At 66.9% G+C, this 57,671-nt stretch carries 43 protein-coding genes, 1 pseudogene and 1 riboswitch (2 of these 45 cut by a window edge); of the genes and pseudogenes, 24 read left to right on the top strand and 20 right to left on the bottom strand.

The genetic code is table 11. The features are described from left to right. Both AC5P5R_RS08025 and AC5P5R_RS08020 read left to right on the top strand, forming a co-directional pair. On the top strand, positions 1 to 747 hold the 3' portion of the coding sequence (locus AC5P5R_RS08025) for a dicarboxylate/amino acid:cation symporter (protein ID WP_005410972.1). It extends 597 nt beyond the left edge of the window; only the last 747 of its 1,344 coding nucleotides appear in the window; the start codon falls outside the window, past its left edge; it ends in the stop codon at positions 745 to 747. 230 nt (positions 748 to 977) lie between these two features. Next, complete coding sequence (locus AC5P5R_RS08020) at positions 978 to 3,269, top strand: NADP-dependent malic enzyme (protein WP_005410971.1); 2,292 nt, start codon at positions 978 to 980, stop codon at positions 3,267 to 3,269. A 599-nt stretch (positions 3,270 to 3,868) separates the two neighbouring features. Here the strand turns inward: AC5P5R_RS08020 and AC5P5R_RS08015 are convergent. Together AC5P5R_RS08015 and AC5P5R_RS08010 are read right to left on the bottom strand one after the other, a co-directional pair. Continuing rightward, positions 3,869 to 4,612, bottom strand: coding sequence for a basic secretory protein-like protein (locus AC5P5R_RS08015; RefSeq protein WP_005410969.1), 744 nt, complete (start codon positions 4,610 to 4,612; stop codon positions 3,869 to 3,871). Beyond that, positions 4,609 to 7,953 carry a GH92 family glycosyl hydrolase gene (locus AC5P5R_RS08010; RefSeq protein ID WP_099561389.1) on the bottom strand — a complete coding sequence of 1,115 codons (3,345 nt, stop codon included), beginning with the start codon at positions 7,951 to 7,953 and terminating at the stop codon, positions 4,609 to 4,611. Before AC5P5R_RS08010 ends, AC5P5R_RS08015 begins: the two co-directional genes overlap by 4 nt. A gap of 421 nt (positions 7,954 to 8,374) precedes the next feature. On the opposite strand from AC5P5R_RS08010, the gene AC5P5R_RS08005 reads away from it, so the two are divergent. From AC5P5R_RS08005 to AC5P5R_RS07990, 4 genes and pseudogenes are all read left to right on the top strand, one after another. Continuing rightward, complete coding sequence (locus AC5P5R_RS08005) at positions 8,375 to 8,572, top strand: zinc-finger domain-containing protein (RefSeq protein WP_005410967.1); 198 nt, start codon at positions 8,375 to 8,377, stop codon at positions 8,570 to 8,572. Between the two features lie 15 nt (positions 8,573 to 8,587). Then, positions 8,588 to 9,703 carry a glycosyltransferase gene (locus AC5P5R_RS08000; RefSeq protein WP_049396210.1) on the top strand — a complete coding sequence of 372 codons (1,116 nt, stop codon included), beginning with the start codon at positions 8,588 to 8,590 and terminating at the stop codon, positions 9,701 to 9,703. Then, on the top strand, positions 9,684 to 11,015 hold the full coding sequence (locus AC5P5R_RS07995) for an O-antigen ligase family protein (protein WP_012481209.1): 1,332 nt from the start codon (positions 9,684 to 9,686) through the stop codon (positions 11,013 to 11,015). Before AC5P5R_RS08000 ends, AC5P5R_RS07995 begins: the two co-directional genes overlap by 20 nt. A gap of 149 nt (positions 11,016 to 11,164) precedes the next feature. Beyond that, positions 11,165 to 11,529 (top strand): annotated as a pseudogene (locus tag AC5P5R_RS07990) (transposase). A gap of 42 nt (positions 11,530 to 11,571) precedes the next feature. On the opposite strand, the gene AC5P5R_RS07985 reads toward AC5P5R_RS07990, so the two are convergent. Beyond that, a complete protein-coding gene (locus AC5P5R_RS07985) occupies positions 11,572 to 12,489 on the bottom strand; it encodes an LpxL/LpxP family Kdo(2)-lipid IV(A) lauroyl/palmitoleoyl acyltransferase (protein ID WP_005410964.1) in 918 nt (305 codons plus the stop codon). Between the two features lie 60 nt (positions 12,490 to 12,549). On the opposite strand from AC5P5R_RS07985, the gene waaA reads away from it, so the two are divergent. Continuing rightward, entirely contained in the window at positions 12,550 to 13,848 is a 1,299-nt protein-coding gene (gene waaA, locus AC5P5R_RS07980) for a lipid IV(A) 3-deoxy-D-manno-octulosonic acid transferase (RefSeq protein ID WP_005414416.1), read from the top strand. Positions 13,849 to 14,064: 216 nt separating this feature from the next. Beyond that, positions 14,065 to 15,282, top strand: a complete 1,218-nt coding sequence (locus AC5P5R_RS07975; RefSeq protein WP_099481650.1) for an amino acid transporter — start codon at positions 14,065 to 14,067, stop codon at positions 15,280 to 15,282. An 87-nt stretch (positions 15,283 to 15,369) separates the two neighbouring features. Here the strand turns inward: AC5P5R_RS07975 and AC5P5R_RS07970 are convergent, their stop codons facing one another. The 3 genes from AC5P5R_RS07970 to AC5P5R_RS07960 all read right to left on the bottom strand — a co-directional run bounded on the left by AC5P5R_RS07970 (position 15,370) and on the right by AC5P5R_RS07960 (position 18,209). Beyond that, positions 15,370 to 16,728 (bottom strand): TolC family outer membrane protein, encoded by a 1,359-nt coding sequence (locus AC5P5R_RS07970; protein WP_005410961.1) that lies wholly within the window; start codon positions 16,726 to 16,728, stop codon positions 15,370 to 15,372. Between the two features lie 16 nt (positions 16,729 to 16,744). Next, entirely contained in the window at positions 16,745 to 17,392 is a 648-nt protein-coding gene (locus AC5P5R_RS07965) for a protein-L-isoaspartate O-methyltransferase family protein (protein WP_005410960.1), read from the bottom strand. Between the two features lie 136 nt (positions 17,393 to 17,528). Beyond that, entirely contained in the window at positions 17,529 to 18,209 is a 681-nt protein-coding gene (locus AC5P5R_RS07960) for a TetR/AcrR family transcriptional regulator (protein WP_005410959.1), read from the bottom strand. Positions 18,210 to 18,327: 118 nt separating this feature from the next. Here AC5P5R_RS07960 and AC5P5R_RS07955 point away from each other — a divergent pair, with 118 nt between their 5' ends. Both AC5P5R_RS07955 and AC5P5R_RS07950 read left to right on the top strand, forming a co-directional pair. After that, positions 18,328 to 19,458 carry an efflux RND transporter periplasmic adaptor subunit gene (locus AC5P5R_RS07955; RefSeq protein ID WP_012481207.1) on the top strand — a complete coding sequence of 377 codons (1,131 nt, stop codon included), beginning with the start codon at positions 18,328 to 18,330 and terminating at the stop codon, positions 19,456 to 19,458. Between the two features lie 4 nt (positions 19,459 to 19,462). Continuing rightward, positions 19,463 to 22,624 (top strand): efflux RND transporter permease subunit, encoded by a 3,162-nt coding sequence (locus tag AC5P5R_RS07950; RefSeq protein ID WP_100438096.1) that lies wholly within the window; start codon positions 19,463 to 19,465, stop codon positions 22,622 to 22,624. Between the two features lie 158 nt (positions 22,625 to 22,782). Here the strand turns inward: AC5P5R_RS07950 and AC5P5R_RS07945 are convergent, their stop codons facing one another. Beyond that, the gene (locus tag AC5P5R_RS07945; protein ID WP_100438095.1) at positions 22,783 to 23,688 is read right to left on the bottom strand and encodes a LysR family transcriptional regulator; all 906 of its coding nucleotides are present in this window, start codon (positions 23,686 to 23,688) and stop codon (positions 22,783 to 22,785) included. Positions 23,689 to 23,805: 117 nt separating this feature from the next. Here AC5P5R_RS07945 and AC5P5R_RS07940 point away from each other — a divergent pair, with 117 nt between their 5' ends. Further along, positions 23,806 to 24,579: an SDR family oxidoreductase gene (locus AC5P5R_RS07940; protein ID WP_100438094.1), complete on the top strand. Its 774-nt coding sequence runs from the start codon at positions 23,806 to 23,808 to the stop codon at positions 24,577 to 24,579. Positions 24,580 to 24,680: 101 nt separating this feature from the next. Here the strand turns inward: AC5P5R_RS07940 and leuB are convergent, their stop codons facing one another. The 9 genes from leuB to ilvC form a co-directional block, all read right to left on the bottom strand. Further along, the gene (gene leuB, locus AC5P5R_RS07935) at positions 24,681 to 25,742 is read right to left on the bottom strand and encodes a 3-isopropylmalate dehydrogenase (protein WP_005410954.1); all 1,062 of its coding nucleotides are present in this window, start codon (positions 25,740 to 25,742) and stop codon (positions 24,681 to 24,683) included. Beyond that, positions 25,732 to 26,310 carry a 3-isopropylmalate dehydratase small subunit gene (leuD, locus tag AC5P5R_RS07930; protein ID WP_100438093.1) on the bottom strand — a complete coding sequence of 193 codons (579 nt, stop codon included), beginning with the start codon at positions 26,308 to 26,310 and terminating at the stop codon, positions 25,732 to 25,734. Before leuD ends, leuB begins: the two co-directional genes overlap by 11 nt. Next, the gene (leuC, locus tag AC5P5R_RS07925) at positions 26,310 to 27,728 is read right to left on the bottom strand and encodes a 3-isopropylmalate dehydratase large subunit (protein ID WP_005414408.1); all 1,419 of its coding nucleotides are present in this window, start codon (positions 27,726 to 27,728) and stop codon (positions 26,310 to 26,312) included. The genes leuD and leuC overlap by 1 nt, the downstream gene beginning before the upstream one ends. A 60-nt stretch (positions 27,729 to 27,788) precedes the next feature. After that, positions 27,789 to 28,568 carry a class I SAM-dependent methyltransferase gene (locus AC5P5R_RS07920; RefSeq protein ID WP_005410951.1) on the bottom strand — a complete coding sequence of 260 codons (780 nt, stop codon included), beginning with the start codon at positions 28,566 to 28,568 and terminating at the stop codon, positions 27,789 to 27,791. Positions 28,569 to 28,578: 10 nt separating this feature from the next. Beyond that, positions 28,579 to 30,165, bottom strand: coding sequence for a 2-isopropylmalate synthase (locus tag AC5P5R_RS07915; protein WP_012481201.1), 1,587 nt, complete (start codon positions 30,163 to 30,165; stop codon positions 28,579 to 28,581). Continuing rightward, a complete protein-coding gene (locus AC5P5R_RS07910; RefSeq protein WP_033835631.1) occupies positions 30,162 to 31,253 on the bottom strand; it encodes a threonine dehydratase in 1,092 nt (363 codons plus the stop codon). The genes AC5P5R_RS07915 and AC5P5R_RS07910 overlap by 4 nt, the downstream gene beginning before the upstream one ends. Before the next feature lie 96 nt (positions 31,254 to 31,349). Next, positions 31,350 to 31,601 carry an ACT domain-containing protein gene (locus AC5P5R_RS07905; protein ID WP_005410947.1) on the bottom strand — a complete coding sequence of 84 codons (252 nt, stop codon included), beginning with the start codon at positions 31,599 to 31,601 and terminating at the stop codon, positions 31,350 to 31,352. After that, positions 31,585 to 33,321 carry an acetolactate synthase 2 catalytic subunit gene (ilvG, locus tag AC5P5R_RS07900; protein WP_100438092.1) on the bottom strand — a complete coding sequence of 579 codons (1,737 nt, stop codon included), beginning with the start codon at positions 33,319 to 33,321 and terminating at the stop codon, positions 31,585 to 31,587. The genes AC5P5R_RS07905 and ilvG overlap by 17 nt, the downstream gene beginning before the upstream one ends. Positions 33,322 to 33,360: 39 nt before the next feature. Then, on the bottom strand, positions 33,361 to 34,335 hold the full coding sequence (gene ilvC / locus AC5P5R_RS07895) for a ketol-acid reductoisomerase (RefSeq protein ID WP_005410945.1): 975 nt from the start codon (positions 34,333 to 34,335) through the stop codon (positions 33,361 to 33,363). Between the two features lie 659 nt (positions 34,336 to 34,994). Here ilvC and ggt point away from each other — a divergent pair. Then, positions 34,995 to 36,713: a gamma-glutamyltransferase gene (gene ggt, locus AC5P5R_RS07890; protein ID WP_100438131.1), complete on the top strand. Its 1,719-nt coding sequence runs from the start codon at positions 34,995 to 34,997 to the stop codon at positions 36,711 to 36,713. A gap of 564 nt (positions 36,714 to 37,277) precedes the next feature. Here the strand turns inward: ggt and AC5P5R_RS07885 are convergent. Then, positions 37,278 to 38,855: a BCCT family transporter gene (locus AC5P5R_RS07885; protein ID WP_164281701.1), complete on the bottom strand. Its 1,578-nt coding sequence runs from the start codon at positions 38,853 to 38,855 to the stop codon at positions 37,278 to 37,280. Positions 38,856 to 39,075: 220 nt separating this feature from the next. Further along, a riboswitch (TPP riboswitch) is annotated at positions 39,076 to 39,176 on the top strand. Between the two features lie 82 nt (positions 39,177 to 39,258). On the opposite strand from AC5P5R_RS07885, the gene thiC reads away from it, so the two are divergent. From thiC to AC5P5R_RS07855, 6 genes are all read left to right on the top strand, one after another. After that, positions 39,259 to 41,103, top strand: a complete 1,845-nt coding sequence (thiC, locus tag AC5P5R_RS07880) for a phosphomethylpyrimidine synthase ThiC (protein ID WP_100438091.1) — start codon at positions 39,259 to 39,261, stop codon at positions 41,101 to 41,103. A gap of 139 nt (positions 41,104 to 41,242) precedes the next feature. Then, positions 41,243 to 41,914: an ion channel gene (locus AC5P5R_RS07875; RefSeq protein WP_005410941.1), complete on the top strand. Its 672-nt coding sequence runs from the start codon at positions 41,243 to 41,245 to the stop codon at positions 41,912 to 41,914. Between the two features lie 269 nt (positions 41,915 to 42,183). After that, positions 42,184 to 44,514, top strand: coding sequence for a winged helix-turn-helix domain-containing protein (locus tag AC5P5R_RS07870; protein WP_100438090.1), 2,331 nt, complete (start codon positions 42,184 to 42,186; stop codon positions 44,512 to 44,514). 114 nt (positions 44,515 to 44,628) lie between these two features. Next, complete coding sequence (locus AC5P5R_RS07865; RefSeq protein ID WP_164281700.1) at positions 44,629 to 45,528, top strand: helix-turn-helix transcriptional regulator; 900 nt, start codon at positions 44,629 to 44,631, stop codon at positions 45,526 to 45,528. A gap of 49 nt (positions 45,529 to 45,577) precedes the next feature. Beyond that, entirely contained in the window at positions 45,578 to 48,541 is a 2,964-nt protein-coding gene (locus tag AC5P5R_RS07860) for a TonB-dependent receptor plug domain-containing protein (RefSeq protein WP_495226353.1), read from the top strand. Between the two features lie 179 nt (positions 48,542 to 48,720). After that, positions 48,721 to 48,927, top strand: a complete 207-nt coding sequence (locus tag AC5P5R_RS07855; RefSeq protein WP_005410937.1) for a hypothetical protein — start codon at positions 48,721 to 48,723, stop codon at positions 48,925 to 48,927. A 57-nt stretch (positions 48,928 to 48,984) separates the two neighbouring features. Here the strand turns inward: AC5P5R_RS07855 and AC5P5R_RS07850 are convergent, their stop codons facing one another. Together AC5P5R_RS07850 and ppa are read right to left on the bottom strand one after the other, a co-directional pair. After that, complete coding sequence (locus AC5P5R_RS07850) at positions 48,985 to 50,106, bottom strand: HDOD domain-containing protein (RefSeq protein ID WP_005410936.1); 1,122 nt, start codon at positions 50,104 to 50,106, stop codon at positions 48,985 to 48,987. 152 nt (positions 50,107 to 50,258) lie between these two features. After that, a complete protein-coding gene (gene ppa / locus AC5P5R_RS07845; protein WP_005410935.1) occupies positions 50,259 to 50,795 on the bottom strand; it encodes an inorganic diphosphatase in 537 nt (178 codons plus the stop codon). 184 nt (positions 50,796 to 50,979) lie between these two features. Between ppa and AC5P5R_RS07840 the strand changes: the two genes are divergently transcribed. The 4 genes from AC5P5R_RS07840 to AC5P5R_RS07825 all read left to right on the top strand — a co-directional run bounded on the left by AC5P5R_RS07840 (position 50,980) and on the right by AC5P5R_RS07825 (position 56,186). Then, complete coding sequence (locus AC5P5R_RS07840) at positions 50,980 to 51,453, top strand: hypothetical protein (RefSeq protein ID WP_044570834.1); 474 nt, start codon at positions 50,980 to 50,982, stop codon at positions 51,451 to 51,453. Positions 51,454 to 51,525: 72 nt separating this feature from the next. After that, positions 51,526 to 52,026: an RNA polymerase sigma factor gene (locus AC5P5R_RS07835; protein ID WP_005410933.1), complete on the top strand. Its 501-nt coding sequence runs from the start codon at positions 51,526 to 51,528 to the stop codon at positions 52,024 to 52,026. A 104-nt stretch (positions 52,027 to 52,130) separates the two neighbouring features. After that, positions 52,131 to 53,066 (top strand): FecR family protein, encoded by a 936-nt coding sequence (locus tag AC5P5R_RS07830; RefSeq protein ID WP_099497316.1) that lies wholly within the window; start codon positions 52,131 to 52,133, stop codon positions 53,064 to 53,066. A 201-nt stretch (positions 53,067 to 53,267) separates the two neighbouring features. Continuing rightward, positions 53,268 to 56,186: a TonB-dependent receptor gene (locus AC5P5R_RS07825; protein WP_111723037.1), complete on the top strand. Its 2,919-nt coding sequence runs from the start codon at positions 53,268 to 53,270 to the stop codon at positions 56,184 to 56,186. A gap of 150 nt (positions 56,187 to 56,336) precedes the next feature. Here the strand turns inward: AC5P5R_RS07825 and AC5P5R_RS07820 are convergent, their stop codons facing one another. Beyond that, positions 56,337 to 56,594 (bottom strand): DUF2789 domain-containing protein, encoded by a 258-nt coding sequence (locus tag AC5P5R_RS07820; RefSeq protein ID WP_024957127.1) that lies wholly within the window; start codon positions 56,592 to 56,594, stop codon positions 56,337 to 56,339. A 107-nt stretch (positions 56,595 to 56,701) separates the two neighbouring features. Here AC5P5R_RS07820 and AC5P5R_RS07815 point away from each other — a divergent pair, with 107 nt between their 5' ends. Continuing rightward, on the top strand, positions 56,702 to 57,289 hold the full coding sequence (locus AC5P5R_RS07815) for a biliverdin-producing heme oxygenase (RefSeq protein ID WP_005410929.1): 588 nt from the start codon (positions 56,702 to 56,704) through the stop codon (positions 57,287 to 57,289). Positions 57,290 to 57,320: 31 nt separating this feature from the next. Beyond that, a protein-coding gene (locus AC5P5R_RS07810) for a YbaN family protein (RefSeq protein ID WP_100438088.1) crosses the window boundary here: on the top strand, positions 57,321 to 57,671 show its 5' portion. It continues 117 nt past the right edge of the window; 351 of the gene's 468 nt are visible here — the first part of the coding sequence; it begins with the start codon at positions 57,321 to 57,323; its stop codon lies beyond the right edge, outside the window.

Here is a 57,671-nt window from a genome sequence, read left to right as displayed (position 1 = left end):
GTGCACATCCTGATGAAGGCCGCCCCGATCGGTGCCTTCGGCGCCATCGCCTTCACCATCGGCAAGTACGGCGTCGGTTCGCTGGTCAACCTGGCGTGGCTGGTGGGCTCGTTCTACCTCACTGCGTTCCTGTTCGTGGCGGTGATCCTCGGTGTGGTCTGCCGACTGTGCGGCTTCTCGGTGTTCAAGCTGGCGCGCTACCTGAAGGCCGAGCTGCTGCTGGTGCTGGGCACTTCCTCGTCGGAGTCGGCGCTGCCGTCGCTGATGGAGAAGATGGAACGCGCCGGTTGCAGCAAGTCGGTGGTGGGCCTGGTGGTCCCGACCGGCTACTCGTTCAACCTGGACGGCACCAACATCTACATGACCCTGGCGGCACTGTTCATTGCCCAGGCCACCAACACCGAACTGACCCTGGGCCACCAGATCGCCCTGCTGCTGGTTGCCATGCTCAGCTCCAAGGGGGCGGCCGGCGTCACCGGTGCCGGCTTCATCACCCTGGCCGCCACCCTCGCCGTGGTGCCGGAGGTACCGGTGGCCGGCATGGCGCTGATCCTGGGCGTGGACCGTTTCATGAGCGAATGCCGCTCGCTGACCAACTTCATCGGCAATGCGGTGGCCACCGTGGTGGTTTCGCGCTGGGAAGGCGCGCTGGACCGCAACCGCCTGCAGCTGGCGCTGGATGGCCGCGAAAGCGAGCTGCCGCCGCCGGTGGACGCACTGCCCGAGGCGCTGCCGGCCAAGGGCTGACCCAGGTGTGTGGTACCGCGGGGCCGATCACGACAGTGGTACGGCCCCGCGGCGTTTCAGGGCGTCCCATGGCTGTCATCGGGGGCGCCGATGCTGGCATCCCGGTACCGTCGCATACGGCATGGAATTGTGCAGTCGCAGCATGCCTGCGACAGGATAGCGACAGGTCCAGACGCTCCAACGGGGGTATCATCCCCTGTCCCTTCTGCCCATTCATGTAACCCACATCGATGTCCAACGAAGATTTCAAACAGGCCGCCCTCGATTACCACCGGATGTCCCCGCCGGGAAAGATCAAGGTTTCCGCTACCAAGCCCATGCTGACCCAGCGCGACCTGTCGCTGGCGTATTCGCCGGGCGTGGCGTACGCCTGTGAAGCGATCAAGGCCGACCCGCAGCAGGCCAGCGAGCTGACCGCCCGCGGCAACCTGGTGGCGGTGATCTCCAACGGCACCGCGGTGCTGGGCCTGGGCAACATCGGCGCACTGGCCGGCAAGCCGGTGATGGAAGGCAAGGGCGTGCTGTTCCAGAAGTTCGCCGGCATCGATGTGTTCGACATCGAAGTGGATGAGACCGACCCGGACAAGCTGGTCGACATCATCGCCTCGCTGGAGCCGACCTTCGGTGGCATCAACCTGGAAGACATCAAGGCGCCGGAGTGCTTCGTGGTCGAGCGCAAGCTGCGCGAGCGCATGAAGATTCCGGTGTTCCATGACGACCAGCACGGCACGGCGATCATCGTCGGTGCGGCCGTGCTCAACGCCATGGCGATCACCGGCAAGAAGATCGAAGACGTGAAGCTGGCGACCACGGGCATGGGCGCAGCCGGCATTTCCTGCGTGAACATGCTGGTGCAGCTGGGCCTGAAGCCGGAAAACATCCTGGCCTTCGACCGCGAGGGCGTGATCCACACCGGTCGTACCGACCTGGATCCGGAAAAGCAGCGCTATGCGCGCGACACCGACAAGCGCACCCTGGCCGAGATCGTCGACGGCGCGGACATCTTCCTGGGCCTGTCGGCACCGGGCATCCTGACTGCCGACATGGTCAAGACCATGGCGCCGGACCCGGTGATCTTCGCGCTGGCCAACCCGACCCCGGAGATCATGCCGGAGGTGGCGCGCGCCGCGCGTCCGGACGCGATCATCGGCACCGGCCGTTCGGACTACCCGAACCAGGTCAACAACGTGCTGTGCTTCCCGTACCTGTTCCGCGGTGCGCTGGACGTGGGCGCCACCGCGATCAACGAGGAAATGAAGATCGCCTGCGTGCGTGCCATCGCCGCGCTGGCCCGTCGTGCCGCCACCGACATGGGCTCGGCCTACGGTGGCGAGACGCCGAGCTTCGGCCGTGAATACCTGATCCCGCGCCCGTTCGACCGCCGCCTGCTGGTGGAGTTGTCGGCCGCCGTGGCCCAGGCCGCGATGGACTCGGGCGTGGCCTCGCGCCCGATCGAGGACATGGGCGCCTACCGTGACAAGCTGGCCCAGTTCGTCTACCGCACCAGCCTGATGATGAAGCCGGTCTACGACCGCGCGCGCAGCGACAAGCAGCGCGTGGTGTACGCCGAGGGCGAAGAGGAAGTGGTGCTGCAGGCGGTGCAGAACGTGGTCGACGACGGCCTGGCGCACCCGATCCTGATCGGCCGCCCGGAAGTGATCGAGTCGCGCATCGAGCGCCTCGGCCTGCGCCTGAAGATCGGCGAGAACGTTGAAGTCACCAACATCAACGACGACCCGCGCTTCAACGAATACTGGCAGTACTACCACGGCCTGACCGGCCGTCGTGGCGTGACCGTGGCCGCGGCGAAGAACCTGATGCGTTCGCGCCCGACCCTGATCGCGGCGGTGATGGTGGCCCGTGGCGAAGCCGATGCGATGCTGACCGGCATCGTCGGGCGCTTCCACAAGAAGCTGGGCTACGTGCGCAGCGTGCTGCCGCTGGAGCCGAAGGTCACCTCGACCTCTGCGATGACCGGCGTGATCAACCAGCAGGGCGTGTTCTTCTTCGTCGATACCCACGTGCAGGAAGACCCGACCGCCGAGCAGCTGTGCGAAGCGACCCTGCAGGCGGCCTACCGCATGAAGCTGTTCGGCATCGAGCCGAAGGTGGCGCTGCTGTCGCACTCCAACTTCGGCAGCCACGATTCCAAGGACGCGCTGAAGATGCGCCAGGTGCGCGAGCTGCTGCTCAAGCGCAACCCGCGTCTGAACGTGGACGGTGAAATGCAGGGCGACACCGCGTGGGATGAAGCGCTGCGCCAGAAGCTGCTGCCGGGCTCGACCCTGCAGGGCCGCGCCAACCTGTTCGTGCTGCCGAACCTGGAAGCGGCCAACATCGCCTACAACCTGGTGCGTGTGTTCACCGACGGCGTGGCGATCGGCCCGATCCTGATGGGCGTGAACAAGCCGGTGCACATCCTGACCACCAGCGCGACCTCGCGCAGGATCCTGAACATGACCGCCATTGCGGCGGTGGATGCGCAGATCAGGAAGCAGCTGGAAGCGGAAAAGAAGGCGTAAGCCTTCTTTTCAGCGACAGCTGCAGAAACGCGCCCCACGGGGCGCGTTTCTGTTTCCGCAAAGCGGAAACGGGTAGAGTCGACTGTTAGTCGACTGCTCTTGATTCGGGCGCCGAAAATCCCGCGCTATCGCGCGATAGTCGACCAACGGTCGACTCTACCGGTCCCAACGCCGGTCCCGATGCCGGTCCCAACGCCGGTCCCGATGCCGGTCCCAACGCCGATCCCACCGCTGCCACACGCGCTACGCAACCCGGTCATGTCCCTGCAACGCCGTTGCGGCTCAATACGTCCACGCGGCCCGGCCGTGGGAAGGGACCGGACCGGCCTTCCCACCCTGGGCCCGACCAAATTTCCATGGGCGAGGGTGTCATGCGCAATCGAGTGACGCGGCGGTACTTCCAGCAGCTGTTCGCGCTGTACGCCGGCTTCGTGCAGTCGCGCTGAGGCGTAGACGCCAGCGAGGTAGAGTCGACCGTTGGTCGACTATCGCGCGAAGCGCGGGGTTTTCGAGGGCTGTACGAAAGGCAGTCGACTAACAGTCGACTCTACCCAGTCGCCGCAATACCCAGCCGCCGCAATACCCAGTTGATCGCCCAGTCAGCGCCGCTTGCCGCGGCGCGCTGGTGCCGGCGGCGGTGCATCCGAACGCGGCTTGGCGTACTGCGTCCACAGCGCCGGCAGTGCCTTGCCGGTGTGCTTCTGCCACAGCGCCGGCGTATAGCGGCCGTCGCGCAGGGCCTTGTCCAGCGCCAGCACCAGGCCGGGATACTCGGCCTCGGCCCATTTCAGGAACGCACCGGTCACCCGGTAGCCGCTGTCGAAATTCTGCCCCTTCTCGACCTTGCCCGGCAGTACCCAGCCTGCGGCGGCATTGTCCATGCCGTAGCGGTCGCGTGCGTAGTCGGCGATGCCTTCCACCAGCCAGCCCGGCACCCGTGCATCGCCGTAACCTGGATAGCCCTGCACGATGTGCATCGCCTCATGGGTGACCAGATCGATGTCGTTCGGGTGCTGCGCCAACCAGCCTGGGTTGATGGTGATCGTCGCTGCCTGGTCCTTGTCGCCGACGAAGGCGATGCCGGTGTAGGCCGGATCGATCACGATGCGCACCATCGCCGGCGCGGCCGGGTGGAAGTCCGCGCGTTCGCGCAGGTAGGCGAAGAAGAACGTATCGATTACCCGCTTGCGCTGCGGCGCGGCCAGGGCGCCACGGGCGTCCTGGTAGTTCAGCGTCACGCCGTCGCGGGTCAGCTGCGTATCGAACGCCTGGGTCTGGCCGAAACTTGAGAAGGACAGGGCAACAAGGGCCAGAGGCAGAAGACGGTAGCGCATGCCGCTCATTGTACGGTGCCGGCCGCCAGCAGTTCGATCTCCGCCAGTGGCAGCCGTGCCGGTGCCGCCAGGCGCAGGCGGTATTCGCTGTAGCGGCCGGGTCTGGCGATGCGGAACGGACGGGTCTGGCGGGCGGATTCGAAGTCTTCGCCGCTGCGCTGGTCGAGCACGGTCCAGCTGCCGCCGCCGTTGCGCGCCTCCAGCGTCCACTCACCGCCCTGGATGCGGCCGTCGCCGCTGGTGAGCGTGTACATCGTCGGCGTGCCGTCGCTCAGTCCGGTCAGCGCGATGGTTGCGCCGCCGCCCAGGCCCACGGTGGTGCTCGCATCGTCATCGACCAGTGCGGGCAGGGCGCGGCCATCGGCCAGCGTCGCCTTCGCGCCGCTGCCGAGCAGGTCGTGCAGCAGCTGCGGGCGCTGGCCGCGCGCGGTCAACGAGCGCGGCACATCGTCCACGCCGCTGCCCCAGCGCGAGGGACGGGGTCCCATCACGAAGTCGAGGGTCGCGCCCTTGGCGATCAGGTCGTGTGGCACCCAGGTCTTCGTCCACGGCTTGCCGTTGATCTTCAGCGACTGCACGTAGACGTTCTCGCGCGAGTTGTTGGCCGCGTTCACGGTCAGCACCGCGCCACCCTGCAGCTCCACGCGTGCATGCTCGAAGGCCGGCGAGCCGATCACGTACTCCGGGGCGCCCATGCGCAGCGGGTACAGGCCCAGCGAGGCCAGCACGTACCATGCCGAAGTTTCGCCGTTGTCCTCATCGCCCGGATAGCCCTGGCCGATCTCGCTGCCGACGTACAGCCGCGACAGGATTTCGCGCACGTGCTGCTGGGTCTTCCACGGCTGCCCGGCATACAGGTACATCCACGGGATGTGGTGCGCCGGCTGGTTGCTGTGCGCGTACATGCCCATGCGTACGTCGCGCGCTTCGGTCATCTCGTGGATGGTGCCGCCGTAGGAGCCGGCCAGTGCCGGGTCTGCGGTTTCCGGCGTGGCGAAGAAGGTATCCAGCTTCGCCGCCAGCTTGTCGCGGCCACCGTACAGCGCGGCCAAGCCTTCGCCGTCATGGGCGGCAGTGAAGGCGAAGGTCCAGCCGTTGGATTCGGTGTAATCGTGGCCCCACACGCGCGGGTCGTAGTCCTTGGCGTCCACGCGCCAGCGGCCATCGGCCCTGCGGCCCTGGAAGAAGCCGGCGGCAGGGTCGAACATCGTCGCGTAGCTGGCAGCGCGGTGGCGGAAGTAGTCGGCTTCGGTGCTGTAGCGCTCGCGTGCGGCGGGTGCGGTCGCGCGCTTGGCCAGCGCATCGGCCATGTTGGCGATGCCGAAGTCATTGAGTGCGCCTTCCATCGTCCACGACATGCCCTCATGCACGTCGGCGCTGGCGTAGCCCCGGAAGGTCGAACGGTCCATGCCCTTGCGGCCGACATGGCGGTCGGGTGGTACCACGGTCGCGTTCTTCAGCGCGGCGGCGTAGGCCTCGCCCGGATCGAAGCCGCCGACGCCCTTCAGCCACGCATCGGCGAAGGCCACGTCCGAGCTGGTGCCGACCATCAGGTCCGCGTAGCCCGGCGATGACCAGCGCGCGATCCAGCCGCCAGCGCGGTACTGCTCGATGAAACCCTGCACCATCTGCCCGGCATCGTCGGGCGTGAACAGCGCGTAGGCCGGCCAGGTGGTGCGGAAGGTGTCCCAGAAGCCATTGTTGACGAACACCTTGCCATCGCGCACGGCGGCAAAGGTGCGGGTCGCGCTGCCATCGGTGTTGTCATCGCTGGCGCTGGCCTGGTTGGCGTAGCGCCACTCCGGTGCGGCGGTGCTGCCCACGTTTTCATGGCCGGAATTCGGGTACAGGAACAGCCGGTACAGGCTGGAATACAGCGTGGTCTTCTGGTCGTCGCTGGCATCGCCGATGTCGAAGCGGGCCAGGCGTGCGTCCCATGCATCCTGCGCACGGCCGGCCACGCTCTCCAGCGTATCGGTGGCGGCGATTTCCAGCGCCAGGTTGTGTCGTGCCTGCTCCACCGAGATCAGCGAAGTGGCGATGCGCATGGTCACCCGTCGTTCGCTGCCGGCATCGAACTTGATGTAGCCGGTCGGTCGGCCGGTGTCGAGGCGCCCACTGCTGCGCCACGGCTTGTCGAAGCGGGCCACCACGTACATGCGGCTGGCGCCGTTGGACAGGCCGCTGCGCGTGTCGGTGTAGCCGGACAGCGTCTGCGTGGCGGCGTCCAGAGTCAGGCCACCGCGTGCATCGACATTGTCGAACAGCAGGTTGGCGTCGCCGTCCTCCGGGAAGTCAAAGCGGAACAGCGCGGCATGGTCGGTCGGCGCGATCGATGCCGCGACGCCGTTGTCGAAGCGCACGTCGTAGCGGTAAGGGCGGGCGCTTTCATGGCTGCGGTCGAACGACAGGGCACGCTTGCGGCGGTCAGCCTCCGGCACGCCACGACTGGCCGATGGCATCACCTGGAAGGTCTGGCGGTCGCCCATCCACGGGCTGGGTTGGTGGCTCAGCGCAAGCGCCTGCAGCTGAGGACGGTTCTGCGCGTCGTTCTGCTCGTTCCAGCGGTACAGCCAGTTCAGCGCACCGGCATCGGTGACCGGGGTCCAGAAGTTGAACCCGTGCGGCACCGCCGTGGCCGGGAAATTGTTGCCACGCGAGAAGGTGCCGTTGGCCTGGGTACCGCGGGTGGTCAGTACCCAGTCGGAGACGCGCGCTGGCTGCTGCCGTGGCACGGTGTCCAGGCGAACGTCATCAATCCAGCCGGAGACCGGTGCGCCGTCGGCACTGGCCACCTCCAGTTCGATCGCCACCACGCGGCGGCCCTTCAGCGCGGGCACATCGCCCAGCCGCACCGCCTTGCGCGCCCATTGCTGCGGGTACAGCGTCTTCGAGTCGCCCTGCGCGCGGGCGCCGAGGGCCACCCCATGCTGGTCACGCGCAGCGCCGGCCGAAACCCGACTGCCATCGTCCAGCAGCAGGTCCAGAGACACATAGGTCGAAGCCACGGTGTCCTTGCCGACGATCTCCGGCAGCACCAACCACGACAGGGTGGTATCGGCCTCGATGGTCACGTCCGCCTTGAACAGTTCGCGCCGCGCATTGCCACCTCCACTGCTGTAGCGCAGTGCGTGCAGGCCGCTGTAGCCGACATTGCGCTTGGCGGCGTAGGGCGCCGCGGGGCCATTGCCGATCGTGACCTGCAATGCGCCTGCGGCCGGTTCCGGAGCCGGCTGGCCCGGCTCGAACGAGCTCTGCAGTCCCTGTGCCAGCACCGGCATCGCGGTAGTCGCACAGGCCAGGGCCAGGGCGAGCGGAAGCAGGGCGCGGCGTGGATCGGACAGGGTCATGCAGGGGTCTCCCGGAAGGGCTGGCGGCGGGCAGAACCCGCATCGGCGGACACCACGGACAGCATCGCTCCGCCCGCCGCGATGGCAGTGGAAGAGGCGATGCCGGTCCGGTGGGGGCGGGCCATGCGATCGGGTCGGATTGGGATAGGCCGGTTCACGACCTGGCCCGATCCTGCAACAGCCGTGGCAACCTGACAAGTGCCATTTAGTTCGATCCAAATGCGGTAAATATCGTTGTCGGTGGTTTCCCGGGGTGGATCTGCAGGATCGGCCGGGAATTCCCACCGGCACCTCATCCCGAAGTGGCATGCAAGGTCGCAGGGAATCGGCCCGGTACGCGCAAAGACCCGTTGCGGCGCAATGTCGGGGCGGCCTGGATGCTAGAATCACAGGCCTCGCAACCCGTTCATCGACATCCGCCATGAGCCATACCGCCACTGCGCCCGCCAACGCCGAGAAGCGCTACACCGTGCACCGCAGCGATCTGCCGCTGAGCTGCCCGACCCCGGAAATGGCGCTGTGGAACTCGCATCCGCGCGTGTACCTGCCGATCGAAGACGAGCCCAATGGCGAAGCGCAGTGCCCGTACTGCGGTTCCGTGTTCGTGCTGGCCGACTAAGCGGCCGCCCCTTCGATGCGCCGATTGACCGTGGTGCAGTTGCTGCCGGCGCTGCACTCCGGCGGCGTCGAGCGCTCGACCCTGGAAATCGCTGCGGCCCTGGTCGCCGCCGGCCATCGCGCGCTGGTGGTTTCCGCCGGTGGCCGCCTGGTGCAGCCGCTGCTCGACAGCGGTGCCGAGCACCTCACCCTGGACATCGGCCGCAAGTCGCTGCTGACCCTGCGCCACTTGCCGACCCTGCGCCGCTTGTTTGCCGAGATTGGTGCGGACATCGTGCATGCCCGCTCGCGGCTGCCGGCCTGGCTGGGTCTGTATGCAATCCGTGCCCTGCCTGCCGCGCAACGCCCGCACTGGGTGACCACCGTGCATGGGCTGAATTCGCCCAGCCGCTACAGCGCGGTGATGACCAGCGGCGAACGCGTGATCTGCGTGTCCAACACCGTGCGCGATTACGTGCAGCGGCACTACCCGACCGTGCCCGAACAGGCATTGCAGGTGATTCCGCGTGGCGTCGATGTGGCCCAGTTCCCGCGCGTGGCGCGTGCCGATCGCCGTCCGCGGATGGCGCTTGCGGCAGAGTACCCATGGCTGGCGCAGGTTGAAGGCCCCTTGCTGCTGTTGCCGGGGCGTGGCACCCGCCTGAAGGGCCACGCACACGCATTGCAGCTGCTGGCGGATGTGCGCGCCGCCGGCGTGCCGGCACAGTTGTGGATGCTGGGCACCGATGAGCCCGGCCGTGAAGCCTACGTGGCCGACCTGCGCCGGCAGGCGGCCGCGCTCGGCGTGGCCGAGGCCGTGCACATCAGCACGCCGACCGCACGCATCGCCCAGGCCTACGCGGCCAGCGACCTGGTACTGCAGCTGTCGGACAAGCCCGAAGCGTTCGGCCGCACCGTGGTCGAGGCGTTGTCGGTGGGCCGGCCGGTGCTGGGTTGGGACCATGGCGGCGTCGGTGAGCTGCTTCGGCAGCTGCAACCCGCAGGTGCCGTGCCGCTCGGCGATGCGCGGGCATTGGGTGAACGTGCGCTGGCCCTGCTGGCCCAGCCCCCGTCCTTGCCGACCCGCATCCCGTTTACCCTGCAGGCCATGCAGCGCGATACCCTCCGCCTCTATGCCGACCTCGCCGGCTGACCCCGCCGTCATCGTGCGCGACGACCGCGCCGGGCGCTGGGCGCCCTGGTGGGTGCTGGCGTACGTGGCGATGTGGCCGTTGCCAGGCATCGCCGAAACCGTGTTGGGCCTGGGCGCGCTGTACGCGGCGGCGCGCATGGTGACGCGACGCCTGCAGCGCCGCCCGCATCTGTTGAGCACGGCGGCCTGGGCACTGACTTCGATCCTGTTCCTTGGTTACTGGCTGCCGCAGGCATTCTCCGCATTCGATGCGATCGATCCGGCGGCCTCGTGGACCAAGGCTGCTGCGGGCCTGCGCTATCTGCCCTTCATGTGGCTGGTGGCGATCGCAGTGGCTACGCCGGAGCGGCGGCGGCTGACCTTCGCGGGGCTGGCACTGATCACCGGCGCATGGACGCTGGATGCGCTGGTGCAGGCGGTGGCCGGCACCAGCCCATGGTTCTGGTCGCTGGAACACCTGAAGCTGGCGGTCAGTGGCCACGCACTGTGCCCGGCCGACGAGGCCGCACTGGCAGATCGCCTCAGTGGCGCACTGGGACCGTGCAACCTGAAGTTCGGCCAGGTGCTGGCCAGCCTGTCGCCGTTCCTGCTGCTGCCCGCCGCGCGGCGCTTTGGCAATACGGGCTGGCTGCTGGCTGCTGCAGCGCTGGGCAGTGTGCTGCTGTTGGCCGGTTCGCGCGCCTCGTGGATCACCTTCGCGCTGGTGCTGGCCTACAGCGGCGTGCGCCAGTTCGGCTGGAAACGGCTGGCGGCGCTGGCGCTGGTGGCGGTGCTCGGCGCCGGTGCGCTGACCGCCAGCGTGCCGCAGCTGCGCGAGCGCTTCGCGCGAACGGCCATGGCCCTGGATGGGGGTGAGCGTGGTGTCGACGAGGCCCTGTCAGGGCGCGCGCGGATCTGGGAAGCCGCCGCCTGCATGATTGAAGAGCACCCGATCAATGGCGTGGGTGCACGTGGTTTCCGCGATGCCTATCCCGCTTGCGTGGCGGAGGACGGGCCGGCCGTGTGGGGCAATGCCCCGGCGCTTCATGCCCATCAGATCGTGCTGGAAATCCTCGCAGAGACTGGAGTGATTGGTCTGTTGCTGTGGCTGGCGGCCGTGGCCCAGGCCTGGCGCGCATGGCGCTACGCGCCGGCAATGGCCCGCGAACGCGCGCGTCCGGCGATGCTGGCGCTGGCGGTGACCGTGTTCCCGCTGAACACCCATCTGGCGTTCTATTCGGCCTTCTGGGGTGGCCTGACCGTATTGCTGGCCGCGCTGTTCGCCGGCAGCCTGCTGGCGCGCGACGCGGACGACACGCCGACGGCGGTGTGATCGTCCATCCAGCATGGCGTGGCTCTACTGCGCGTACCGAACGGAGATTGCTGTGGTGGATCCACGCCATGCGTGGATGGAGCTTTCCCGACGCAAACACAGGTAACCCACCCCCACCGGTGTTTCCATGCGTATCGTACGCTCGAGGCATGGCCAGCCCAAGACTCCGCTACGGTCGATATTCCCGATCCGGCAACGTGTACTCATTGACCACGGCAACCCTTGGCCGTGAACCGTTGTTCGCCGATGCGGCGAACATGGCGATCCTGATCGACACCCTGCGCTTCGTCGAGCGTAGGGGCTTCCGCCACAATCTCGCCTGGGTGGTGATGCCCGACCATCTGCACTGGCTGATGGAACTGCGCAGTGGCAGCGCGCCTATCACGACCATGCAGTGCGGACCGACGAATCACTTCACGAGAAGGCGATATACATCCTGGCCAATCCGGTCCGTGCGGGCTTGGCGTGCGTGGTGGGGGAGTACCCGTACGCCTGGTGCCGCTGGCCGTTGTGAATCCCGGCACGGAATCGAAGAGCATCCACGCATGGCGTGGATCTACTTGTAGAAATCGCTCCGCCCGCCTGGCTGGCGCTTGAAGCGGCGGTGGATCCACAGGTACTGGTCGGGCGCCTCGCGCACCATCTCTTCGATGGCCTGGTTGACCCGCGTGGTATCGGCTTCCACGTCGTCGCTGGGGAAATTCTCCAGTGGCGCGCCGATCTTCAGGAAGTACTTCCCGCCTTCGCGGCGATGGAAATACGGGATCACCGCACAGCCGGTCATCCGCGCCAGCTGGTGGGTGGCGGTGATGGTCGAAGCGGTGTGGCCGAAGAACGGCACGAACACGGTGTCCTTGCCGCGCATGTCCTGGTCGGGCGCGTACCAGAGGAAGCCGCCCTTCTTCAGGTGGCGCACGGTGGCGCGGATGTCCTCATTGGCGAACATTGCCTTGGCGTAGCGCAGGCGGCCGAACTTCACCGCCCACTCGTACACCGGGTTCTTGTGCTTGCGGTACATGCCTGAAAGATCAACGTAGTCGCACAGCAGTCGCCCGCACATTTCCAGGGTCATGAAATGGCCGGACACCAGCAGCACGCCACGACCTTCCGCCTGCATCTGCCGCAGATGTTCCAGTCCTTCGATCTGCACCTGCGGGCGGATGCTGTCGATGCTGCCCCACCAGGCGCGGATGCACTCGAACACGCCCACACCCAGGGCATCGAAGCTGTCGCGCACCAGGCGCTGGCGCCAGGCCTCGTCCTTCTCGGGGAAGCACAGCTGCAGGTTGACCTCGGCGGCGCGGCGACGGCTGCCCAGCAGGCGCCAGGTGATCCAGCCGACGCCCCGGCCCAGCGCACGCTGCAGCATCCACGGCAGGCGGGCGATGGCGAAGGCGCCCAGCATGGCGGCGAACATCGGCCAGTTGCGGGGATCGCGCAGCGACGGGCGGACGGCGGTGGTGGCATCGGACATTGGCCCATTCTACCAAGGCGGCCGCGTGTCTTTCCCGGGGGGCTCCCGTATCCTTGCCGCATGCGTAAAGACCCTGTCGAATGGATCCTGCGCGGCCTGTATTCGGTCGTGCTCTACATCCTGCTGCCGATCACCGTGTACCACCTGGTCTGGCGCGGCTTCCGGGTCCGTGAATACTTCCGGCGCTGGGATGAGCGCTATGCCTCCTATCCCCAGCCCACCGGCCAACCGCGGGTCTGGCTGCACGCGGTCTCGGTGGGCGAAGTCAATGCCGCTGCGCCGCTGGTGAACGCGCTGCGCAAGGAGCGCCCGGACATCCGCTGGGTCATCACCACCATCACCCCGACCGGCTCCGAGCGCGTGCGTGCGCTGTGGGGCGACGCCCTGGACCACGTCTACCTGCCGTATGACGTGCCCGGCAGCGTCAACCGCTTCCTCGGCCACTTCCAGCCCAGCCTGGCGCTGATCCTGGAAACCGAACTGTGGCCGAACATGCTGTTCGGCTGCCGTGACCGTGGCATTCCGGTCTACATCCTCAACGCGCGCCTCTCGGCACGTTCGCTGCGGGGCTACCGGCTGCTGGCGGCGTTGATCCGCCGCGCGCTCCGCACGGTCACCTGCGTGGCCGCGCAGTCGCAGGACGATGCCGAGCGTTTCGTGCAGCTGGGTGCCGCGCCGGAGCAGGTGCAGGCGCTGGGCAACCTGAAGTTCGACATCACTACGCCGGACGTGCAGGGCTTCGTCGAGCAGTTCCATGCCCGCGTGCCGGCCCGGCGGCCGGTGTGGATCGCCGCCAGTACCCATGATGGTGAAGAACAGGCGGTGATCGATCTGCATCGGCGCCTGCGCCGGCAGCACCCCGACCTGTTGCTGCTGTGGGCGCCCCGGCATCCCGAGCGCTTCCCGAAGGTGGAGGCGCTGGCGCGGGAGCAGGGCTGGAACGTGGCAACCCGGCGCGCGAAGCAGTGGCCGGAGGTTGGAACCGATGTGTTCGTCATCGATACCCTGGGCGAGCTGATGCCGTTCTATGCCTGCGCGCAGGTGGCGTTTGTCGGTGGAAGCCTGCAGCCGATCGGTGGCCACAACCTGCTGGAGCCGGCGGCGATGGGCACCGCTGCGGTGACGGGCCCGCACCTGCACAACTTCTCGGAAATTTCCCGCCGCATGCGCGAGGCGGGCGCGCTGTTGATCGGCGAAGACGTGCAGGCGGTCGGCGAACTGCTGCAGCACCTGCTCGAAGATCCGCAGGCACGCGAGGACATGGCGCGGGCAGGCTGCACGCTGATCAGCAACGGACGCGGTGCCCTGCAGCGTACGCTGGCGCTGGTCGGACCGCATCTGCCGCCACCTTGCCGCTGAGTCCGAAGGGCCGGCGCACGCGACGTGACTGTCGTGAAAGACCGCGTCAATTCTGCTTAGCGACCTGGAATCTGTCGTAGCGGGACCGTGAGCTTCCTTGCCAACGTGCCTGCCGTCACATCGTGATGCGCATGGCGCGTATTCCGATACCGCCTCCCGGCACAGGCTGTCAGTCTGCTGTCGACCGCGCTTGGGCGGATATCAAGGGAACTTGCGATGGACAGCGACAGCAGCCCCGGCATCGATGAGCCCGGGTACGGCGATCGCCTTGTGGTGGTGGCACTGACCTTGCTGCTGGGAGGCGGCGTGGTCGCGCTGGTCGGCCAGCACACCGCAGCCCAGGCAGGCCCGGCCATCGTCCTGAGCCTGCTGCTGGCCGCGCTGGGCACAGGGCCGCTGCTGTACTGCCTGCACGTTCTGAACCAGCAAAGGCCCGCTGCCGATGGCCTGCATGGCGTGGTGCGGGACTGCTGGGGAGGCGTGCCGGCCGTTCTGCTCGGTGGCGCGCTGCTGCTGGAACTGGTGGTGACTGCCGCTGGCGTTGCGCAGTCCGTCGCCAACCATCTGCATGTACTGCTGGCTGGTTGTGGAATCGAGGCCAGCAACGGGATGCCGGGTCAACTGATGGCTGCTGCCAGCCTGCTGTTGCTTGCAGTGGTCGGATTGCTGCGGCCACACCGTGTGGTGCTGGTTGCCTGCGTGCTGCTGACGGTGAAGGTCGGCGCCGGCCTGCTGTTGCTGGTGCTGGCAACCCGCCATGTGCACTACGCGTACTGGATTCCATGGCTGCCGCCGGCAACGGCACCCTATCGCTTCGGGATCGGCGGTGTACTGGCGGCGAGCGTGCCGCTGTACGGTGTGTTCGCCACCGTTGGCCTGGCGCTGGGATTTCCTGGCATCGGCAGGCAGGCGAGGGCACGGCCGCCGCTGCTGCCGGCGTGCGTGCTGCTGGCCATGGTGCTGCTGATCGTACTGGCCGCGTTGCAGGCTGGCCTGGTCGAATTTCCGGCCCTGGCCAGCACGCGGCCTTTGTCGGTCGCCCTGCAGCATCACCCGCAGTTGTACTGGGTGATGCCCTTGCTGCCGCTGGCGGGAGTGGCAGGGGCGGTGGCGCTCATCCTGGTGCTGCTGATGTTGGCTGCGCGGGTGGCGATGCAGCTGTGGCCGACGGCAGGTGACCGATCCCTGGAGTTCCGGGAGAGACTGGTGCCGGTCGCCGTCGTCCTGTCGGCGGCATTGCTGGCGTTGTGGGCGCCCATGGGCAGCCTGCCGGTACTGCCTGGTCCGGCAACCCTGTTGGTGATGGGGGCCGTGTGCGTGGCCGTGCTGCGCGGACGGGCACCGCGGTCACGCGCCCTGCCGGTGCTGGCTCCCGTCGCCATCGCACTGTGTCTGCTGGCCGCAGTCGAACGGATGCGGGTCTGGCCCGGCTGACGGTCGGTGGGTGCATGCTTCCGTCCGCGCGACCAACAAAAAAGCCACCCTCGCGGGTGGCTTCTTCGTGACCGGCAGGCTGACGACTCAGTGCGTGGTGGTTGCCGGGTTGCCCGCGTCCTGGGTCAGCAGGCGGTTGACGTCCTGCAGCTCGGCCACGTCCAGCGCACCCAGCGACTGGCTCAGCAGCAGGCGGTTCTGCAGGAAGGTGTAACGGGCCTGGGCGTAGTCCAGCTGCGCCGAGAACAGGATGCGCTGGTTCTGGATCACGTCCAGCACGGTACGGGTACCGACTTCCAGGCCGACCTGCGAGGCGTCATAGGCGCTCTGTGCCGAGACCACCGCCAGGCGGCGGGCTTCCACTTCGCTGATGCCCTGTACCAGGGTCTGGTAGGCATTGCGGGTGTTGCGGTCCAGGGCACGCTTCTGCTGCTCGTAGCCGTCCTGGGCAATGTCACGCTGGGCCAGTGCCTGGCGCACGCCGGACTGGGTAGCGCCGCCGGCGAAGATCGGCACGTTCAGGGTCAGGCCGATGCTGTTGGTGCGGGCATCGGGGGACAGCGAGCCGGAGCCGGTGCTGTCGCCCCAGGTCGCGGTCTTGCCCCAGCTGCCGCCCAGCGACAGGGTCGGGTAGTGGCCACCACGCGCGGCCTGCACGCCGGCTTCGGCGGCGCTCACCTTCAGTTCCTGCGCCTTCAGCGCCGGATTCTGGGTGGTGGCCTGGTGCACCAGCTCATCGATGTTGCCACGGTTGGCCGGCACTTCCGGACGGAAGTCGGCCGGCAGGCCGCGCAGGTTGACCACCGGCTGGCCGGTCAGTTCGGTCAGGGCCTGGTAGTTATCGGCCAGGGTGTTCTGCGCAACGATGGTGTTGGCACGCGCCTGGTCGTACTGGGCGCGTGCTTCGTGCACGTCGGTGATCGGCGCCAGGCCCACTTCCAGGCGCTTGTCGGCGAAGTCGAACTGCTTCTTCGCAGCCGCTTCATTGGTCTGTGCGGCGTTCAGCGATTCGATCGCCACCAGCACGTTGAAGTAGGCCGCCGAGGTGCGCACGATCAGGCTGTCGTTGGCGGATTCGAGGGTGAAGTCCGCCGCCTTGCTCAGCTCACGCTGCGAACGCAGGTTGTTGATCTGGGTCCAGTTGAACAGCGTCTGGCTGCCATCGATCGTGTAATTGCGGCGCTTGTTGGTGAACGAGCCGGAGTTGATGTCGGCGTTCGGCTCGCTGCGCGTGCGGTTCAGCGTGGCCTGGCCGTTGATCTGCGGCAGCAGGGCGGCGCGTGCCTGCACGGCGCCTTCCTTGTCGACCAGCCGGGTCGATTCGGCGGCAGACAGCTGCGGATCGCCGTTGCGCGCCATTTCGTAGACCTGCAGCAGGTCGGCGGCATGGGCAGACAACGGCAGCAGGGCAGTGGCCAGCGCAACAGCGAGGGATCGGCGGATCATTGCGGCTTCCTTGGACTCAGAGGTGGAACTGGGGTGCCGGGGCGGCACCGCGCAGGTAATCGATATCGGTCTCGAACAGGGACTCGGTGCTGCCGTCGGCCTTGACCAGCAGGGCCTCCATCGCCGGCGAGCGGCCGTGGATCACGAACAGGCGACCACCCGGACGCAGCCACGAGGCGAACTGTGACGGCACCACGTCGACCGCACCAGTGACACAGATCACGTCAAAGCGGCGTTCGGTCTGCCAGGACAGGGCGTCAGCCACTTCCACGCGGACGTTGGTGCCCAGGCCGGAGGCGTCCAGGCGGGCACGCGCGGCGGTGGCCAGCTCCGGGTCGATCTCCAGGCTCAGCACGTCGCGCGCGAGCGCGCCGATGCAGGCGGACAGGAAGCCGCTGCCGGTGCCGATTTCCAGCACTTCGTCACCCGGCTGCAGATCCAGTGCCTGCAGGGTACGGCCCTCGATGACCGGCTTCATCATCTTCTGGCCGTGGCCGATCGGCAGTTCGACATCGGCGTAGGCCAGCGCCCGGTGTGCATCGGCGACAAAAGCCTCGCGCGGCAGGCGGGCCAGGACGTCGAGCACCTTGATGTCCAGCACGTCCCAGGGACGGATCTGCTGTTCCACCATCAGTTCGCGGGCGTGGGCGTAATCAATCGTCATGAGGTTCAAATCCAGCGCAGTGGGCCGGCCATTTTACCGGTGCCGGAGGCCGGCGGCGCGCCCAGAGCATCAGCTGCCGGGTGGCCGGGGTCGCAGTGCCGGAAGTCATCGCGACCTCCGGTTCGTTCAGTTTTGGTTATTCAGCCGTCCCGGCCCCTCGCGGCGCATAGGCGCGCAGGAAGAAGTCGATGCTGGCGGTCACGTGGGCAAGAGGGTCGCACTCCACCGGTGACAGTGGCATGCCACACATCATATGCATGTGCACTTCGCCCTTGACCAGGGTCAGGAACTGCTCGCCAGCCAGCGAATAGTCGGTGATTTCCAGCTCGCCGCGCTCGGCGCGTGCCCGCAGGAAGTCAGCCAGGGCCTCGCAGGTACGTTCCGGTCCTGCCTTCCAGAACAGCTCGCGCAGGCGTTCGTCGGTCTCCGGCGCCATCATCATGCGCTGGATCGAGATCGCCGCATCGGAAGTGATCAGTTCGAAGAAGGCCAGGCCGATGCCGATCAGCTGGTCGCGCAGCGGGCCGTCCGCGTCGGCCACGAACAGGGCATCGGGCAGCATTTCAATGCACTTTGACTGCACGGCCTCGGAGAACAGGGTCTCCTTGTCGCCGAAGTGGCTGTACACGGTCAGCTTCGAGACGCCGGCCTGGGCGGCAATGGCGTCCATGCTCACGCCGGTATACCCCTGTTCGATAAACAGTACCTTGGCTGCTTCAAGGATCGCCGCGCGCTTGCCCAGATCCTTGGGGCGCCCGGGTCCGGCGGCCTTGGCAGCGGGCTTGGCCGACGGCTTGCGGGAAGTGGAAGAACTCATCGCAACAATACTAGACCAAGCGGTTCGATATTTATACTATACCGGCCGGTTTATTAAATTGGGCCGGCAGTCGCGGCTCCCCCTTGTTGCAACCCTGCGTTTTCAGGACGTTGACCCGATGAAGATCGTGCGCTGGATGGGCGGTATGGTGTGGGTGGCTGCGCTGGCAGCCTGTTCGGGACAGGAACAGGCGCCGCAGGCGGCCGTGCCGGTACTGGTGGTTCACCCCGGCGAACAGGCCGGACAGGCGCCGGCGGCATTCCCGGGCACGGTGCGTGCCCGTCAGGAAAGCCCGCTGTCGTTCCGCGTCGGAGGCAACCTGGTCAAGCGCCACGTCGATGCCGGCCAGCGGGTGAAGAAGGGCGACGTGCTGGCCGAACTGGACGTGGCTGACTTCGCGCTGCAGGCCCGTGCCTCACAGGCGCAGCTGGCTGCGGCCGAGGCCGACCTGGTGCGTGCCCGCGATGACCTGAAGCGCTACCAGGTGCTGGCCGACCAGCAACTAGTCAGCCGCTCGCAGCTGGACCAGCAGTCCGCGGCGTTCAAGGCCGCGCAGGGCCAGGCCAATGCGGCCCGCGCCAACCTCGATGTGCTGCGCAACCAGGCTGACTACGCGCAGCTGCGCGCGCCGGCCGATGGCGTGATCGCCAGCCGCGAGGCCGAAGCCGGGCAGGTGGTGTCCGCCGGCCAGACCATCTTCAACCTGGCCGCCGATGGCGGCCGCGAAGTGCTGATCGACCTGCCCGAGGCGACCATCCGCGACTACGCGGTCGGCCAGCCGGTCGAGGTGGAACTGTGGAACCGCCCGGGCCAGCGCCTGCCCGGTACGATCCGCGAGATCGCCGCCGCTGCCGATCCGCAGGCACGCACCTATGCCACCCGCGTCAGCCTGGCCGCCGATGCGCTGGCCGATGTCGAACTGGGCCAGAGCGCACGCGTCTACAGCAGCGCCGGTCGCCACGGTACCCTGCAGCTGCCGCTGGGCGCGCTGCAGCGCGGTGCCAATGGTGCCGCCAGCGTGTGGGTGGTCGATCCGGCCAACAGCACGCTGAAGGCCGCCCCGGTCACCACCGGTGCGTTTGGCAGCGAGACCGTGCCGGTGCTGTCCGGCGTGAACGCGGGTGACTGGGTGGTTGCCGCCGGTGGCCACCTGCTGCGAGCGGGCCAGCCGGTGATCGCCGTGGACCGGCAGAACCGCCCGGTGCTGAAGCCGGCCGCGCCGGCCGCTGCCGCCAAGGCCAAGGAGTAAGCCGGTGCGCCGCTTCAATCTTTCCGAGTGGGCGCTGGCCAACCGCCCGCTGGTGCTGTTCGCGATGCTGGCCTTCGCGCTGATCGGCGCGTGGTCGTACAAGCACCTGGGCCAGTCCGAGGATCCACCATTCACCTTCAAGGCGATGGTGGTGCGCACGCTGTGGCCGGGCGCCACCGCCGAACAGGTCTCGCGGCAGGTGACCGAGCCGATCGAGAAGGCGCTGATGAACACCGGCGAGTACGAGTTCATCCGCTCCTATTCGCGCCCCGGCGAATCGCAGGTCATCTTCATGGCCCGCGACAGCCTGCGTTCCAGGCAGATCCCGGACCTGTGGTACCAGGTGCGCAAGCGCGTGGGCGACATCCGTGCGACGCTGCCGCGCGAGATCGTCGGTCCGTTCTTCAACGATGAGTTCGGCGACACCTACGGCAACATCTATGCGTTGACCGGCAAGGGCTTCGACTACGCGGTGATGCGCGACTACGCCGACCGCATCCAGCTGGAACTGCAGCGCGTGCCCGATGTCGGCAAGATCGACCTGGTCGGCCTGCAGGACGAGAAGGTGTGGATCGAGCTGTCCAACACCCGCCTGGCCACGCTGGGTGTGTCGATGCAGCAGGTACAGCAGGCGCTGGCCGACCAGAATGCGGTCACCGGCACCAGCTTCTTCGAGACCGCCACCGACCGCGTGCAGCTGCGCGTGACCGGCCAGTTCAACGACATCGAAGCGATCCGCCAGTTCCCGATCCGCGCCGGTGACCGCACCGTGCACCTGGGCGACATCGCCGAGGTCAAGCGTGGCTTCGCCGATCCGGCGTCGCCGAAGATGCGCTTCATGGGTGAAGAGGCCATCGGCCTGGCAGTGGCGATGAAGGATGGCGGTGACATCCTCAAGCTCGGCGCCAATCTCGATGCCGAGTTCGAGCGCCTGCAGAAGACCCTGCCGGCGGGCATGCAGCTGCGCAAGGTGTCCGACCAGCCGCAGTCGGTGGAAGAGTCGGTCGGCGAGTTCGTGCAGGTGCTGACCGAAGCGGTGGTGATCGTGCTGCTGGTCAGTTTCTTCTCGCTGGGCCTGCGCACCGGCCTCGTAGTGGGCGTGACCATTCCACTGGTGCTGGCGATGACCTTCTTCGTCATGCACTACTTCGACATCGGCCTGCACAAGATTTCGCTGGGTGCACTGGTGCTGGCGCTGGGCCTGCTGGTGGACGATGCGATCATCGCGGTGGAGATGATGGCCACCAAGATGGAGCAGGGTTACGACCGCCTGCGCGCGGCCAGTTTCGCCTGGGAGTCGACCGCGTTCCCGATGCTGACCGGCACGCTGATCACGGCGGCCGGCTTCCTGCCCATCGCTACGGCGGCCTCGAGCACCGGTGAGTACACGCGTTCGCTGTTCCAGGTGGTGACCATCGCGCTGGTGGTGTCGTGGATCGCGGCGGTGCTGTTCATCCCGTACCTGGGCGACAAGATGCTGCCGGACCTGTTCAATCCGCAGCCGCCGAAGCCGGGCAGCGTGTCCGCGCGCTGGCATGCCAAGCGCCAGCAGTGGGCCGACCGCTATCCGGCGCTGGCCAACCTGATCGCGCCGCCGCAGCACGGGCACGACCACGATCCGTACCAGCGCCCGTTCTACCGCAGCTTCCGTCGCTTCCTCGATGGCTGCCTGCGCCACCGCTGGTGGGTGATTGCCGCGACCATTGCCCTGTTCGTGTTCTCGCTGATGATGTTCCGCTTCGTGCCGCAGCAGTTCTTCCCGGATTCGACCCGGCCGGAACTGATGGTGGACATCGAGCTGGCCGAGGGCGCATCGCTGCGCTCGACCCAGGCCCAGGCCGAGAAGCTGGAGAAGCTGCTGTCCAGCCGCGAGGGCATCGCCAACTACGTGTCCTACGTGGGCACCGGTTCGCCGCGCTTCTACCTGCCGCTGGACCAGCAGCTGCCGGCCACCAACTTCGCCCAGTTCGTGGTACTGGCCAAGGACATCAAATCGCGCGAAAGCACCCGCGACTGGCTGCTGCACGAGGTGATTCCGAAGTTCCCGGACGTGCAGATGCGCGTGACCCGCCTGGAGAACGGCCCGCCGGTCGGTTACCCGGTGCAGATGCGCATTTCCGGCGAGCACATCGAGAAGGTGCAGGCGATCGCGCGCCAGGTCGAGGCCAAGGTGCGCGAGAACCCGCACGTGATGAACGTCAACCTGGACTGGAGCGAGCCGAGCAAGGTGGTGCGGCTGGTGATCGACCAGGAGCGCGCCCGCGCGCTGGGCGTGAGCAGTGCCCAGGTCAGCCAGTTCCTGTCCAGTTCGCTGGCCGGGCAATCGGTGAGCGTGTACCGCGAAGGCAACCGCCAGATCGAGATGCTGCTGCGTGGCCCGGCCGATGAGCGCAACCAGCTGGAGCTGCTGTCGAGCCTGTCGATGCCGACTGCCAACGGCGGCAGCATCACGCTGTCGCAGGTGGCGACGATGGAGTACGGCTTCGAGGACGGCATCATCTGGCACCGCAACCGCCTGCCGACGGTGACCGTGCGCGCCGACATCAGCGATGGCATGCAGCCGTTGGATGTGGTGCACCAGATCCTGCCAACGCTGGACGGCATCCGTGCCGAGCTGCCCAGCGGCTACCTGCTGGAAACCGGCGGTACCGTGGAGGATTCGGCACGTGGCCAGAACTCGATCAAGGCCGGCATGCCGCTGTTCCTGGTGGTGGTGGCCACGCTGCTGATGCTGCAGCTGCGCAGCTTCTCGCGCGCGGCGATGGTGCTGGTGACCGCGCCGCTGGGCATCATCGGTGCGACGTTGTTCCTGCTGCTGTTCCGCGCGCCGTTCGGCTTCGTGGCACTGCTGGGCACGATCGCACTGGCCGGCATGATCATGCGCAACTCGGTGATCCTGATCGACCAGATCCAGCAGGACATCGATGCCGGGCATGACCGTTGGCATTCGATCATCGACGCCACGGTGCGCCGCTTCCGCCCGATCGTTCTGACCGCGCTGGCGGCCGTGCTGGCGATGATTCCGCTGTCGCGCAGCGCGTTCTATGGCTCGATGGCGATCTCGATCATGGGTGGCCTGATCGTGGGCACGGTGCTGACCCTGGTGTTCCTGCCGGCGCTGTATGCGGCATGGTTCCGGGTGAAGCCGGACGAATCCGGGGCGTAATGCCCCGGATTCTGCGGCCACCGCCCTGGTAGGTGCCAACCTTGGTTGGCACTGACGCATGCATCCACGCATGGTGTGGATCTACAGCAGCTGGTCTTTGCCCTGGTAGGTGCCAACCTTGGTTGGCACTGCGGCACGCATCCACGCATGGCGTGGATCTACTGTAGCTGCAGGCCGCTCCGCAGCACCGGCAGCAGCCATTCGATGAATACCTGCACGCGTTGCGCGCGGTGTTGCCGATGCGGCTGCAGCAGGGTCACCGGCAACGGCTGCGCCACGTACTGCGGCATCACTTCCACCAGTTCGCCGGATTGCAGTTCCGCCTGCACGTCGTAACGCGGAATCTGCAGCAACCCCAGGCCGGCCACGCAGCACGCGATCGACGCTTCTGCACTGTTCACCCGCACCCAGCCGGGCATCGGCAATGTGCGCAGCTGCGCGCCCTCCTGCCACTCCCACGGTTCCACCCGTGCCGTGGTCGGCGATGCATAGTTCACCGCACGATGCTGCTGCAGGTCGGCAGGCTGCTGCGGCACGCCGTGTTCACGCAGGTACGCCGGCGCGGCGACGTTGACGAAGTCGAGCTGGCCAAGCGTGCGCGCCACCAGACTGGAATCGCCCAGCTGCCCGACACGCAACACCGCATCGCAACCGTCTTCGATCAGGTTCACCGCGCGGTCGGTCATGCCCAGGTCGACTTCCACCTGCGGATGGCGCGCGAAGAAGTCGGGCAGCGCCGGGGCGATGATGCGGCGGCCGATGCGACTTGGCACGTCGATCTTCAGCAGACCCACCGGCTGCGCATCGTCCTGCCGGAACAGCGATTCGGCGTCTTCAACCTCGGCGATCAGGCGCAGGCAGCGGGCATGGAACACGTCGCCGTCGTGGGTGGTGGACACCCGTCGGGTCGAGCGCTGCAGCAGGCGGGTACCGAGACGCTGCTCCAGCTCCGCAATGGCTGCCGAGACGGTGGAGCGGGGCAGGCCGAGCTGGTCGGCGGCGCGGGTGAAGCTGGCGCACTCCACCACCCGGGTGAAGATGCGGAAGCGATCGATCCGGTCCATTGTTCGCTGGCTCTGGAAGGTTAAGTCAATGCGGCGGGCTTTATCCGCATTTTCTGCACGATATCGTCGTCAGGGCAGGGTTGCCACCCCGGACAGCCCACTTCCGAGACCGAGGCCATGACCGACCATTCCCTCAAGGGCAAGACCGTGCTGATCGCCGGTGGCGCCAAAAACCTGGGCGGACTGATCGCCCGCGACTTCGCCAGCCAGGGCGCCAAAGCCATCGTCATCCACTACAACAGCGCCGCCACCCAGGCCGATGCAGAGGCGACCGTGACCGCCGTACAGGCCGCTGGCAGCAAGGCCGTTGCCCTGCAGGGCGACCTGACGTCGGCGGCAGCGATGGAGCGCTTGTTCGCCGATGCCGTGGCCGCAGTCGGCCGTCCCGACATCGCCATCAATACGGTCGGCAAGGTGCTGAAGAAGCCGCTGCTGGAGATCAGCGAAGCGGAGTACGACGAGATGAGCGCGGTCAACGCCAAGGCCGCGTTCTTCTTCCTCAAGGAGGCTGGACGCCACGTCAACGACGGTGGCCGCATCTGCACCCTGGTCACCTCACTGCTGGGTGCGTTCACGCCGTTCTATTCCAGCTATGCCGGCACCAAGGCGCCGGTCGAGCATTTCACCCGCGCCGCATCGAAGGAGTTCGGTGAGCGCGGCATCTCGGTGACTGCGATCGGGCCGGGCCCGATGGACACGCCGTTCTTCTACCCGGCCGAGAGTGCCGATGCGCAGGCGTACCACAAGACCGCGGCCGCGCTCTCGGCGTTCACCCGCACCGGCCTGACCGACATCGCCGACATCGTGCCGTGGATCCGCTTCCTGGTCACCGATGGCTGGTGGATGACCGGGCAGACCATCCTGGTCAATGGTGGGTACACCACCAAATAATGCAGCCACGCATGGCGTGGCTCTACAGTAGAGCCACCCCATGGGTGGCGGCCCGCAATGTCCGGAGGGAGAGGCGCCACGCGTGGCGTGGCGCTATCGGATCAATTGAGTTTGGCCAGCACCGCGTCGGTGGCGGCTGCCGTGCTCACCGCCTGGCCCTTGGCGGCCAGATCGGCGGTGAACACGCCATCGTCCAGCACGGCGTGCACGGCGGCTTCCACGGCAGCGGCTTCCGTTTCCAACCCCAGCGAATGGCGCAGCAGCATCGCGGCGCTGAAGATCGTCGCGTACGGATTGGCGATGCCCTTGCCAGCGATGTCCGGGGCCGAACCATGGATGGGCTCGTAGATGCCGACTGCACCGGGTTCGCCCAGCGAGGCCGACGGCAGCAGGCCGAGCGAGCCGGCCAGCATCGAGGCTTCGTCGGTGAGGATGTCGCCGAACATGTTCTCGGTCACGATCACGTCGTACTCGCGCGGCTTGGCCAGCAGGTGCATGGCCATGGAATCGACCAGCTGGTGCTCCAGTGCAACGTCCGGGAATTCCTCGCGGCCGATGCGCGCGGCCACGTCACGCCACAGGCGCGAGGTCTCCAGCACGTTGGCCTTGTCCACCGAGGTGACCTTGCCGCGGCGCTGCCGGGCCAGGCGGAAGGCACTGCGCAGCACGCGTTCGATCTCGGCCACGGTGTAGCGGCACAGGTCGCTGGCGCTATCGGCGTCGCGGGTCTTGTCGCCGAAGTAGATGCCACCGGTCAGTTCGCGTACCACGACGAAGTCCACGCCCTGCAGCAGCTCGGCCTTGATCGGCGAGGCGTGCAGTGCGGCTTCGTGGGTGCGCACCGGGCGCAGGTTGGCATACAGGCCCAGCGCCTTGCGGATCGCCAGCAGGCCCTGTTCCGGGCGCACCTTGGCGTTGGGATCGGACCACTTCGGGCCGCCGACCGCACCCAGCAGCACCGCGTTGGCGGCCTGGCAGGCAGTCAACGTCGAGGCCGGCAGCGGCTCGCCGTGGCGGTCGATGGCGATGCCACCGATGTCGTGCTCGCTGAAGGTGAAGGTGTGGTTGAAGCGCGTGGCGACAGACTTCAGGACGGCGACTGCCGCGGCGGCCACTTCCGGGCCGATGCCATCACCGGGCAGGACAACAATTTCAGCGTGCATGCTCACTCTCGTAGCGTTCGATTTCAGGGACACGGCCCAACAGATACCCCAACTGGTCGACGCCTTCCAGCAGGCAGGTCTGCGAGAAGCCATCCAGCGGGAAGGAATAGACGTGCCCATCGGGCGTGCGCAGCTCACGCGCGGCCACGTCGATGGTCAGCTCGTCGTCCGGGCGTTGCATCAGCGCCTGCACGTCGGCTTCGTCCAGTACGATCGGCAGCAGGCCGTTCTTCAGCGAGTTGCCGCGGAAGATGTCGGCGATCTCGCTGCTGACGATGGCGCGCAGGCCCAGGTCGGTCAGTGCCCACGGTGCATGCTCGCGCGACGAGCCGCAGCCGAAGTTGCGGCCCGCCAGCAGGATGCTGCGGCCGGCGTTGTGCGGCTGGTTGAAGGCGAAGTCGGCCACCGGCGAGCCGTCGGCCTGCCAGCGCCAGTCATTGAACGCGTTGCGGCCCAGGCCGGCGCGTTCGGTGGTGGACAGGAACCGCGCCGGAATGATCTGGTCGGTGTCGATGTTGGTCTGGCGCAGCACCACGCTGGCCGAGGTCAGGGTACGGAAACCGGCCATCACGCCACCTCCTGTGCGAACAGTTCGCGGGTATCGGCGACGTGCCCGTTCACCGCGGCCCACGCCGCGCTCATCGGTGAGGCCAGCAGCGTGCGCGAACCGGGTCCTTGGCGGCCTTCGAAGTTGCGGTTGCTGGTGCTCACGGCCAGCTGCCCGGGCGCGACCAGATCGCCGTTCATGGCGATGCACATCGAGCAGCCCGGCTCGCGCCACTCGGCACCGGCCGCGCGCACGATCTCGTGGATGCCTTCGGCCTCGGCTTCGCGCTTGACGATCTCCGAGCCCGGCACCACCAGCATGCGCACCCGGTCAGCGACGCGACGGCCGCGCAGCACCTGCGCCACTTCGCGCATGTCGCTCAGGCGGCCATTGGTGCACGAACCGACGAACACCACGTCCACCGGCGTGCCCGCCAGCGCCTTGCCAGCCTGGAAATGCATGTAGTCCAGGCCCTTCTGTGCGGCGGCATCGTTGGCGGCGGGAATCGGTGCATCCACCGCGATGGCGGTGCCCGGATGCGTGCCCCACGTCAGGGTCGGGCGGATGTCGGCGGCGTCGATGTGCACTTCGCTGTCAAAGCGCGCGCCGTCATCGCTGCGCAGCTGCTGCCAGCGCGCCACGGCAGCGTCGAAATCGGCGCCCTTCGGCCCACGCGGGGTAGCAGCGACGAAGTCGAAGGTGACCTGGTCCGGCGCCACCATGCCGGCACGCGCACCCGCCTCGATCGACATGTTGCACAGGGTCATGCGCTGTTCCATGTCCATCGCTTCGATGGTGCTGCCACGGAACTCGATGACGTGGCCGGTGCCGCCGTTGACGCCGATCACGCCGATGATGTGCAGGACCACGTCCTTGGCGCCGACGCCGGGCGCCAGCGGGCCATCGACGGTGATCGCGAAGGTCTTCGCCTTGCGCTGCAGCAGGCACTGCGTGGCCAGCACGTGGCCGACTTCGCTGGTGCCGATGCCGAAGGCCAGCGAACCGAACGCACCGTGGGTGGAGGTGTGGCTGTCGCCGCAGACGATGGTCATGCCGGGCTGGGTGAAGCCTTGTTCCGGCGCGATCACGTGGACGATGCCGCGATTGTCCGAGGCCATGTCGAACAGTTCGATGCCGTGTTCGGCGCAGTTGCGTGCCAGGGTGGCGACCTGCGCTTCGGACGCAGCGCTGGCGTAAGGCAACGTGCCGTCGGCGGCAGGCGGCAGGGTTGGCGTGGAGTGGTCCATCGTCGCCTTGGTGCGGTCCGGGCGGCGCGGCGACAGGCCGCGCTCGCGCAGTTCGGTGAACGCCTGCGGCGAGGTCACCTCGTGGATCAGGTGCAGGTCGATGTACAGCACGGCGGGGGCGCTGTCGGTTTCGGGAACCACCACGTGGGCGTCCCACAGTTTGTCGTACAGGGTGCGGGGTGCGGAAGTCATGCGTATGCCTGGCAGAAGTACGAAATAGCGAACATCAGTAAAGAAAACGGAACGGTCAAGTCAGCGACGGCGGGCGAGCACGCGCAGGCGCACGTAGTCGGCCAGCGGCTGGCCGGCGGCATTGCGCGGCAGCTCGGCCAGCAACGCGGTGGCGGCCTCGCGCACGGTAGCGCGGGCCTCGGCCGGCAGGTCGTCCAGCAGTGGTGCGGCGAAGACCCGCAGCCAGCCGGCCACGCCGGTCGGCAGTGCGGTTGGGCGCGGCGTGCACTCGATCAGTTGCACCTGGAAGCCATGCTGGCGCAGGCGGTCGGCGTAGGCATCGGCCGTCGGGAAATACCACTGGAAGGTGCTGGCGCCATGGCCGTGGGCCACGCGCGCGGCCTGTACCGCCGCGATGATCGTGGCCACGTTGCCGTGGCCACCGAATTCGGCGACAAAGCGGCCGCCGGGGCGCAGGGCGCGGCGCACGCCTTCCAGCACGCGGTCCGGAGTCGTCATCCAATGCAGTGCGGCATTGCTGAACACTGCATCGAACTCGCTGTCGAACGACAGCGCGTGGCCGTCCATCACCTGCGCGTCGACACCGCGTGCGCGGGCGGCGACCACCAGTTCCGGCGAAGCATCCACGCCGTGGATGCGTGCGCCGCTCAGCGCCAGCTCGGTACTGAGTACGCCATCGCCACAGCCCAGGTCGAGGATGCGCTCACCGGCGCGCGGGTCGAGCAGGCGCGAGACCGCGCCGCCGAGCAGCGGGACGAAGCCGGCGTCAATCGCATAGTCCTGGGCGTTCCACTGCTGGCCAGCGGCGCTGGCCGGGGTGAAGGTGTCGAAGGCGCTCATGGCGGGTTCCTCAGGCGGTGGCAGGGGTGGGAACGTCGGTGCTGTTGTGGGCGGTGGCCTGGCGCTGGCGCAGCAGGCGGTTGGCCACATCCAGCCAGGCCAGCGCGGAGGCTTCGATGATGTCCTTGCTGGTGCCGGTGCCGTCGTACTCCACGCCTTCGTGGCGCACGCTCAGGTTGGCCTCACCGCGCGCATCGGCGCCGATGCCGACGCTGTGCACGTGGTAGCTGTCCAGCATCAGCTGCACGCCGGTAGCGGCCGACAGCGCGCCGAACAGCGCATCGACCGGGCCATCGCCCTGCGCGGTCTCGGCCACGCGGTTGCCGTCCGGGTCGGACAGTTCGACCAGCGCGTTGGCGCGGCTGCCGACATCGCTGATGGTCATCGAGGCCAGGCGGTAGCCCTGCGCGTTGGAGCCGCCCTGCATCAACGTCTGCAGGTCGGCATCGGTGACCACGCGCTGCTGTTCGCACAGGCCCTTGAACTGCTCGAACACCAGTTTCAGTTCGTCTTCGTCCAGCCAGAAGCCCAGCGCACGCAGACGCGCTTCAACAGCGGCACGGCCACTGTGGCGGCCCAGCACCATCTGCGAATCCTCCCAGCCCACGTCTTCCGGGCGCATGATTTCGTAGGTGCCGCGGTGGCGCAGCATGCCGTGCTGGTGGATGCCCGATTCGTGGGCGAACGCGTTGGCGCCGACGATGGCCTTGTTGCGCTGTACCGGCATGCCGACCAGGCGCTGCAGCAACTGCGAGGTGCCGACGATGCGCGGGGTGTTGATCGAACTGTCCTGCTCGTAGAAGGCCTGGCGCACCTTCAGCACCATCGCGATCTCTTCCAGCGAACAGTTGCCGGCGCGCTCGCCGATGCCGTTGACGGTGCACTCGACCTGGCGCGCGCCGCCTTCGATGGCGGCCAGCGAGTTGGCCACGGCCAGGCCCAGATCATTGTGGCAGTGCGCGCTGAAGATCACATTGGCGGCGTTCGGAACGTCGGCGACGCCGGCGATGACCTGCTGGAACATCGCGCGGATTTCTTCCGGCGTGGTGAAGCCGACGGTGTCGGGCAGGTTGATGGTGGTGGCACCGGCGGCGATCGCCACGCGCGCGACTTCGATCAGGTAATCCAGCTCGGTACGGGTGGCATCCTCGGCCGAGAATTCGACATCGTCGATGTAGGAGCGGGCCAGCGATACATGCTTGCGTACCGACTCCAGGACCTGCTCGCGGGTCATCCGCAGCTTGTGCTCACGGTGCAGCGGGCTGGTGGACAGGAACACGTGCAGGCGCGGGTTGGCGGCCGCTTCCAATGCACGTGCCGAGGTTTCGATATCGGCCTGCAGGCAGCGCGACAGCACCGCCAGGCTCAGGCTCGGGCGGCGCAATTCGCGGCCGATCAGTGCCATCGCTTCGCGGTCGGACTGCGAGCTGGCCGGGAAGCCGGTCTCGATGATGTCCACGCCCAGTTCGTCCAGCGCACGCGCCATCACCAGCTTCTGCGGCGGGCTCATGCTGCAGCCGGGGGACTGCTCGCCGTCACGCAGGGTGGTGTCGAAGATGCGGATGCGCGGGGTGGTAATTCGTTCGATGGTGGTCACAGGGAAATCTCCTCGACAGCGGGCGTTGCGGCTTGCAGGTGGGAAGGGGAAGGCATGGGGGAGGGCGGCGCGCTGGCCTTGGCGGGCGAGCGGGGTGTTTCGCTGCGCCGTCGCCGTGGCTTGCGCGGCGGGCGCGGTCGGATGTCGGTAAGCAGGCCGGCCAGCACGCCGGCATCGATGTTCCCGCCGGAGACCACCGCGCACTTGCGGCGGCCAGCGACGCGGCGGCCAGCGGCCAGCGCCAGCGCGCCGGCACCCTCGGCAATGATGTGTTCTTCCAGTGCCAGCCGGACCAGGGTTTCGCGCAGTTCGGCTTCGCGCACGATCACCACATCGTCCAGCAGCGAGGTGCACAGGCGACGGGTCAGGAAGCCGGGGATCTTCACCCGCACGCCGTCGGCCAGCGAGGCGACGGGTGCGATCTCGCGCACGTCGCCGCGGATCGCGCGTGCCATCGAATCAACGCCTTCCACCTGCGCGCCGACCACGCGCACGCCCTGTGATTTCAGCGCCAGGGCCACGCCGGAAGCCAGGCCACCGCCACCGATCGGCACGATCACCACGTCCGGGGCATGCGCGGCCAGCTCGATGCCGACCGTGCCCTGGCCGGCGATCACGTCGGCATCGTCGAACGCGGACAGGAAGCGGTAGCCGTGGCGTTGTGCCAGTTCGACCGCGAAGGCGTAGGCTTCGTCATAGCTGTTGCCGTGCTGGCGCACGGTCGCGCCCCAGTGGGCGACGCCGGCGATCTTGGTGGCGGGTGCACCATGCGGCATCACAGTGATGGCCGGCACATCCAGGCGATAGGCGGCCCAGGCCACGCCCTGGGCGTGGTTGCCGGCCGAGGCGCAGATCACCGGCCGGGTGTCGCCGCGTTCGCGGCCGGCCAGCAGTGCATTCAATGCGCCGCGCACCTTGTAGGAACCGGTGCGCTGCAGGTTCTCCAGCTTCAGCCAGGTACCGAAGCGTTCGGCGTGGTGCAGCGGGGTGGGCGGCAGGAAGCGGCGCAGGCGGGCCTGCGCTGCCAGGACGTCGGCGACGCTTACGTCGCCGACATCGCTTTCCTGGCTGGTGTCAGCGGCCGGCATGGGCCACCAGCGCGGTGCGGAAGACCGCCGCATGCGGGCACGGGCGGCGAAGAAGACGCCTCCGTACCGGCACCGTGGTCGCTACGGTACGGGTGTTCATGGCGATACTCCTTCCACGGCGGTGACCTGCACGGACACGCAGTCGTAGATCTTCTCGATCTGCCGGCACAGCGTTTCCGCCGGGCGCTGGCCATCGACGACCAGCTGCAGGTGCCAGCGGCCATCGTCGGCGGCCACCGGCGCACCGCTGATCGCACGCGGCGCAAAGCCGCGGCGTTCGGCCATGCCGATCACGCGCAGCAGCGCGCCTTCGGCCGGGTGCAGCACCAGGTCAAGCCGGTATTGCATTGGGGGTCTCCTGGCGGGCGTGGGCGGGATTGCTTTCCAGCATCGTGCTGTTGGCGGTGTTCGGCGGCACCAGCGGCCACACGTTGGCGCGTGCATCGATGGCCACGTGCAGCAGTGCCGGGCCCGGTTCGGCCAGCAGCGCGGCCAGGCCGCCTTCCACGTCGTCGCGGTTGTCGATGCGGGTGGCGGCAATGCCGAACACCTGCGCCAGGGCTACGAAGTCCGGGTTGTCGGACAGGTCGATCTCGCTGTAACGCTCGGCGAAGAACAGTTCCTGCCACTGCCGCACCATGCCCAGCGAACTGTTGTCCAGCAGCACGATCTTCACCGGCAGGCGGCAGCGGGCGATGGTCGCCAGCTCCTGCACGTTCATCATGAAGCTGCCGTCGCCGGACACCAGTACCACGGTGCGCTCCGGACAGGCGAACTGCGCACCCATCGCCGCTGGCAGGCCGAAGCCCATCGTGCCCAGTGCGCCACTGGTCAGGTGGTTGCGGGGATGGTTGAAGCGGCAGTGCTGGGCCACCCACATCTGGTGCTGGCCGACATCGCAGGCGATCACCGCATCGGTCGGTGCCAGCTCGCTCAGGCGCTTCAGCAGCGCCGGGGCGTAGATGTGCTGGCCCGGTGCGTCGTAGCGGGCAGCGAAGCGGTCGCGGTGCTGCGCACAGCGCTTGCGCCATGCATCCTGGTGGGCCTTGGGGGAGGGGAAGGCCGCACGCAGGGCGCGGATGGCGTGACCGACATTGCCAGGCACGGCGACGTCGGCACTGCGCAGCTTGGAGATCTCGTAGGCGTCCGCATCGATGTGGACGACGCGGGCAAATGGCGCGAACTCGGCCAGCTTGCCGGTCGCGCGGTCGTCGAAGCGCGCGCCCAGCACCAGCAACAGGTCGCTTTCCTGCACCGCCATGTTGGCCGCGCGGGTGCCGTGCATGCCCAGCATGCCCAGCGACTGCGGATGGTGGGCCGGCAGTGCACCGAGGCCGCGCAGGGTCATCACGGTGGGGATGGCACTGGCCTCGACGAAGTCGCGCAGGTCCTGCACGGCATCACCCAGGGCGATGCCGCCACCTGCGTAGACCACCGGCTTTTCGGCCGCCGCCAGCGCGGCGATGGCCTCGGCGATGGCGGCCTCGGCCGGCGCCGGCGGCGGTTCGACGCTGCTGGGCACATGCGCCGGCAGATGGCTGGCATCGGCCAGCTGCACATCCTTGGGCAGGTCGATCAGCACCGGGCCGGGGCGACCCTCACGGGCAATGCGGAACGCATCGGCCACCACGCGCGGCAGGTCATCGACGCTGCGCACCAGCCAGCTGTGCTTGACGATCGGCATCGTCAGGCCGAACACATCCAGTTCCTGGAAGGCGTCGGTGCCCAGCAGCGGCGTGCCGACCTGGCCGGTGATGCAGACCATCGGTACCGAATCCAGCATCGCATCGGCAATGCCGGTGACCAGGTTCGAGGCGCCCGGGCCGGAGGTGGCCACGCAGACGCCCACCTGGTTGCTGGCGCGGGCGAAGCCGTTGGCGGCCAGCGCCGCGCCCTGCTCATGGCGTACCAGGATGTGCTTCAGCGACGAATCCACCAGCGCGTCGTAGAACGGCATGATGGTGCCACCGGGATAGCCGAACAGCGTGCGGACGCCTTCGGCCTCCAGCGCCTGGGTCAGCCAGCGCGCGCCGTTGGGCGGCGCGCTGCGATGTGTCGAAGAGTTCATGGGGGAACCTTGCAAAGCGGGTGGGGGAGGGCCGCGTGGTTACGCGGCCTGTCCTTGCAACCAGACCATCTTGGCGCGCAGTTCCTTGCCCACCTTCTCGATCGGGTGCTCCAGGTCGGCCTGCTTGAACCTGTTGTAGTTCGGCAGGCCCGCTTCGTACTCGGCCACCCAGTTCTTGGTGAAGGTGCCGTCCTGGATGTCCTTCAGCACCTCCTTCATGCGTTCCTTGGTGCCGGCATCGATCACGCGCGGGCCGCTGACGTAGTCGCCGTACTGCGCGGTCTCGGAGATGAACTCCAACATGCGCGAGATACCGCCTTCATAGAACAGGTCCACGATCAGCTTCAGTTCGTGCAGCACTTCGTAATAGGCGATCTCCGGCTGGTAGCCGGCTTCGACCAGGGTCTCGAATCCGGCCTGCACCAGCGCCGAGGCACCGCCGCACAGCACCGCCTGCTCACCGAACAGATCGGTCTCGGTTTCTTCCTTGAAGGTGGTCTGGATCAGGTTGGCGCGCGCACCGCCGAGGCCGGCCGCATAGGCCTGCGCATGCTGCGCGGCCTTGCCGCTGATGTCCTGGTAGACCGCCCAGATGCACGGCACGCCACGGCCGATCTCGTACTCACGGCGCACCAGCGCGCCGGGGCCCTTCGGCGCGACCAGCACCACGTCCAGGTCGGCACGCGGCTCGATCATCCCGTAATGCACGTTCAGGCCATGCGCGAACAGCAGGCACGCCCCCTGTTTCATGTTCGGCGCCAGCACGTCGTTGTAGAGCTTCTTCTGCACCATGTCCGGGGTCAGCACGGCAACCAGGTCGGCGTCCTTCACGGCCTCGGCGGGCGCGATCACGGTGAAGCCATCGGCCTGCGCCTTGGCTTCGGTCGGCCCGCCCGGACGCAGGCCTACCACCACGTCGAAGCCGGATTCGCGCAGGTTCAGTGCGTGGGCGCGGCCCTGGCTGCCGTAGCCGATGACGGCGATCTTGGTCTGGGGCAGGTCGTTGGTGCTCATGGGGGAGGTTCCTTGCGGTGGGAAGAAAAAAGAACGGCCGGTCGTCGAGGTGACGTGCCGGCCGGTCAGGGGAAAGCGGTGGAGGAGACGCCGCGCATCGCACAGGCACAGCCACCACGAGGCGTGGTGGTGCAGGTCCGGGTTGTGCGATGAGCGTTGGTCATGGTGGTTGCGTCTGAAACCAGGTTCTGAAATGAAAAAACCCGCACCGGGGTGGGTGCGGGTTTTTGAAGAGTTCCGGTGTGTGTGTGTTGCTTACACGCTGGCTCGTCCCGCACCTGTTGGTTGGGTAATAAGTACGAGCACAAGAATCGAACGCAGCGAGGCGGCGCCGGTGTCGGCGGCTTCGATGTGGGTTCGTGGTGGCGTGTTGTGATGCAACATGTGATCGAGAGAAACACAGCCATTTCGACGGTGTCAACCCTCGCGACGGATTTTCTATCGGTTTCCGCTGCATCCAGCGCAATCGCTTGCGGCACAAGGATGGTTGCTGCTGAAAGTGTTTCGGTGAACCCGAATTCACTCCTTTCGGGGCGGTTTTTGCGCGGAATCCGGTGGATTTTTCCGCCCAAGGATCAACGTCCATGACGTCTGTCCGATACCGCGTGAAGGCCGCAGCGGCGAAGATCGGGGAACCACCCGTCCATCGGAACCCGACCGTGTCCCGACGCCTTGCCCGTTCCCTGCTCGCTGCCGCCGTACTGGCTGCCGTACCCGCGCTGTCCTTCGCCGCCGACCGCATCACCGGCCACACCTTCGCCACCCGTTCGGAGGTGATCGCCCCGCATGCGATGGCCGCGACCTCGCAACCACTGGCCACCCAGATCGCGCTGGACGTGATGAAGGGCGGCGGTTCGGCAGTGGACGCGGCGATTGCCGCCAACGCCGCGCTCGGCCTGATGGAGCCGACCGGCAACGGCATCGGCGGCGACCTGTTCGCCATCGTGTGGGACCCGAAGACCCAGAAGCTCTACGGCTACAACGGCTCGGGCCGCTCGCCGAAGTCGCTCACCCTGGCCGAGTTCCAGCGCCGTGGCCTGAAGAACATCCCGGCCACCGGTCCACTGCCGGTGTCGGTGCCGGGTGCCGTCGATGGCTGGTTCGCGCTGCACGACCGCTTCGGTCGCAAGCCGATGGCCGACAACCTGGCGCCGGCCATCCGCTACGCCCGCGAGGGTCACCCGGTGGCCGAGGTGATCGCCTACTACTGGGACCGCTCGGTGCCCAAGTTGTCGCAGTACCCGGGCTTCAAGGAGCAGTTCACGATCAACGGCCACGCCCCGCGCAAGGGCGAGATGTGGAAGAACGCGAACCTGGCCAGCACCCTGCAGAAGATCGCCGACGGTGGCCGCGACGCCTTCTACAAGGGCGAGATCGCCCACACCATCGGTGACTACTTCAAGGCCAACGGTGGCTACCTGAGCTACCAGGACATGGCTGACCATCATGGCGAGTGGGTCGAACCGGTCAGCAGCAACTACCGTGGCTACGACGTGTGGGAACTGCCACCGAACAGCCAGGGTATCGCCGCACTGCAGATCCTCAACGTGCTGGAAGGCTACGACTTCTCGAAGATCCCGTTCGGTTCACCGGAACACGTGCACCTGTTTGTCGAAGCGAAGAAGCTGGCCTTTGCCGACCGTGCGCGTTTCTACGCCGACATGGCGTTCCAGCCGGCGCCGGTGCAGAAGCTCATCTCCAAGGAGTACGCCGCGCAGCGTCGTGCGCTGATCTCGATGGACAAGGCGTTGAAGGAAGTGCAGCCGGGCACGCCGAAGCAGCTGGAGGAGGGCGACACGATCTACATGACCGTGGCCGACGCCGACGGCATGATGGTTTCGCTGATCCAGTCCAACTACCGTGGCATGGGCAGCGGCATGGCACCGCCCGGTCTGGGTTTCATCCTGCAGGACCGTGGCGAGATGTTCGTGCTGCAGAAGAACCATCCCAACGGCTACGCGCCGGGCAAGCGTCCATTCCAGACCATCATTCCGGGGTTCATCACCAAGGGCGGCAAGCCGTATGCCAGCTTCGGCGTGATGGGCGGCGCGATGCAGCCGCAGGGCCATGCGCAGATCGTGATGAACCTGGTGGATTTCGGGATGAACCTGCAGGAAGCCGGCGATGCGCCGCGCATCCAGCATGAAGGTTCCACCGAGCCGACCGGCCAGGCCACGGCGATGACCGACGGCGGCGAAGTGAATCTGGAGACCGGCTTCCCCTACGAGACGGTGCGTACGCTGATGCGCAAGGGGCATCGCATCGTGTTCGCCGATGGGCCTTATGGCGGGTACCAGGCGATCATGCGCGATCCCGAGAGCGGGGTTTATTACGGAGCTTCGGAGAGTCGCAAGGATGGGCAGGCGGCGGGGTACTGAGTTTCCCGGCCAACGGGCTGAGCCCCCTCTGCGGTGGTGGCAGTGATACGGGGCTTGGCCGGGCGGGTGGATTGTCTGGGGGCCGCTGCAAGTACGTCCATGTAAGCTCGGTCGCCGCATCCATGCGGCTCACGCCCCCAGCCAACCCACCCGCCCGGCCACGGACAGTTTCCGTGGCCGTCACCGCAGGAAAAGAAAAGGAAGAGCAAGAGCAAGAGCAAAGGCAACGGCAACGGCAACGGCAACAGCCGCGCGCTGTGGGTTGGGGTCGGATCCGTTTTCCGAAGGAAAACGGATCCGACCCCTTCTTGTTTTCCGATACACCTCTTCCACGCATGGCGTGGAAAACCAACCGTCACCGGGAAATTGTCGGAAGCGGGGAGGGGGCCGATGGCGGGACCGTCCACGGCATGGATGCCGTGGCCGAGCCTACAGGGACGTACTTGCGGCGTGTCCCGCCATCGGCCCCCTCCCCGCCAAACCAGCAGAAATCCAGAGCCGCTTTTGAAGTTGTTGTTGCCGTTGCTTGAAAAAAGCGGTGCAGCCGCAGGCTGCAAAACACCCTCAATCCTGATCGTGCGCGCGCGCTGCCTCGGCCTGCGTCTCCTCCTGCGCCGCCATCTCGCGTGCAATCCACGCATCGATCATGTGCCGCTGGCGCTGCGCCTGCCGCCGCTCCCGCGTGTACTCCTGGTCCAGCACCCGGTACAGCGACACCATCACCAGCACCATCAGCAGCGCGAATGGCAATGCCGCGATCGTGATCATGCCCTGCAGCGCGTCCAGGCCTCCGGCCAGCAGCAACGCCGCTGCAATCAGTGCCACCGCAATGCCCCAGGCCAGCTTGCGCTTCAACGGTGGGTCGCCAGCCTCGTCGGTGGACATGCTGGCCAGCACCAGGACCGCCGAATCGGCCGAGGTCACGAAGAAGATCATCAGCAGCACCAGCGCGATGCACGACAGCAACAACGGTAGCGGCATGCTGTCGAACAGTGTGAACAACACCGTCTCGTAGCCATTGCCAAGCGCCTGCACCAGATCGGCGTGGCCGAAGATCTGTGCCCACAACGCAGTGCCGCCGAACACCGCGAACCAGAAGAAGCCCAGCAGCGTCGGTGCGAGCACGACGCCGATCACGAACTCGCGCACGCTGCGGCCGCGCGAGATGCGCGCGATGAACGATCCCACGAACGGCGCCCACGAGATCCACCAGGCCCAGTAGAAGATCGTCCAGTCCGCCACCCAGGTGCTGCCGGAGAACGGTGACATGCGCAGGCTCATCGTCACCAGCTGGTTGAGGTAGGAGCCCAGCGTGGTGGTGAACGTATCGAAGATGAAGCCGGTCGGCCCCAGCACCAGCAGGATGGCTGCCAGCAGGGCAGCCAACGCCAGGTTGAAGTTGGACAGCCACTTCACACCTCGCTCCACGCCACTGGCGGTGGAGGCCATGTACAACACGAAGGCGACGGCAATGATGGTCATCTGCACGGCGACGGTAGCCTGCACGCTGAAGACGCGTTCGATACCGGCAGCAATCTGGATGGTGCCGAAGCCGAGCGTGGTGGCGACACCGATCGCGGTGGCAACTACGGCGGCGATGTTGACCACCCGACCGATCCAGCCGCGATGGTGGCGGCCGATGATCGGCTGCAGCATGTCGCTGACCAGGCCGCGTCCATTGCGGTTGAACTGGAACCAGGCCATCGCCTGACCGATCAGTGCGTAGATCGCCCACGGGTGCAGGCCCCAGTGGAAGAACGCATAGCGCATCGATGCGCGCGCCGCATCCAGGCTTTGCGGCGCCAGGCCTTCCGGCGGCTTGCTGAAATGCGAGATGGGCTCGGCCGCACCCCAGAACACCAGGCCGATGCCCATGCCGGCGGCGAACAGCATCGACATCCAGCTGGCACGCGAGAACTCGGGTTCGGCGTCCTCGCCGCCGATGCGCAGATTGCCGAAGCGGCCGAACGCCAGGTACATCAGGAACACCAGCGCCAGGAACACCACCAGCAGGTACAGCCAGCCGACACTGCGGATGACTTCCGCCAGCATCGACTGGACCACGGTGTTGAAGGGGCCGGGGGCGATACCGGCGAGCAGCACCAGCAGCAGAACCAGTGCGATGGAAACGCGAAACACCATGAAGGAGCTTCTCCGATCAAGGGGGATTGAGGGGAGCGAGCAGAGCTTGCGGCGAAGGGCCGGCGGCATGCAGCACGGACCGGGCAGGGGCCGCGAAGGCGGCGGGGAACGCATCGATCTCAGCAACGCGATGGCGTGCACGTTACTGAACGCGACGTCATGGTTCCGTTAACGAATGGCGATCTGATCCCGGAGGCGGGCGGTCTATGCTCTAATGCGCACCAAGAAGCGGGGGTACCGGGCCATGTGGCCACGGTTGAGACAGTCCCTTGGAACCTGATCCGGCTCATACCGGCGTAGGGAAGCTTTGCAATGCAGCTGTGCCCGGACTCCGCCCAAGGACCGTCCGTGCGCGGGTGCCGTGCGCCGCCGCTTCGTCCCTGACCTTCCTGGACGATGCCCGATGAACGCACAGCTCTCCGCCCTGCAGCAACAGGCCCAGCAACTCTCCGCATCCGTGACCCGGCCCATTCCCGGCTCGCGCAAGATCCACGTGCCCGGTTCACGCCCGGATCTTCAGGTGCCGATGCGCGAGATCGCGCTGACCCGTACGCCGACGCTGTTCGGCGGCGAAGAGAATGCGCCGGTGACCGTTTACGACACGTCGGGCCCGTACACCGACCCGGAGGTGCGCATCGATCTGTCCGCCGGTTTGCCGGCACTGCGTCGCGGCTGGGTGGAAGAGCGCGGTGATACCGAGCAGCTTGAAGGACTGAGTTCTTCGTTCGGTCGCGATCGCGAGCATGACCCGAAGCTTGACGCGGTGCGTTTCCCCGCGCGCAGCCTGCCACGCCGCGCACGTGCCGGTGCCAACGTCACCCAGATGCATTACGCGCGCCGCGGCATCATCACGCCGGAAATGGAATTCGTCGCCATCCGCGAGAACCAGCGCCTGGACGCGATCCGGGATGCCAGCCTGCTGCAGCAGCACCCGGGCGAGGCCTTCGGCGCGTCGATCCAGAAGGTCATCACCCCTGAGTTCGTGCGCGACGAGATTGCACGTGGCCGCGCGGTGCTGCCCAACAACATCAACCATCCGGAAAGCGAGCCGATGATCATCGGGCGCAACTTCCTCACCAAGATCAACGCCAACATCGGCAACAGCGCCGTATCTTCCGGCATCGCCGAGGAAGTGGAAAAGCTGGTGTGGGCGATCCGCTGGGGCGGCGACACGGTGATGGATCTGTCCACCGGCAAGCACATCCATGAGACCCGTGAATGGATCATCCGCAACTCGCCGGTGGCCATTGGTACCGTGCCGATCTACCAGGCGCTGGAAAAGGTTGATGGTCGTGCCGAGGCGCTTACCTGGGAAATCTTCCGCGACACGCTGATCGAGCAGGCCGAGCAGGGCGTGGACTACTTCACCATCCACGCCGGCGTACTGCTGCGCTACGTGCCGCTCACCGCCAAGCGGGTGACCGGCATCGTCAGCCGCGGGGGCTCGATCATGGCCAAGTGGTGCCTGGCGCACCACAAGGAGAATTTCCTCTACACGCATTTCGAAGAGATCTGCGAAATCATGAAGGCCTACGACGTGACCTTCTCGCTGGGCGATGGCCTGCGCCCGGGTTGCATCGCCGATGCCAACGATGCAGCGCAGTTCGGCGAACTGGAAACGCTGGGTGAACTGACGAAGATCGCCTGGAAACACGATGTGCAGACCATGATCGAAGGCCCCGGCCACGTGCCGATGCAGCTGATCAAGGAAAACATGGACAAGCAGCTGCGCGAATGCGGCGAAGCGCCGTTCTACACGCTGGGCCCGCTGACGACCGACATCGCGCCGGGCTACGACCACATCACCAGTGCGATCGGCGCGGCGATGATCGGCTGGTTTGGCACGGCCATGCTCTGCTACGTGACGCCGAAGGAACACCTGGGCCTGCCCAACCGCCAGGACGTGCGCGACGGCATCATGGCTTACCGCATTGCCGCGCACGCGGCCGACCTGGCCAAGGGGCATCCGGGCGCACAGGTACGCGACAACGCGCTGAGCAAGGCGCGCTTCGAGTTCCGCTGGGAGGACCAGTTCCACCTGGGCCTGGATCCGGAAAAGGCCAAGGAATTCCACGACGAGACGCTGCCGAAGGACGCGCACAAGCTGGCCCACTTCTGCTCGATGTGCGGACCGCACTTCTGTTCGATGAAGATCACCCAGGACGTGCGCGACTACGCCGAGGCCGGCATGAAGGAGAAGTCGCAGGAGTTCCGTGCTGGCGGGGCCGAGGTCTACCGCCAGGGGTGACGGGTAACGGGTAGTGCCGGCCGCCGGCCGGCATTCCGTCGTGCACGGGACCGGGGAGAGTGCTGGCCAATGGCCGGCACTACCGTTCATCACGCCGCGCCCGGCTATCCTCCGCGCATCGCCCAGGGGAAAGGACGCCATGCCCGTTGCCACGACCACCCGCTGGCTGGCCATCGCCCGCCGCCATCCTTCGGCCTGGCTCCTGGCCGCCCAGTTGATCGCGGTGCTGCTGTATCCCGCCCTCGATGACACCGCCGCTGGCCGGGCGGCGCTGGGCATGTTCGGCATGGCGGTACTCGGCCTGGCGCTGTGGGTGGTCCAGCGCAGTCCGCTGGGAACCTGGCTGGCATTGCTGCTGGCCATTCCATCGGTGGTGTTCTCGCTGGCTGGCGCCCTGCTTGACCGCAGCGCGCTGCTGACCACCGCGCAGCTGCTGGAAAGCCTGCTGTACTTCTATACGGCCGGGGCATTGATCGCCTACATGCTGCAGGACCATCGAGTAACACGCGACGAACTGTTCGCGGCCGGGGCAACCTTCACCCTGCTGGCCTGGGGCTTCGCCTTTGCATTCGCGGTGTGCCAACAGTGGTATCCAGGCAGTTTCCAGGGCGCGACGGCTGGCCCCGAACGCAGCTGGATGGAGCTGCTTTATCTGAGCTTCAGCTTGTTGTCCGGAGTTGGATTGAGTGACGTCGTGCCGTTGCACCCGCAGGCACGGGCCTTGGTGATGCTCGAACAGTTCGCAGGCGTCATGTATATCGGCCTTGTGGTGTCGCGTCTGGTCGGATTGACCATGCTTCGGCGCATGTGAAAATGAACGCCAGATAAAAATTTCGCGCCCATAAGGGCGCGAATGGTGATGCAGATTATGTGAATGCGTCGGCGAGAGAGAGCCTGAGTGTCGACCCCGTCATAGGCGGGGTAACCGGCTTAGGCTAATATCCGGGGGCGTTATTGTTTTTGCGGTATGCGCCGATGCTTTGTGCGGAATCTGGCTTTTCGATGGCCCTGTCCAGGGACGGTGGGGACGGTATTGCTGGTGAGCCCTGCCCAGGTCCCGTCCCTACTGTATAGCGGAAAATGAACAGCAGCGAACTCACGCCCATTGACGCCGACCGCGTGCAGGTCGGCGACTGTGTCATCACCTTGTCCTCGCGTGAGGTCGAGGTTGAAGGCGCGCGCCGTCCGCGGCGGCTGACGCCGAAAGCGCTGGGCGTACTTCGCGTGTTGATGCGGCAGCCTGGGCGCGTGGTCACCCGTGAAGAGCTGTTTGCCGAGGTCTGGCCCGATACGTTGCCGACCAATGACGTGCTGACCCAGGCCGTCACCCAGCTGCGCAAGGCGTTCGCCAACGACGATGACAATGGCCAGGCCTACATCGAGACCATCGCCAAGAGCGGCTATCGGCTGCTGGTACCGGTGCAGGCGCTGGACGACTTCGAGCCGGTGGCGGAAGTGGACGCGCTGGCCGTTGCGGATGTGATGCCGTCGCCGGACGGTGCCGGCACGATTCCGGCGCTGGCCGTGCCGGCAGCGCCTTCACGCCGGCGTGGCTGGCGCCAGCTGCGCCGCCAGCTGTTGTGGGTGCTGGGCGTGATGATGCTGGCCGCGCTGCTGGTCATGGCCACATTGTTGCTGCGGCGCGGGCCGGAGCCGAGTTCACCGGTGGATGCAGCGGTCGAGAACGGCGTGCGGGTGATCGGCAGCCCGCAGCGTCCCTATCGCCTGATCACCGCTACCAGTGGTTTTGAAACCTATCCCACACTTTCGCCGGACGGCTCCCAGGTTGCCTACGAAGGCGCCAACGAGGATGGCGCCGGAGGTGGTGTGATCAAGGTGCAGACCTCGGGCAATGCGCCGGCCCGGCAGCTGGCACTACCGCCAAAGGGGGCCAGTGACCGTTTCCCGAGCTGGTCACCGGACGGGCGCGAGATCGCTTTTGCCCGCTTTGGAGCCGACGGCGGTTGCCAGGTGCTGATCGCCAGTGCCACTGGCGGCGGCGTGCGCCAGGCGACCCGTTGCGATGGAACCGAGCTGCTCAGCTTCGACTGGACACCGGATGGCCGCGGCCTGGTCTTTGGCAGCATGGTGGGCCGCTATGCCCATCGCGGTATCCGTGTGCTCGACCTGGCCAGCGGCCAGTGGCGGGCGTTGGACTACGCGGTCGATCAGGATGATTTTGACTACGCGCCACGCTACTCGCCCGACGGCAAGTGGCTGGTGTTCGTGCGCAATCCACAGATGGGCGACCTGTGGCGGATGCCGGCCGGAGGCGGTGAGCTGGAGCAGTTGACCAACGAATCCGCCGAACAGCGTGGCTGGGCCTGGCTGGGCGATGGGCGCAGCATCGTGTTCGGCCGGCGCGTGGACAGCGAGGTGCGGTTGTACTACCTGGACGTGGAGCGCCGCACCTTGCGTGATGCCGGCCTCGACGACGCACAGTGGCCTGCGGTGTCGCGCCACGGCGACGTGCTGGCCTTCGTTCACCGCCGTGCCCAGTTCGGCGTGTTCAAGGTGCCGATGGCCGGCGGCAGCGCCGAGCGGCTGTTCGCGTCCAGCGGGCGCGACGGGCAGCCGATGGCGGCGCCCGACGGTCGCCAGCTGGTCTTCACCTCCGATCGTTCCGGCAGTTTCGCGCTGTGGTGGGCGGACATGCAGCGGCCCGACTCACTGCGGCCGATCGAGGGCCTGCGTCCGGAGGGGCGGCAGGCGCCGGACTGGTCGGCCGACAGCCGCCAGCTGCTGGTGGTCGGGCGTGACGAGCATGGGCGTACCGTTGTCTACGAGATCGCCCCGCGCGACGAGCACCTGCAACCGCTGCCGGTTCCGGTGGATCAGCCGCTGCAGGCCCTGTACGGGGCAACCCCGGAGCAGCTGCTGGTAGTCGAGCGCGATGCAGAGCAACGCACCCGGTTGAGCCTGTTCGATCGCAGCGTGACCCCCTGGCGCCGCCTGGCCAGTATCGACGGCGTCTCCCAGGCGCGTTTCGATCGCGGCGATGGCCGCGTGCTGTTCACACGCCTGGCGTCCGGCGGCTTGTGGTCGGTGGATGCGGCACTGTCCCCGGCCAGCGTGCAGCAGGTCAGTGAAGACCGGCCCAGCCGATGGCGCTATCGCACCTGGACGGTGGCGGGCACCGGTGGCATCGGGTATCTCGGCAACTCGACCGAATGCGGTACGACCTTGATCCATATCCAGGCCGGCGCCGAAGCCCCCGAGCGCTGCCTGGACCGGCAGCGGCTCAGCGCGGGCAACGGCATCAGTGCCAGCGCCGATGGCCGGGACCTGTACGTCGCCCTGGCGGTCAGCGATGGTGCCGACATCGGCGTCATGCAGCTGCCCCGGTCGACGCCGGCACTGTTCCCGGCCTTTCTCAAGTCGTTGATCCTGAAGAAAAATATCTCTTCGTGATTTTTTCGTGGAGTTCTCGCCGCGAATTCGTGGCGATCTCGGCGGATTTTCCTGACGGGCTGACGCCTGATTAGGCAAAACGGAAGCCTGTATCAGGCAAACCCGTGGTGCCCCATGCGTCAACTCTCGCTGGCCGATCGTGGCCAAACCGTCTCCCTCGACAAGGCGCTCGACGATCTCGCGCCGACCTGCATGGGCGTGGCCCGGCTCGGCAGCCTGCAGACCGCAGGGTCAAGCTTCACTGTCTGGCTGCAGGTGCGGGGCAGTTCCTGGGTGGAAGCCAAGGAAGGGCGTTTCCGCCTGCGCCATGGCGAGTGGATTGCCTTCGAGAAGGAGTCGCGCCCGTTGGTGCAGGCCGGCCGTAACGGACTGTGCGTGGGCCTCAGCCTGACTGCGGAGGCGATGCGGGTGCTGTCCGAGATGGCCGACTGCGGCCTGTATGCCGGTCGTGGTCGCATGAGCCGCGGCGACGCCCGCGTTGCCCTGCGCCTGTGGCGCGATGCGCTCGACAGCGGCCTGCCAGCGCAGGCGCTGCGCCCGCTGTTGTTGCATCTGGCCGGCCTGCAGCGTGGCCTGGCCGACAACGTACAGCGCTGCCCCGGTCGCTCACGCAGCCGCAAGCGCCAGGTGTTCGGCCGCATGCAGCGCGCCCGTCTCTATCTGGAGGGCAACAGCCACCGCGTGGTGCGGATCGGCGAACTGGCCGAGCTGACCAACTTCTCCAGCTGGTACCTCTCCAAGACCTTCCAGAGCCTGTATGAAGAGAGCCCCCAGTCGCTTTCGGCACGGTTGCGCCTGGAGCGGGCCGCAGATCTGCTGCGCGACACCGACATGATGGTGGGCGAGGTCGCCGCGGCCAGCGGATTCGACAACTGCTGCAGCTTCGCGCGGGCCTTCCGCGCCCGTTACGGGCAGTCTGCTTCCCGGTTCAGGGAAAACGGCGGCTTGCTCCCGCCACACTCTGCAAAGTCTACGGTTGGGTCGCGCAAATACAGCATCGCAACGCAATCGTAACGTGCTGGAGCGTTTTAACACGCTACTAACACGTACCTTGGAGAGATTGATGAACGTTCGCACCCCTGCCGTGCGGCTGGGCCTGCTGCCCGCCGGCATCGCGCTGGCGCTGGCACCGGCATTTGCTTCCGCACAGGAAGCCAGTGCCCCGACCACCCTTGATCGCCTGGAAGTCACCGGCTCCCGCATCCGCTCGGTGGATGTGGAAACCTCCCAGCCGGTCCTCACCGTAAGCCATGAGGACATCCAGCGTTCGGGCCTGGTCAGCGTCGGCGACCTGCTGCAGAACCTGTCCGTGGCGGGCACCCAGACCTTCAGCAAGGCGGCCGTGCTGGCGTCCAACCCGGAACAGGGCGGCCAGTACGTCAGCCTGTACAACCTGGGTGAGCAGCGCACGCTGGTGCTGGTCAACGGCAAGCGCTGGAGCACCAGCCTGGCCGGCTTCACCGACATGTCGACCATCCCGACCTCGCTGATCGAGCGCATTGAAGTCCTGAAGGACGGCGCCTCGGCGATCTACGGTTCCGACGCCATCTCCGGCGTGGTCAACATCATCCTGCGCAAGAACTTCGATGGCGCCGAGGCCAGTGCCTACTATGGCCAGAACAGCCACGGCGACGGTTCCAAGACCCAGTACAGCCTGACCCTGGGTGCCAGCGGCGAGCGCTCCTCGATCGTGTTCGGCGCGAACTACATCAAGGAAGATCCGGTGTGGGCCAAGGATCGTGGCCTGACCAAGTACTCCTATGGCCAGGGCCACAAGGAAGACGGTCTGAGCCCGGCTGGCCCGTGGGGTCGTTTCACCGATCCGCGTGCCGAAGGCACCGCCGGTGCTGGCGAATACAACAAGGCTGGCAAGTGGGTCCCGAACACCTGGGTGGTCAACCACACCGGTTTCTGGGACACCCCGGTCGGCGTTGGCCAGCCGTCGAACAACTTCAACAACTACCACCTGATTGGTCTGGACGACTACTACAACGCCTCGCAGCAGATGATGCTGAACCAGGGCGCTGAGTCGAAGACCATGTTCACCTCGGCCAGCTACGACATCAACGACAACCTGCGTCTGAAGTCGACGGCGATGTACTCCGAGCGCGATTCCAAGCGCCAGATCGCCGGCTACCCGCTGACCGGCACCTCGCAGCCGCAGTTCCCGGTGGCGATCAGCAAGGACAGCATCTACAACCCGCTGGGCAACTGGGCCAACCCGGGCGCCGGCGTTGACATCGGTGGCTGGGGCCGTCGTATCTTCGAACTGCCGCGCATCACCCAGAACAACGTCAAGTCGCTGCACTTCGACGCGGCCCTGGAAGGCAACTTCGACTTCAACAACCGTCCGTTCGACTGGGATGTGGGCATCAACTACAACCAGTTCGACGTGACCCAGACCAGCTCGGGCAACATCAACCTGCTGGCCCTGAAGAACGCCCTCGGCCCGTCGTTCATCAACGCCAACGGCGTCGCCCAGTGCGGCACCGCTGCCAACCCGATCGCGCTGGGCACCAGCCCGGGCAGCTGCGTCCCGTTCGACCTGCTGGGCGGCGCCAGCGCTGCGACCCCGGATGCGCTGAAGTACATCAATACCCTGCTGAACTCGACCGGCCAGAGCAAGAGCAAGCAGTACTTCGCCAACATCACCGGTTCGCTGTTCGACATGCCGGGCGATGCGGGCGAGTTCGCCTTCGCTGCCGGTTACGAGCATCGCGAAGTGTCGGGCTACGATCACCCGGACGCACTGTCCTCCTCGGGTTACACCACCGAGCTGGCCGCGCAGCCGACCGAAGGCAAGTACAAGACCAACGAGTTCTACCTGGAACTGATGGTGCCGCTGCTGCGTGACCTGCCGGGTGCCAAGGAGCTGTCGCTGGATATCGCCAGCCGCTACTCGGACTACGACAAGTTCGGCAACACGGTCAACAGCAAGTTCAGCGTGACCTGGAAGCCGATCGACGACCTGCTGGTGCGTGCGACCTACGGCGAGGGCTTCCGTGCCCCGACCCTGGACGACACGTTCGGTGGTGGTTCGCAGACCTTCGACAAGTTCACCGATCCGTGTGATGCCGTGTTCGGCCAGCGCAGCAACCCGGCCGTTGCAGCTCGTTGCGGTGCTGAAGGCCTGGCGTCCGACTTCCGTCAGACCGACGCTGCCGGTCGTCCGATCAGTGCCCGTGACACCCAGGGTAACAACCCGTTCAACTCGGGTGTGGGCAACGACAAGCTGCAGCCGGAAACCAGCAAGACCCGCACCGCGGGCCTGGTCTGGAGCCCGAGCTTCGTCAGCGGCCTGAACGTCTCGCTGGACTGGTACAAGATCACTGTCGACAACGTGATCACCGCGCTGTCGGCGAACTACGTGCTGAACCAGTGCTACCAGAACGGTGTGCAGGCCTTCTGTGACCAGTACAGCCGTGGCGACGTCGCCAACGGCCAGCAGGTCACCGGCCTGAGCCGCGGCAACGCGAACCTGGGCTCGCTGGAAACCGAAGGCTACAACTTCGGCGTCCGCTACCGCATGCCGGAATACAGCTTCGGTACCCTGTCGTTCAACCTGGACACCAACTACCTGACCAGCTTCCGTCAGCAGGCCACCAAGGGTGCTGCATGGGATGACTACGCAGGCTACTGGAACTACCCGCGTGTCCGCGGCACCCTGGCCAGCACCTGGACCAAGGGCGACCTGTCGGCCACCTGGACCATGCGTTACTACGGCGGCTTCCGCGACTTCTGCTACGACCAGGAAAATGGCCTGGAGTGCAACCAGCCCGATTACTACACCGAGAACGGTGGCTGGAGCGGTGGCCTGGGTGCCAACAAGAAGGGCGCGATCGTCTATCACGACATCTCGGCCACCTGGCAGGCCCCGTGGAACGGCAGCGTGACCGTCGGTGCCCGCAACGTGTTCGGCAAGACCCCGCCGATCACCTACGCGGTGACCAACGCCAGTGCCGTGCAGCTGGACCCGATGCTGGATTACGACCGCTTCCTGTTCATCCAGTACAACCAGCGCTTCTGATCCATCGAAGCCTGAAGGCAAGACGAGGAGGGCGGGCCGCAAGGCCCGCCCTCTTTGCGTTTGGCAGAGCCGGGTCGGGAAATTCTGAATCGGGCAGTTCAGCGACAAAGGTCACGCTTGTCGCAACTGGACCGCTGGTAGGTTCGCAGAGGTCCATTCCGGACCAAGGAGAGCGCGAAATGAACAACGCGATGCCACGTATGTTTGCTGCTGCAGTTCTCGCCGTCCTGAGCCTGGCCGGCAGTGTGTCGGCCGGTCCGCTGGTGTGTGCCAATGGCCGTTATTGCGCGGAGGTGCGCAGCAACTGCATCAAGGCCGGTGAGGATGCGGCGTACTGCCAGTTCCTGTTCGAGCGCTGCGTGTACGACCACTGCGCGCAGCCCTGATGCAACGAAGGCGCGTCCCTGCGGACGCGCCTTCATCGTGTGGATTGCCGGTGGAACTCAGGCTTCGCTCGGCGTAAGCCCCATCAGGCTGTTGGCATGTTCGCGCCACTGCGGCAGTTTGTTGAGCACGCCCGCGCGCTGCAGATAGTCCTCATCCACCGGGTCGCCGTTGACCAGCGCCAGAGCCACGTGCACCGCGCCGGTCACCCAGAAGCTGCGGGTGTTGGCGCGCTGCGGTTGCAGGTGGAATGCCACCGCTTCGATGATCGGCATCGGCAGGCCCCACAGCCCCAGCAGGTAGGCACCGGCTTCGGCATGGCCCGGGCGGGTATCACCGGCCAGCGACGGCTCGGTGCGCTCGTTGCGTACGCCGGGCAGCAGCAGGCCGATGTCGGCCAGCAGTGCCGCGGTTGCGCCCAGTTCGGCACTGGACTCGGGCAGCAGGCGTGCGGCCAGGCGCGAGGCGAGCAGGGCGCGCTGCTGCAGCGAGTTGCGTTCGGCTGTCGACAGCGTCGGCGCCGAGAACACTTCACTGGCCAGCACCAGGTCACGCAGCGTGGCCAGGCCCAGCCGGGTGACTGCAGTACGCAGGTCGGCAATGGTGCGGCCCTGGCTGAAGAACGCCGAGTTCGACAACTGCAGCACCTTGGCGGCGATGGCCGGATCGGCGGCCACCAGCTTGGCCACGTCGGCGCTGTCGGCGTCGTCATCATGCTCCAGCGCCTGGGTCAGGCTCAGGTACAGGTGCGGCGGCGACGGCAGTTTCTCGATGCGGCCGATGGCATCGCGCAGGCGCGGGCTGTCCAGCACTTCGCGCAGCTCTTCCAGGCTGGTCAGCGCTTCCAGCAGTACTTCCGGTGCCAGTGGCAACGGCAGGAAACGGTGAGCGACACCGATCAGGCGTGCCGGCGGCGGCCGGTTGCCATGCTGTGCGTCCACCAGCGCGATGCGGATGGTTTCCGGACGCAGGGTCCTGATCTGGCCGAGCAGCGTGGTGGCATTGAGGTCCGGCAGCTGCGGGCAGACAATCACCGCGTCCACGCCCTGGGTGGCAACCGCGGTCATCGCGGTCTGGCCATCGGTGGCGGTCAGCGGCTGCCAGTCTTCCCCAAGATCGGCAATGAATTCGGTCAGCTCAGCCGGCAGGCTGGCTGCATCCCCAACAAGCAGAATACGCACGACACATTCCCCTGGCTGTCTCGACGATGGATGTCGATGACGTGTGAAGTGACGCAATTTACCTAATACGGCAGCAAGAGTGATGTGCCGTCATCATGAAACGTGACCCGCATCGCTCCGGCAGGGTACCGCCGGAGCGATCCGGTTCAGGCTCAGGCCTTGCTGTCGAGGTGGCGCTGGTGCGCCTCGATCAGGATCTGCTTGGCCTCAGCGGCGCCGCCCCAACCGTCCAGCTTGACCCACTTGCCCTTCTCCAGGTCCTTGTAGTGCTCGAAGAAGTGACCGATGCGCTCCAGCCAGTGGCTCGAAACCTGGGCGATGTCTTCAACGTGGGCGTAGCCACTGAAGATCTTCGAGACCGGCACGGCCAGGATCTTCTCGTCGCTGCCCGCCTCATCGCTCATCTTCAGCACGCCGACCGGACGGCAGCGCACGACCGAGCCCGGCACCAGCGGCAGCGGCAGCACCACCAGCACGTCGGCCGGATCGCCGTCGCCGCACAGGGTGCTCGGCACGTAGCCGTAGTTGCAGGGGTAACGCATCGGGGTGGACAGGATGCGGTCGACGAAGATCGCGCCGGTTTCCTTGTCCACTTCGTACTTCACCGGCTCCGAGTCCTTCGGGATCTCGATGATGACGTTGATTTCTTCCGGCGGGTTCTTGCCGGGCGAGACGAGTTCCAGACCCATGGTCGTGCTCCAGGTGGGGGATATAGACGGATAGCCCCCCATTTTATGCCTTTGCCGGGCGCTGTGCAGAGGGAGGGGCTGACCGCTGCGTGGGGCAGGGACCCACGCAGCAGGCCGGGGTTGGCTGATAGGGCCGGCCGGTGCGGGGGCGCAGGCTGGATCGACCTTGCCAAGGAGTCCGCCGATGAAAGTGTCTGCCCTGCCGTTCGCCCTGTTCTGCATGCTGCTGGTTGCGCCGTTGGCCCAGGCCTCTCCTTACGTCGACCTGATCGACTACCCGCGGCAGGAAGCCAACTGGGACCGCTTCTTTGCCCTGGAGGGACGTCTGCAGTACGGGTTCGACGCGATCTGCGGCGATACCTTCTGCGAAGGCGAGTACAGCGATATCCGCGCCCTGCGCCTGCGCTGCTCGGTGGACGCGATGCGCGGCACGGTGCATGAGTGCCTGTGGGCATTTGCCGCCAGTGACCTGGCTGTGTCGCGGCATGACGGTGCGATCGTCGCCCGGCAACCGACCTGGCTGTGCCGCCTGCCGCTGGAGCCTGGCACACCGGTGGAGGCCTTCCATGCCGCGCTCGCCGCCCGCAATCCACTGCATGACCCGTTGCCGGGGACCTCGCAGAGCGTCTATGACGGGCTGACCGGGTGCATCCATTGATGCGAACGTGACTGATTCTCATTAACGGAGTAGCATGCGCGGCGCCTTCCGTCTGTCGTCCCGGTTCCGCGCATGTCCTCCAATGCCGCCTCCCTCACCGAACTGCTGATCCGCGAGCGGCCTGCGCTGCTGCGCCGGGTGCAACGCATCCTGGGGGGCGACAACGGCGCCGAGGACGTGATCCAGGCGGTGTGGTTCAAGGCGCGTGGTGTCGATGACAGCCAGGCCATCGACAATCCGCGTGCCTACCTGTACCGGCTGGCCGCCAACCTGGCCACCGACCATGGCCGCGAATCGACCCGGCGCAACCGCCTGCTGGCCGACCACTACCTGTGGGGAGCGGACGAGGTCATCTCGACCGAGGAACAGGCCATGGCCCAGGACGAGCTGCAGCGTGTGCTGGATGCGGCCGGACACCTGCCGGAGCCGACCCGCACCATCTTCCGGCTCAACCGCCTGCAGGGCCTGACCCAGGCCGAGATTGCCCGCCGCCTCGGGGTGTCGGTGACCACCGTTGAGAACCATGTGCGCACCGCGTTGCAACGCCTGGCCTGGGCGCGCAGCGGCCGATGATCGCCCCGGCTTGGGGCTGGCCCTCGCTGAAACGTCTTGATCACTGGACCGCAGATGCGGTCTAGTTCCCCCGCCCGCGCTTGAATGCGCCTGTCCGCCAGCCGATGAGCCCGCCGAACACGCTGCCCGCCGCCAATGACGATGCCCTGGCCGAACAGGCCCGGGGCTGGATTGCGTGGCTGGCCTCGGGTGACATCGGCGAGGGACGCATGCACGAGTTCGAGCGCTGGCTGGCAGAGCCGGGGCACCGCCGGGCCTTCGAGCACGAGCGCACGCTGTGGCGCAGTGTCGGGCCACGCCCGCTGGCCCGGTGTGCCGAACGCCGCCGCCCGCATCGAATGCGCTGGGCGATGGCCGCTGCAGCTGTGCTGGCGATGCTGGTGGCATGGCCGGAGGCCTGGTTGCGGCTGCAGGCCGACCATCGCAGCTCGCACGTCGTGCAGAACGTAACGCTGCCCGATGGCAGCCGCGCAGTGCTGGATGCGGACAGCGCGATCACCGTGCGCTTCGATGCGCACGCACGCGAGGTCGAGCTGCTGCGCGGGCGCGTCTGGTTCGAGGTCAGCCCGGATGCGCAGCGGCGTTTCAGCGTGCGTGCCGGCAATGGCGTGGTTGAGGACATCTCGACCGCGTTCACCGTCGCGCGTGGCGATGACCGGGTGGAAACCCAGGTCGGGCAAGGCAGGGTGCGTGTGGCCAGCCCGGCCGACGGTGGCTGGACCTACCTGCAGGTGGGCCAGCGCGCCGTCTATGGCGAGCGCAGCGGCGTGACGCGCCTGCAGGATGTGGCGGCCGACAGCGTGGGTGCATGGCGCCAGGGCGAGCTGCTGCTGGAGCAGGCCAGCGTCGCCGACGCCGTGCAATGGGTGGGGCGCTATCGTGCCGGCCCGACGTTCGTGCGCGGTGATCTGTCGCGACTGCCGGCGATCAGTGCGGCGCTGCGCATCGATCGCCCGGAACAGGCGCTGGACGCGTTGGCGGCGACGGCAGGTCTGCAGGTCACCCGCCTGCCGCTCGGCGTCGCCATCATCCATCAGTAGATCCACGCCATGCGTGGATGATGTTCCCGATGTGCCGGCCAACGGTCGGCACCCACCGCGACCGCAAATCGCCCTTGGGGTTGCCGCGCGCCCAGCCGTCTTACCCCGCGAACGTACCCGCCGCCGCCACGTACGTCGCCGTGTCCGCCTGTGTTGCGGATGACGCCGCGCCTGCGGCACCGATTACCTGACAGGTTCCCCATGTTCGACTCCCACCGTCCGGGCCGCGCGCCGCGCCCGTCCCGCCTGTGCATTGCATTGCTGGCTGCCGGCCTGGCCAGTGCCACGCCATCCGTGCTGGCACAGAACGCCCGTGGCGATCACGCCGCCGTACAGCGCTTCGACATTCCAGCGCAGCCCCTGGACGATGCGCTGCGCAGCTACATGCGCCAGTCCGGCGTGCAGGTCGTGTATCCGGCCATCCCGGCCCACGGGGTGAGCTCGCGTGCGGTCAATGGCAGCCTGCCGGCCAACGAGGCGCTGCAGCAGCTGCTGCAGGGCAGTGGCCTGGCGGTGCGCCGGGTCAGCGCAGATGCAGTCACGCTGGAAGCGGCAACGCCGGCGCAGGTCGACAGCGGCGTGATCGTCACCGACACGCTCAGCGTGGCCGGCGACCGCGTCGACAGTGGCGCGACCAGCGACGAGGCGCGCCTGCTCGACAGCTATCGCAGCGTCGGTTCCACCACCACGCTCAACCGCACGCACCTGGAGCGTTTCCGCGGTACGTCCAACGGCGACATCGTCAAGGGCGTGGCCGGCGTCACTGCCGGTGACCCACGCGTTGGCAATGGCTTCGACGTCAACATCCGCGGCATCCAGGGCCAGGGCCGCGTGCCGGTGATCATCGACGGTGGCCAGTCCAGCATGGATACCTACCGTGGCTATGCCGGTCAATCGCAGCGTACCTACCTCGACCCGGACCTGATCTCCAGCCTGACCATCACCAAGGGCCCGAGCCTGCAGGCCAACGCCTCTGGCGGCATCGGCGGCGTGGTCGAGATGGAGACGCTGAAGATCGGCGACGTGCTGCGCGAAGAGCGCGACTTCGGCGTGCGCGTGCGTGGCGGCCTGGCCAACAACAGCGCCAACAACCTGCCTTCCTACAGTGCCGCGCCGCGCAACGATCGCAGCGCCACCGGCAGCCAGTTCTTCAACGTGGCCGCTGCGGGACACTGGGATCGCTTCGATCTGGTCGCCGCCTACGCCTACCGCGACAATGGCAACTACTTCTCCGGCAAGCACGGTTACGATGATTTCCCACAGACCCGTCGCACGCTGGCACCGCTGAATCCGCCGCGTACCGAAGTGTTCAACACCTCGTCGCGCTCGAAGTCGGCGCTGCTCAAGGGCACCTGGCGTATCGACGATGCACAGACCCTGGAAGCGGGCTACCGCCGCTACGAAGGCACCGCCGGCGAGATCATGGCCTCGCAGATCATCCGCGTCGATCGCGACCGCATTCCGCAATGGGATCCGGGCCACGTCGACATGGACAGCTACACCCTGCGCTATCGCTTCAACCCGGACAGCGAGCTGGTCGACCTGCGCGTCAACGCCGCGTACACCGACACCGACAGCGTGATGTACAACAGCCTGACCGGCATCACCCCCTGGTACTTCGATCGCCGCACCGAGTGGTACGACGCGCCCAGCTTCAGTGGCGACCCCGGCTATAAGGATGCCTACCGCAATCCGCTGCGACAGAAGCGCTTCGGACTGGATGCCAGCAACACCTCGAAGTTCGACACACGTGCTGGCGCGTTCACCCTCGACTACGGCCTGTCCTACAGTGACGAAGACATCGCACCGGGCAGCTCGGGCCCGGTCATGCACGATGACCTGATCAACAACCGTTTCCTGCGCAACGCCGAGCGCAAGGAATACAGCGCCGTGGCCTCGCTGAAGTGGCAGCCCGATGAGCACTGGGAACTGCTGGCCGGCGGCCGCTGGAACCGCGTGGATGTGCATGACCGCAACCGCTTGGCCACGCCCGATGCCTATGAGGTGCAGGGCCAGTACCGCTACACCGAACTGCTCAATGGCAACCCGGCGCTGCCGTCGTGGCGGGCCAAGCGCATCGCGCTGCTGAACTGGTATCCGGATGCCAACGGCAACTTCACCCAGGAATCGCTGCTGGCCTCACCGTACAAGAAGGGCACGGTGGGCGACATCGGTGGCTGGAACTTCTACGACGCCGGCAAGGCGCAGGACCTGGAAGTGCCGGTCAGCTGGACCTGGTCGCAGCCGATCCGCCGTCGCGATACCGCGTTCTCGCCGACCGCCAGCGTGGCCTACCGCTTCAGCGAAGACACCATGGTCTACGTGAAGTACGCCGAAGGCACCAAGCTGCCGAGCCTGTTCGAGACCACGCTGGGCCTGTTCACCGCTGCCAAGCCGGTGGGCGAGTTGAAGCCGGAGCGTGCGCGCAGCTGGGAAATCGGCGCCAGCACCATCCGCTACGACCTGTTCACCGCCGGTGACCGCCTGGCGCTGAAGCTGGCGTACTTCGATACCCGCATCGACGACCTGATCACCCGTGACTACCGCACGCTATCGGCGGGCCTGATCCGCAACGTCGACCAGTTCAAGGTCTCGGGCATGGAGTTCCAGTCCAGCTATGACAGCGGCAAGGTATTTGCCGATCTGTCCGCGCACTATTACTTCAAGGCCAAGACCTGCGCACCGGACATCGCCGCCGAGCGCCGTGCCTATGGGGCGCAGCGCAGGAACGGCGAGCTGGCCAACACGCCCGACTGCGTGGACGGCGGCTTCGAGGGCTCGTACACCAATACCCAGAACCCACCGCGCTACATGGTCAACCTGACCCTGGGCTCGCGCCTGTTCGACGAGCGCCTGACCTTCGGCACCCGCGTGGTCCACAACGCCGGCCCGATCAGCAAGCTGGACAAGGACTGGAACGTGGGCCTGTCGGCGATCCAGCAGCTGTACCGGCCAACCACGCTGGTGGACCTGTTCGCCAGCTGGAGCTTCAACGACCAGCTGTCGGTGGAAGCCGGCGTGGACAACCTGACCGACCGCTACTACCTGGACCCGCTGGCCCTGGGCGTGATGCCGGCCCCGGGCCGCACCGCGCGACTTGCGTTGACCTGGAAGTACTGATCGGTCGCGGATGAGCGGTGGGGCCGGATCCCTTTCCTGCGGAAAGGGCTCCGACTCCAGCGAGCCCCAACCGCCCTCGGTGGGTGCGGACCTTGGTCCGCACCGCTTCTGCCGTGCAATCGACAGCGCCGGGCCATGCCCGGCGTCTATTTACAGCCCGCTCGAAGCCTTTACCGCATCTTCGTGCAGCGACTCGTTCAGCTCGTCCACCACGGTGCTCCATGCCGCATCGGCCTGCAGCGATTCAGACAGGAACTGGCGTTGGGCATCGTTCCAGTAGGGCGCCTCGACCACTTCGACATCGGTGGCCAGCTGGTGTTCGCGGATGAAGCGGGCGATGCCCTCTGCGCTGGCATCCAGGCCCAGCTGCAGGAACAGGTTGGTCATGCGCGGTTCGGTGGTGATCATCGTCGGTTCCGGATGGACAAGGGGATGGCCCATTATCGGTGTAGACGGCCTTGGGGAAAGCCCCGTGGCAGACGTCTACAGCACGACGACCCCCTTGGCATTCCCCCATGAACGCACACATCGCCCCTGAAGAAAGCCGCAGCCTGCGGCTCAAGGCCGCCACCCGCGACAGCCACGGTGCCTTGGACAAGCGCATCATGGCCGGCGACATCTTCGCCGACCGCAGCAATTTCGCCCGTTTCCTGCGCGTGCAGTATCGCTTCCACCGCAGCATCGATGCGCTGTATGCCAACCCTGCGCTGGACGCACTGCTGCCGGACCTGGGCGAGCGCCGCCGCCTGACCCAGGTCGCGCGCGACCTGCAGGACCTGGAGCAGACCCTGCCGGGGGCTGACATCGCGGCGTTGCCGTCCGATCTGGAACTGCCCGCCGCGTTGGGGTGGCTGTACGTGGCTGAAGGCTCCAACCTGGGCGGCACCATTCTGTACAAGATGGCTGCCAAGCTCGGCCTGGACCGTGATTTTGGCGCCCGCCACCTGGCCGCGCATCCGGATGGCGCGGCGCGCCACTGGCGTGAGTTCACCGCGGCGCTGGACGCGGTACCGCTGAGTGTCGAGCAGGAGCAGCAGGTGATCGATGCGGCCGACGCCGCGTTCCGCAGCGTGCACGGCCACGTCGAAGTGGAATTCGCCTGATGCACGGCGCGCGCCCACAGGTGCAGCGCTGATGCGCTGGCTCTGGTTCGCGCTGGGCTGGCTGATGGTCGGGCTCGGGGTGATCGGCGCGTTGCTGCCGGTGATGCCGACCACCATCTTCCTGATCCTGGCCGTGGGCTGCTTCGCGCGCAGCTCACCGAAGTTCGAGCAGCGCCTATTGGCGCATCCGCGCTACGGCCCGTCGCTGCGGTTGTGGCGCGAGCAGGGCGCGGTATCGCGCAAGGGCAAGGCGTTTGCCAGTGCCGGCATGGCGCTGGGCTTTGCCCTGTTCTGCTGGGGCGCGCACCCGTCCTGGCGCCTGCTGTTGGGCGTGGGCCTGTTCTTCGCGGTCAGCGCCGGCTACGTGCTGAGCCGACCGGCA

It is taken from the genome of Stenotrophomonas sp. YJH_SMC_19 (genome assembly GCF_059367915.1).
This window is presented reverse-complemented; position numbering and strand designations above follow the sequence as displayed.

Coding starts and splice junctions, on each gene's coding strand:
- AC5P5R_RS08020 (WP_005410971.1), top strand. CDS start 978: ATGTCCAACGAAGATTTCAAACAGGCCGCCCTCGATTACCACCGGATG.
- AC5P5R_RS08015 (WP_005410969.1), bottom strand. CDS start 4,612: ATGAGCGGCATGCGCTACCGTCTTCTGCCTCTGGCCCTTGTTGCCCTG.
- AC5P5R_RS08010 (WP_099561389.1), bottom strand. CDS start 7,953: ATGACCCTGTCCGATCCACGCCGCGCCCTGCTTCCGCTCGCCCTGGCC.
- AC5P5R_RS08005 (WP_005410967.1), top strand. CDS start 8,375: ATGAGCCATACCGCCACTGCGCCCGCCAACGCCGAGAAGCGCTACACC.
- AC5P5R_RS08000 (WP_049396210.1), top strand. CDS start 8,588: ATGCGCCGATTGACCGTGGTGCAGTTGCTGCCGGCGCTGCACTCCGGC.
- AC5P5R_RS07995 (WP_012481209.1), top strand. CDS start 9,684: ATGCCGACCTCGCCGGCTGACCCCGCCGTCATCGTGCGCGACGACCGC.
- AC5P5R_RS07985 (WP_005410964.1), bottom strand. CDS start 12,489: ATGTCCGATGCCACCACCGCCGTCCGCCCGTCGCTGCGCGATCCCCGC.
- waaA (WP_005414416.1), top strand. CDS start 12,550: ATGCGTAAAGACCCTGTCGAATGGATCCTGCGCGGCCTGTATTCGGTC.
- AC5P5R_RS07975 (WP_099481650.1), top strand. CDS start 14,065: ATGGACAGCGACAGCAGCCCCGGCATCGATGAGCCCGGGTACGGCGAT.
- AC5P5R_RS07970 (WP_005410961.1), bottom strand. CDS start 16,728: ATGATCCGCCGATCCCTCGCTGTTGCGCTGGCCACTGCCCTGCTGCCG.
- AC5P5R_RS07965 (WP_005410960.1), bottom strand. CDS start 17,392: ATGACGATTGATTACGCCCACGCCCGCGAACTGATGGTGGAACAGCAG.
- AC5P5R_RS07960 (WP_005410959.1), bottom strand. CDS start 18,209: ATGAGTTCTTCCACTTCCCGCAAGCCGTCGGCCAAGCCCGCTGCCAAG.
- AC5P5R_RS07955 (WP_012481207.1), top strand. CDS start 18,328: ATGAAGATCGTGCGCTGGATGGGCGGTATGGTGTGGGTGGCTGCGCTG.
- AC5P5R_RS07945 (WP_100438095.1), bottom strand. CDS start 23,688: ATGGACCGGATCGATCGCTTCCGCATCTTCACCCGGGTGGTGGAGTGC.
- AC5P5R_RS07940 (WP_100438094.1), top strand. CDS start 23,806: ATGACCGACCATTCCCTCAAGGGCAAGACCGTGCTGATCGCCGGTGGC.
- leuB (WP_005410954.1), bottom strand. CDS start 25,742: ATGCACGCTGAAATTGTTGTCCTGCCCGGTGATGGCATCGGCCCGGAA.
- leuD (WP_100438093.1), bottom strand. CDS start 26,310: ATGGCCGGTTTCCGTACCCTGACCTCGGCCAGCGTGGTGCTGCGCCAG.
- leuC (WP_005414408.1), bottom strand. CDS start 27,728: ATGACTTCCGCACCCCGCACCCTGTACGACAAACTGTGGGACGCCCAC.
- AC5P5R_RS07920 (WP_005410951.1), bottom strand. CDS start 28,568: ATGAGCGCCTTCGACACCTTCACCCCGGCCAGCGCCGCTGGCCAGCAG.
- AC5P5R_RS07910 (WP_033835631.1), bottom strand. CDS start 31,253: ATGCCGGCCGCTGACACCAGCCAGGAAAGCGATGTCGGCGACGTAAGC.
- AC5P5R_RS07905 (WP_005410947.1), bottom strand. CDS start 31,601: ATGCAATACCGGCTTGACCTGGTGCTGCACCCGGCCGAAGGCGCGCTG.
- ilvG (WP_100438092.1), bottom strand. CDS start 33,321: ATGAACTCTTCGACACATCGCAGCGCGCCGCCCAACGGCGCGCGCTGG.
- ilvC (WP_005410945.1), bottom strand. CDS start 34,335: ATGAGCACCAACGACCTGCCCCAGACCAAGATCGCCGTCATCGGCTAC.
- AC5P5R_RS07885 (WP_164281701.1), bottom strand. CDS start 38,855: ATGGTGTTTCGCGTTTCCATCGCACTGGTTCTGCTGCTGGTGCTGCTC.
- thiC (WP_100438091.1), top strand. CDS start 39,259: ATGAACGCACAGCTCTCCGCCCTGCAGCAACAGGCCCAGCAACTCTCC.
- AC5P5R_RS07875 (WP_005410941.1), top strand. CDS start 41,243: ATGCCCGTTGCCACGACCACCCGCTGGCTGGCCATCGCCCGCCGCCAT.
- AC5P5R_RS07870 (WP_100438090.1), top strand. CDS start 42,184: ATGAACAGCAGCGAACTCACGCCCATTGACGCCGACCGCGTGCAGGTC.
- AC5P5R_RS07865 (WP_164281700.1), top strand. CDS start 44,629: ATGCGTCAACTCTCGCTGGCCGATCGTGGCCAAACCGTCTCCCTCGAC.
- AC5P5R_RS07860 (WP_495226353.1), top strand. CDS start 45,578: ATGAACGTTCGCACCCCTGCCGTGCGGCTGGGCCTGCTGCCCGCCGGC.
- AC5P5R_RS07855 (WP_005410937.1), top strand. CDS start 48,721: ATGAACAACGCGATGCCACGTATGTTTGCTGCTGCAGTTCTCGCCGTC.
- ppa (WP_005410935.1), bottom strand. CDS start 50,795: ATGGGTCTGGAACTCGTCTCGCCCGGCAAGAACCCGCCGGAAGAAATC.
- AC5P5R_RS07840 (WP_044570834.1), top strand. CDS start 50,980: ATGAAAGTGTCTGCCCTGCCGTTCGCCCTGTTCTGCATGCTGCTGGTT.
- AC5P5R_RS07835 (WP_005410933.1), top strand. CDS start 51,526: ATGTCCTCCAATGCCGCCTCCCTCACCGAACTGCTGATCCGCGAGCGG.
- AC5P5R_RS07830 (WP_099497316.1), top strand. CDS start 52,131: ATGAGCCCGCCGAACACGCTGCCCGCCGCCAATGACGATGCCCTGGCC.
- AC5P5R_RS07825 (WP_111723037.1), top strand. CDS start 53,268: ATGTTCGACTCCCACCGTCCGGGCCGCGCGCCGCGCCCGTCCCGCCTG.
- AC5P5R_RS07820 (WP_024957127.1), bottom strand. CDS start 56,594: ATGATCACCACCGAACCGCGCATGACCAACCTGTTCCTGCAGCTGGGC.
- AC5P5R_RS07815 (WP_005410929.1), top strand. CDS start 56,702: ATGAACGCACACATCGCCCCTGAAGAAAGCCGCAGCCTGCGGCTCAAG.